Source organism: Micromonospora sp. NPDC048170 (genome assembly GCF_040652795.1).
Lineage (GTDB): Bacteria > Actinomycetota > Actinomycetes > Mycobacteriales > Micromonosporaceae > Micromonospora.
The window spans coordinates 1-55776 of the sequence record NZ_JBEZMR010000011.1 but is presented as its reverse complement, the minus strand read 5'-3'; the positions used below and the strand labels follow the sequence as shown (position 1 = coordinate 55776).

Genomic DNA, 55776 nt, shown 5'->3' with positions numbered 1-55776 from the left:
CCCGGCTGGCGGCGAGCCAGGCGGCGTGCGGCTCGACGGCGGTGCGCAGCTCGGTGATCGAGCGGAGCTGGACGATGCGGCCGGCCGAGGCGAGCCGCCAGCGGATCACCTGCGGATCGAAGACGTTCCAGGCGTCCGAGGGGCGGATCATGACCCCGACACGGCGGCGGGTCTCGATGAAGCCGATCGAGGCGAGCACCCGCAGCACCTCGCGGACGACCGAGCGGGACACGGCGTAGCGGTCGACCAGCTCGTCGATGTTGAGGACCGACCCGGGCGTCAGCTCGCCCCCGCAGATGGCCGTGCCGAGACGGTCGAGGACGCGTGCGTGCAGGCCAGCCTCGACAGGGGCGAGCTGGGTGGCGGCAACCCCTGGAGAGGACGATTTCACATGGCAGAGCATATCAGTTGGATGTACTACTTGTATAAGTCTGCTTTTTCGGCCTAGCATCCCGACGTTAAGCGGATGTAAACCGCAAGGTGGCGGCCCACCCGACCGGGCGGCGGCCACGGCCACGGCATAAGGAGTGATGGACGTGAGACGTCGAGCGGTTATCGGGACTTCCCTGGGGATGGTCGTCGCCCTCGGCCTGTCCGCCTGTGGTGGCGGCGGGGACGACGCCGGCGGTTCGAACACCGTGCGCGTGACGCTGGTGAACCACGTCTGGACCGAGAACATCAAGAAGGCCCTGCCGGAGTTCGAGAAGCAGTCGGGCCTGAAGGTGGAGGTCACCCAGCTCGGTGAGGACCAGCTCTCCGACCAGTACAACGTCAAGCTGAACGCCGGGTCCACCGACCTGGACGTGATGATGTACCGGCCGCTGCAGGAGGGGAAGCTGTTCGGCAAGAACAAGTACCTCGCCGACCTGACCGACAAGAGCAAGTCGGACAGCGCGTTCGAGGTCGGTGACTTCCAGTCCGGACCGGTGCAGGCCACCACGTACGAGGACAAGTTGGTCGGCGTGCCGATCATCACCGAGCAGGAGGTCCTCTACTACCGCAAGGACCTGCTGGAGAAGTCCGGCTTCACCGCCCCGCCGAAGACCCTCGACGAGCTCAAGGCGCAGGCGGCGAAGGTCGAGGCGGACAACCCGGGCGTTGCGGGCTTCGTGTCCCGCACCGGCAAGTCCGCCGCCGTCACCCAGTTCTCCAGCTTCCTCTACAGCTTCGGCGGCGACTTCGTCGACGCCAACGGCAAGGCCTCGGTCAACTCCGAGCAGGCCAAGCAGGCGTACGCCTACTACGGCGGGCTGCTGCGGGAGCACGGACCCAAGAACATCAGCACCGACATGAGCTGGTCCGAGGCGATGGCGATCTTCACCCAGGGCAAGGCGGCCTTCTACACCGAGGCCAACTCGCTCTACAAGAACGCCACCGACCCGGCCAAGTCGAAGGTCTCCGACACCGTCGGGTTCGCGGCCTTCCCGGCCGGCCCGGCCGGCTCGAAGCCGTACAACATCCCCTCCTGGGCGCTCGGCGTGAACGAGGCGTCCAAGAACCAGGACAACGCCTGGAAGTTCATCCAGTGGGCGGCCGGCAAGGAGCAGGCGCTGGCGCAGCAGAAGGCCGGCGTCCCCAGCGCCCGCACCTCCGTCTGGGAGAACCCGGAGGGCGCGGCGACCTACCCGAAGGACCTCGCCGAGGCCACCACGGTCAGCACCGCCAACGGCGTGGGCCACGACCGCCCGCTGGTCGTGAAGGTCGCCCAGGCTCGGGAGATCGTCGGCCAGCCGATCGTCGACGCGATCACCGGCAAGGACGCGGCCGCCTCGGCGGACGCCGCCAACGAGGCGTTCCAGAAGTTCCTCGACGACGAGGCGAAGTAGCCCGAAGCGCAGGTGGCGGAGCCGGTCGGCTCCGCCACCCCGCGTCGGGACGCTGGCCCTGACCCCACCCGGAGACCCCATGTCAGCCGTCACCACACCAGTCAAGAGATCGCCCGAGGCGCGTCCGGCGTCCCCGGAGACGTCGGGCTGGTCGCGTTGGGCCAACGAGCACCGCAAGTGGCTCTTCGCGACACCCGCCATGTTGTTCGTCGCCGTGCTGATCGTCTTCCCGGTCGCGTGGACCGGCTACCTCAGCCTGACCGACGCCGAGGGCTCGGTGCGCGCCGAGAGCAGTTTCATCGGCTTCCAGAACTACCTCGACGTGCTCGGCGACACCGACCGGTTCTGGCCGGCCGTGTGGCGTACCGCCCTCTTCACCGGCGTCGTGCTCTTCTTCGAGGTCGTGCTCGGCATGGCGATCGCCCTGCTGCTGTGGCGACCGTTCCGCGGTGAGAAGTGGGTCCGCGTCGCGATCCTCCTGCCGCTGGTGGCCACCCCGGTCGCGGTCGGCATGATGTGGCGGCTGATCTTCGATCCCAACATCGGCATGGCCAACCAGGTGCTCGGCTGGGTCGGGATCGACCCCCAGCCCTGGCTGTCCGGGCAGAACTCGGCCCTGCCGACGACCATGTTCATCGACATCTGGCAGTGGACGCCGATGGTCGTGCTGATCCTGCTCGCCGGCCTGACGTCGCTGTCGGACGAGCCGCAGGAGGCGGCGCTCATCGACGGCGCCAGCACCTGGCAGCGGTTCCGGCACGTCACCCTGCCGCTGCTGATGCCGACCGTCATCGTCGCGATCCTGCTGCGCGGCATCGACGCGCTGAAGACCTTCGACATCCTCTACGCCACCAAGGGACGCGGCGGCGGGTCGTTCCACGAGGTGGAGACCCTCAACGTGTACGCCTACGGGCTCAGCTTCGACTACAACGACTACGGCGTCTCGTCGACCGTCCTCATCATCTTCTTCCTGATCATCATCGGGGTCATGTGGGCCCTGACCTACCGCAAGAAGGGGATGAACCGATGAAGCTGCGCAGGCCGTACAAGGTCTTCCGGACGGTGGCCCTCATCCTCGTGGTGCTGTCGCTGATCGCGCCGCTGGTCTGGATGGTCGCCGCGTCGCTGAAGACGAACGTCGACATCTACGACAGCGAGAAGGCGTTCGTCTTCTCCCCGACGTTGGACAACTACTCCAACGTGCTCCAGCAGGCGAACTACATCCAGTTCATCGGCAACAGCCTCTGGGTGGCGTTCGCGGCCACCGTGCTCTCGCTCGTGCTCGGGGTGCCCGCCGCGTACTCGATGAGCCGCTTCAACATGAAGAAGTCCGCGCTCGTCGTGCTCATGGCGCGGGTCATCCCCGGCGTCTCGCTGCTGGTGCCCTGGTACTACGTGTTCTCGAACCTGCAGATGGTCGGCGGGTTCACCCCGCTGATCCTCAGCCACATGTTCGTGTCGCTGCCGCTGATCGTCTACATCATGATGGGCTACTTCGACGGCCTGCCGGCCGAACTCGAAGAGGCGGCCCTCGTCGACGGCCTGACCCACATCGGCGCGTTCCGGCGGATCACCCTGCCGCTGTCGGTGCCCGGCATCGCCACCGCCGGCATCCTGTCGTTCATCTTCTCCTGGAACAACTTCATGTTCGCCCTCGTGCTGTCCGGGGCCGACACCAAGACGCTCCCGGTGGCGATCTTCGACTTCGTCGGCTACGCCAGCATCGACTGGGGCGGCCTGATGGCGGCGGCCACCGTCGTCACCCTGCCGATCATGCTGATCGCCCTGTTCGTGCAGAAGTACGTCGTCTCCGGCCTCACCGCCGGCGCCACCAAGGGATGAGGAGAGCATGACCACGATCGCACGGGTGGAGACCTTCCTCGTCGCGCCGCGCTGGCTCTTCGTCCGGGTCGAGACGTCCTCCGGGATCGTCGGCTGGGGCGAGGCGACCTGCGAGGGCCGGTCCGAGACCGTCCGCACCGCCGTCGAGCAGCTCAGCGAGCTGCTGGTCGGCCGGGACGCGCTGCGGATCGAGGACCACTGGCAGGTCATGACCAAGGGCTCGTTCTACCGGGGCGGGCCGATCCTGGCCAGCGCCGTCGCCGGGCTCGACCAGGCGCTGTGGGACATCGCCGGCAAGCACTTCGGCGCGCCGGTGCACCAGTTGCTCGGCGGCCCGGTCCGGGACCGGATCCGCGTCTACGGCTGGGTCGGCGGCGACGAGCCCAGCGAGGTCCGCGACCAGATCAGCGCCGCGATCGCCACGGGCCTGACCGCGGTGAAGATGAACGCCTCCGGCCCGATGAGTTCCGTCGCGTCCGTCGCCGAACTCGACGGCGTGGTGCGGCGGGTGGCCGCCGCCCGCGAGGTGCTCGGCGACGAGCGGGACGTGGCGGTCGACTTCCACGGCCGGTTCACCCTCGCCAACGCCCGCCGGGTGGCCCCGCTGCTCGAGCCGTACCGGCCGTTCTTCCTGGAGGAGCCGGTGGTGCCGGAGAACTCGCACCTCATCGGCGAGTTCGTCCGCTCCACCACCACGCCGGTGTCGACGGGGGAGCGGCTCTACAACCGGCAGGAGTTCCTGCCGGTGCTCCAGGCCGGCATCGCGGTGGCCCAGCCGGACCTCTCGCACGCCGGCGGCATCACCGAGGTCCGCAAGATCGCCGCGCTGGCCGAGGTGTACGACGTGCAGCTCGCCCCGCACTGCCCGCTCGGGCCGATCGCCCTGGCGGCCTGCCTCCAGGTCGGCTTCGCCACGCCCAACTACCTGATCCAGGAACAGAGCATCGGCATCCACTACAACCTCGGTGCCGAGGTGCTCGACTACTGCCTCGACAAGACCCCGCTGACGTTCGTCGACGGGTACGTCGAGCGGCTCACGGCACCCGGCCTCGGCATCGAGATCGACGAGAACGCCGTACGGACGGCGGACAAGCGCGGGCACGCGTGGCGCAGCCCCACGTGGCGGCACCGCGACGGCTCCTACGCGGAATGGTGATCACATGACCGTCAACCTCACCGCCGAACTCACCGACGCCCGCATCCTCGCGATCATCCGCGGCACCGACACCGCCGCGGCCCTCGCCGCGGGCACCGCACTGCTGGAGGAGGGCGTACGCCTCATCGAGGTGGCCCTCACCACGCCGGGCGCCACGCGGGTGATCGAGGCGCTGCGCGCGGTCGCCCCCGCCGGGTCGCTGGTCGGGGCCGGCACGGTGCTCACCACCGCCGACGTCGCCGACGTGGCCGCCGCGGGCGCGCAGTTCGTGGTGACACCGGCCGTGGTCGAGTCGATCGCCGAGGCGGCGCGGCGCGGCTTCCCGGTCGTCGCCGGGGCGCTCACCCCGACCGAGGCGTACACCGCGACGCGGATGGGGGCGTCGGCGGTCAAGCTGTTCCCGGCGGCGGTCGGGGGCCCGGCGTACCTCAAGGCGGTGCGTGACCCCTTCCCGGACATCCCGTTCGTCGCGGTCGGCGGCGTCGGCCTGGACGACGTGCCGGGCTACTTCCGGGCCGGCGCGATCGCGGTCGGTCTCGGCGGACCCCTGGTCGGCGACGCCGCCTCCGGCGGCGACCTGGACGCCCTGCGGGCACGTGCGCGCACCTACCTCTCCGCCGTGCGGGATTCGGCCGGATCATGACCGCGCCGGACCTGCTCACCGTCGGCGAGACCCTGGTGTCGCTGCGCTCGGCCGGCCCGCTCGCCGCCGGGGGACCGCTGACCATGCACCTGGCCGGCGCCGAGTCCAACGTGGCGGTCGGGGTGGCCCGGCTGGGCCACCGCGCCGCCTGGGTCGGCCGGGTGGGCGCCGACGAGTTCGGCGAGTACGCGCTGCGGCAGCTGCGCGCCGAGGGCGTCGCCGTCGACGGCGTGAGCCGGGACCCGGACCGGCCGACCGGCCTGATGTTCCTGGAGCGGCGCACCGCCGACCTGACCCGGGTGCAGTACCACCGGGCCGGCTCGGCCGGCTCCGCGCTCGACGTCGACGACCTGCGGGCGCCGCTGGCCGCGGGCGCGCGGATGCTGCACCTGACCGGGATCACCCCGGCGCTGTCCGACTCCGCCCGCGCGGCCACGCGATGGGCGGCCGAGGCCGCCGCCGGGGCGGGCGTCCCGGTGTGCCTCGACGTCAACCACCGGGCCCGCCTCTGGTCCCGCGACACCGCCCGGGAGGTGCTGACCCCGCTGGCGGGGCACGCCTCGGTCGTCATCGCCTCCGCCGACGAGCTGGACCTCGTCGGCGACCCGGGGGCCGACGAGTCCACGGTTGTGGCGGACCTGTTCCGGCGGGGCGTGGACACGGTCCTGGTCAAGTTGGGCGCCGACGGCGCCCGCGCGCACACCCGGGACGGCGTACGACACGTCGGGGCGCTGACCGTGACCGCCGTCGACACGGTCGGCGCCGGGGACGCGTTCACCGCGGGCTACCTGTCCGGCTGGTTCGACGGGCTCGACCTGGCCGGCCGGCTGCGCCGCGCGGCCACCCTCGGCGCCTTCGCGGTCTCCAGCCCCGGCGACTGGGAGGGGCTGCCGCGCCGCGACGAACTGTCCCTCCTCGACGGCCACGAGGCCGGAAGCGTCATCCGCTAGTCGCCCGAGCACCCCCAAGGAAGAGAGGCAACCCGTGAAGATCGTCGCAGCTGACGTCATCGTCTCCAGCCCCGACCGCAACTTCGTCACACTCAAGATCACCACCGACGACGGCATCACCGGCCTGGGCGACGGCACCCTCAACGGACGGGAACTCTCCGTCGCCTCGTACCTGCGCGACCACGTCGTACCGCTGCTGATCGGCCGGGACGCGCACCGCATCGAGGACGCCTGGCAGTTCCTCTACCGCTCGGCGTACTGGCGTCGCGGGCCGGTCACCATGGCCGCCATCGCGGCCGTCGACGTGGCCCTGTGGGACATCAAGGCCAAGGCCGCCGGCATGCCGCTGTACCAGCTGCTGGGCGGGGCGTCCCGCACCGGCATCATGGCCTACGGCCACGCCTCCGGCAGGGACGTACCGGAGCTGTTCGACTCGATCCGCCGGCACCTCGACCTCGGCTTCCGCTCGATCCGGGTGCAGACCTCGGTGCCGGGCATCAACGCCGTGTACGGCGTCGCCGCACAGCCCAGCGCCGACGGCAAGCGGTACGACTACGAGCCGGCGCAGCGCACCCCGCTGCCGGCCGAGGAGGACTGGGACACCCGCTCCTACCTGCGGCACCTGCCCGGCGTGTTCGAGGCGGTCCGCAACGAGTTCGGCCCGGAGCTGCCGCTGCTGCACGACGGCCACCACCGGATGACCCCCATCCAGGCCGCCAAGCTCGGCAAGGCGCTGGAGCCGTACGACCTGTTCTGGCTGGAGGACTGCACCCCGGCGGAGAACCAGGAGGCGCTGCGGCTGGTCCGCCAGCACACCACCACCCCGCTGGCGATCGGCGAGGTCTTCAACACCGTCTGGGACTACCAGACGCTCATCCGCGAGCAGCTGATCGACTACGTCCGTTCCGCCGTCACCCACACCGGCGGCATCACGGCCATGCGCAAGCTGCTCGACTTCGCCGCCCAGTACCAGATCAAGTCGGGCATCCACGGCCCGACCGACATCTCGCCGGTCGGCATGGCCGCCGCGCTGCACCTGGACCTGGCCATCCACAACTTCGGCATCCAGGAGTACATGCAGCACGGGCCGCTCACCAACGAGGTGTTCCGGCAGTCGTTCACCTTCACCGACGGCTACCTGCACCCGGGGGAGCAGCCCGGGCTCGGTGTCGAGCTGGACGAGGAAGCTGCCGCGAAGTTCCCGTACGTGCCGGCCTACCTGCCGTTCAACCGGCTCCAGGACGGCACGGTCCATGACTGGTGAGACCGACGCGCCCCCGACGCGGCACGTGGTGGTGATGGGGGTGTCCGGGGCCGGCAAGACGACCGTGGCCCGGGGCATCGCCGCCCGCACCGGCCTGACCTTCGCCGAGGCGGACGAGTTCCACTCGCCGGCCCACGTGGCGCAGATGCGGGCCGGCGTGCCGCTGGACGACGCCGCCCGCCTGCCGTGGCTGCGCGACCTGGCCGGGTGGATGGCTGCCCGCGCCGCCGACGGCGTGTCGACGGTGCTGGCCTGTTCGGCGCTGAAGCGCTCCTACCGCGACGTGCTGCGCCAGGGCCCGCCGAGCGTCGAGTTCGTCCACCTGGACGGGTCGGCCGAGGTGATCCGGGAGCGGATGGCCCGCCGCGCCGGGCACTACATGTCGGCGAGCATGCTGGAGTCGCAGCTGGCCACCCTGGAGCAGCCCCACCCGGACGAGTCGGTGCTGGTGCTCGACGTGTCGCTGACGCCGGACGAGCTCGTCTCGGCGGCGCTCGACCGGCTCGGCCTGTCGAGCGGCGTCGTCGCGAACGGCTGAACGGCAGCCCGGTCGCGGTGCCCCGGCACCGCGACCGGGCGTCAGCCGGGCAGCCCGTCGAGGTAGACCCAACGGCCGTCCTCGCGGACGAAGCGGCTGCGCTCGGCCTGCGTCCCCGGCTGGCCGTCGGCCCGGTGGTGGGCCCGGAACTCGACGGTGCCGGTCGCGTCGAACAGCCCGCCCCGGTCGGTGTCGACGATCTCCAGGCCCGTCCAGCGCTGGCCGGGATCGAGGTCGAGCCGACGCGGCCGGGTCGAGGAGTGCCAGCTGCGCAGCAGGTACGCGGCGTCGCCGACGGCGAAGGCGCTGTACCGCGACCGCATCAGCGCCTCGGCAGTCGCCGCGTCCGCCTCGCCCTGGTGCAGCCGTCCGCAACATCCGGCGTACGGCTGGCCGGAGCCGCAGGGGCAGGGCCTTTCCTGGTTGTCGGCCGCCCTCCGGCGGGGTCGCTTCGCCACCGGCCCATTCTGGCCGACGGCCCGCCGGGACCGGCGTCCGGATCCCGGCAGGCGTACATGGGCGGCGCGGTGCGGTGAGCCGGGCCGCACGGCGGCGCCCACGTCGTGCCTCCGGGTCAGCGGGCGCTCGTGCGGGGTGCCCGCCGGCTGCCGAACGACTCCATGGTCGTAGCCCTGCGGGCCGGGGTCTTCGCGGCCGTGGCGCGGGTCGCGGCGGCCTTCGCCGTCTTCTTCGCGGGCGCCTTCTTCGCCGGCGCGGCCGTGGCCGGCGCCTTGCGGGCGCGGGCCGGTGCCGCCGTGGCCGAGGTGTCCTTCTTCCTGGCCACGCGGGCCGTGGTGGGGGTGGGCTTCCCACCCGGGGATTTGGCCGCGGTCGCCCCGGTGGCCCGCTTCGTGGCCGTCGCCACCTTCTTCGCCGCCGTCGCCCGCTTCATCGGGGCCTTGCGCGCCCCGGTGGCCTTCCTGGCCCGTCCTGCGTCCGCCATCGTCGCTCCTCGGGATTCGGCCCTGGGCGCACGGTCTTCCCCCGGCCCCGGCGGTCAAACGCCGGGGCCGCCGCGGCGCGGGCCCGTCACGTCCCGGTCGCCGGCTTGTACGCGCAGACCAGCTCCCAGCCGCCGGGCAGCACCGCCACCCGTTCGAAGCCGACCTCCTTGAGCAGGCCGGTGTAGAACTCGACCTCCCGCAGCCGGCTCACGCAGCTGTCGACCCCGATCAGGAAGTAGCTCCAGAAGAACTGCATGGCCAGCCGGTCCGGGGTGCGGAACTCCTCGCAGATCAGCAGCATCCCGCCCGGCTCCAACGCCGCGTACGCCTTCTCGACCAGCCGGCGGGCGACCTCGTTCGGCCAGTCGTGCAGCACCCGGACGAACGCCAGCGCGTCGTAGCCCGACGGCAGCGGTTCGGCCAGGAAGTCGCCGCCGACGAAGCCCAGCCGGTCCGCGTGCCCCACCCGGGTCCGGGTGGCTTCCACCAGCGGCGCCACCGCCGGCAGGTTGTACACGTCGGCCCGCAGCCCGGGGGCGTCGTCGAGGACGTGCGCGGCGAGCGTACCGTCGCCCCCGCCGACGTCCAGCAGGCGCCGCCGGTCCGGCCACAGCCGGTCGGCGTTGCGGTGCACCGCCTCGATCACCGGGCCGAGCCCGACGGCCATGCTGCGCTCGAAGGCGGCGGTCTGCTCGTCGGTCCTCGGTGGCCACGCGAAGTCGTCGTCGCCCATGCTGACCTCGCCGCGCAGGCTCTCGCCCAGCCGGCCGTGCAGCCGCCGCCAGGGATAGCGGTCCCGGTCACGTTCGATGGCGTCCGGGCCGACCACCGCCGTGACGGCGTCCCGGAGCCCGGGCACGGCCCGGTACGTGGTCGCGGTGATGTCGTCATCCGGCTCGCCGCGTTCGACGAAGCCGAGGCTCTCGAGGCAGTCGAGGAACTTGTAGAGCCGCAGGGGCCGTACGTCGAACCGTCCGGCGAGCTCACCGAGGCGGGCCGGTCCCGGCTCCAGCGCGTCGAGCAGCCCCATGCCGAGCGCGGTCTCCAGCACGTCCATCGCCTTGGGCCCGTTGGCGAGCAGGCTCATCAGCGCCCGCGGTGACAGGGTGACGTTCACCGGCCCAGCTCCTCTTCCAGTGCGTCCATGAACGCGTCGATCTCCTCGAGGGTGTTGTAGACGTGCGGGCCGACCCGCAGGTAGCCCCGCCAGCTGCAGACCATGTCCCGGGCGGCCAGTCGCCGCTTGACCGCCTCGCCGTCGGCGACGTCCAGGCACACCACGCCGCCGCGCCGGTGCGGTTCGACCGGGCTGACCACGTCGATGCCGGCTGCCGCAGCCCGGTCCAGGATCCGCCGGGTGCAGGCGAGCGAGTGCCGGCGGATCGCGGCGACGCCCACCCCGGCCAGCAGGTCCAGACCGACCTGGGAGACCAGCGAGGTGAGCGGGAACGGCGTTCCGCCGGCGAACCGCCGGGCGCCGGGCGCCCAGCCGGTCGACGGCTGGAAGGTCAGTGCCCGGTCGCCGGCCTGCCAGCCGGTGGCCGCGGGTTCCAGCCGGGTGGCCAGGTCCGGGCGGACGTACAGGAAGGCGGTGCCGACCCCGCACAGCCACTTGTGCGCGCCGCCGAGCACGACGTCAACGCCGAGCGCCGTCACGTCCAGCGGCACGACCCCGACGCTCTGGAAGGCGTCGACGACGACCAGGGCGCCGACGTCGTGGGCCCGCTTCACGAGTCGGGGCAGGTCGAGGGTGGCGCCGGAGGAGAAGCTGGCGTGCGGGACGCACACCAGCAGCGTCCGCTCGTCGATCCGCGCCTCGAGCGCGTCCTCGTCGAAGCGCGGGCCGCCGGACCGGACGACGTCGGGCCGAGCGCCGTAGCGCCGGAACGCGTTCCAGATGAACGGCACGGTCGGGTACTCCAGGTCGGTGGTGACGACCCGGTCGCGCGGTGGGCGGTAGTCGAAACAGGACGCCACCCTGGCGAGCAGCGTGCTCAGGTTCGCGTCGGTGACCACGCTGCCCGGGGGCGCGCCGATGAGGGCGGCGACGGAGTCGGCGTACCGGTCGAGGCCGACGTGCCAGCCCTGCCACACCTCGTCGCGCCAGCCGCGCAGCGTCTCCCAGTAGCCGGTGAGCACGTGTTCCGCGCCCCTCGGCACCGCGCCGGTGGAGTTGTTGTTCAGGTAGACGCAGGTGCCCAGCAGGGGGAACTCGGCGCGCAGGACGGCCTGCGCGGTGGCGTCGAGGCACTCGGGAGTGTCGGGGCCGTGGGTCGGGTCGGGCGGGCTCACGAGGTGCTGCCTCCGGTCGGGTCGGTCCGTGACGGGGGACTCGGATCGTGGGTGACGGAGGTGAAGACCGGGATGGACCGGACGGCGGCCAGATAGGGCGTGCCCTCCGTGTAGCCGGTGCCGGGGCGGGGGCCGAGCATCCGGGTCGCCAGCCGGTGGTGCGTGCGCCGCCACTGGAGCACGGCCGCGGCGAACGTGCGCATCGCCTGTTCCACGAGGTCGCCGTCCGGCCCGCTGAGCAGGCCGTCGCGTACCGCCGCCCGGAACGCCTCGTCGACCGACGGCTGACCGGCGCGTACCCGGTCCAGCACCTCCGGCACCTGGTGGTAGGCGGGCGACTCCAGCCGCGGGCCCTCGGGGGTGCGGCAGAGCGACTCCATCAGCTTGTAGGAGCGGGACTGGATGGCGCTCGCCCCCTCGGTGTACTGCCGGAAGGTCCGGAACGCCGCCGGCTGCATGGTGGCCAGCAGCGAGAACAGCGGCCCGGCGGCGGTGAGCTGCTCCCCGGCGTACGCCAGCCGGTCGGCCGCCTGGCGCGCCCGGCCGGCGGCCAGGGCGGCGATCGTGGCGCGCAGCTCGTCGACGAGTCCCGCGAAGAGGCACTCGTACGCCTGGAGCACCCGGATGAACAGGTACTCGTCGTGCGACACGTAGACGGGCAGCATGCTCAGCCGCAGGGGCAGCTCACCGGAGGGTTCGAGCCCGGCGGCGAGGGCCCGCAGCGTGGCTGCCGTCGCCGGTTCCCGGTCGTGGACCGCCCCGGCCAGGCCCAGGCGGGCGAGGGCGGGGGACGCGGCCCGGACGCCCAGCCGGCAGCGCTTGGCCACCACCTCCCGGCTCGGCCGGTCCTCCGGCAGCAGGTCGCCGGGGGCCAGTTCGAACGCCAGCGCGTCGGCGACCAGCCGGACGAGCAGCCGGTCGCGGCCGTGGCGCGCGCCGTCCGGGCGGGCGAGCCCGTCGTCGTGCCGGTTGCCTTCCCCGCCGTGCCGGTCGCCTTCCTCACCCGGCCCGTCGTCCGCTCCGCAGGGCAGCCGCAGCAGGCGTAGCGCCAGGTAGCTGCGGTAGTCGTAGCGGCCGTCCCACTTGTCGAGCGCGACGTCGAGGAAGTCGCGTAGCAGCCGGACGGCGGGCGTCGGCGGCTCGGGCGCCGACGCGGTCACCTGGGCCCGGATCTGGTCCAGCAGGGCGAGGAGTTCCTTTTCGACGAAGTGTTTACCGACCCGGTGGTACTCCGCCAGCACAGGGGTGTAGGGAAAACTGTCGGCCTCGGCGGCGCCCGACAGCCAACTCGTCAGTTCACGCACGAACCGCACCTCGACATTTCGCCCGTGTCGACCGCGTACGAGGGAAGGATTGACGAATTCCCGGGTGGCTGTGGATTGTCGGGTCCGTCGGCGGAAAAACGGTCGATTTCACCCCTGGACCGACTTCACGCGGGCCTGCCACAGTTCGGGGAAGAACCGGTGCCCGACGAGCTTGGCGAGCATCGTCGCCTCGGCGCCGGTGGCGGCGTGACCCCCGATCCGCAGGGCGACCTGGTAGTGCCGCGCCCGCCACAGCGACACCCGCTCGTCCCACTCCACCATCGCCTCGGCGAGCAGGTGGACGGGGTTCGTCGGGTCCGTCGCCCGCAACGTCGCCAGGGCGATCCCGTGCGCGGCGAGATGGTCGGTGAAGGCCCGGCCGAGCTGCCGGCTCGCGGCCTGGACCTGCCGCCAGCCGGGGGACTCGGCGCCGGAGCCCTTGCCCAGCGCCGGCTGCATGGCCTCGAAGTCGGCCGGGGACAGGTACCGGAACATCTCCAACTGGTCGGTGACCAGCCGCACCCCGAGCGCCGCCCGGGCCAGCAGCGGCTCGGCCGCCGCGGGCTCGCCGGCGTGGACCCGGGCGACCGCCTCGGTCAACTCGGCCGCCGCGAGCTTCAGCCACAGCTCGGTGGACTGGTGCACCACCTGGAAGAGCAACTCGTCGCGGTGGATCATCTCCTCCGGGCGGCGTTGCAGGTCGAGCAGCGTGTCCGTACGCATGTAGCGCGCATAGTCCGTGGCGCCGTCGCCAGGCAGCACAGGTGAGTGGTCCCGCTTCACGGAATTGTCCCCTTCGGTCGGCGTCGCTGCATCGGGAACCGATGGTGCGACAGCGCGTGCGGCGGCCATTATGCAACGACGAAAGGCAATGTGTCACGCCTCGGTCGCAGGCCGTGCCCGAATCCGAAAGGGGAGGTTTCCGCCATTTTCTACGATGCGTAAAGATGGCGGGATAACATATAGATCAACATGGGTCAACAGTGACGAATGGCTGACACGTCACACCGCCGGCGGCTGCCGGCCGCGGTCCCGTCCCGCCGAGCCGGCGGGGGAACGGAGAAAGCCCGTGGCGGGGGCGGGCCGGTGCGTGCCCTCCCCCGCCACGGCGTCATCACCGCAGCAGCGGCAGCACCCGGCGGCCGAGCAGGTCGACACCGCCCGCCGGGGTCAGACCGTGCGGGGTGCCGAACTCCACCCGGGTCGCCCCGGCGTCGAACACCGCCGCGGCCTGCGCCGCGACGTGTTCGGGGGTGCCGGAGAAAGCGAACAGGTCGAGCAGGTCCCCGCCGATCAGCGCGCCCGCGAGGTCGTGTTCCTGGCGGGCGACGTGCTGCTGGATCCGCGAGAGCAGCTCCGGGTCGATGTCGACGTTCGGGTCGAGGGCGGCGACCACGGCGAGGTACATGGCCACCTCCGTACGGGCCACCCGACGGGCCAGGGCGCCGTCCTCGTCCACCACGGTCACGGCGCCCAGCACCACGCCGACCTGGTCACCGGCACGACCGGCGGGCGCGGCCTCGTCCAGCCAGGCCCGCATCGTCTTGGCCATCGCCGGGTTGGCCGACCCGCCGACCTTGACCTCCGAGGCGAACGCGGCGGCCGTCCGGGCGGTCTGCTGACCCCACGTTCCCACCAGGACGGGCACGTCGGCGCGGACCGGGGCGTAGCGCAGGGCGGTGCCGGGCGCCACGGTGAACTCCCGGCCCTGGAACCCCCGGTCGTCGCGGGACAGCAGCAGCCGGACCACGTCGACGGCCTCGGTGATCCGTCGCAGCGGCCGGGCCTGCGGCACCCCGATCTGGTCCAGCCAGGTGCCCCGGGCCAACCCGAGGTAGGCCCGCCCGTTCGACGCCAGGTCCAGCGCCGCGACCTGCCCGGCGATCTCCACCGGGTGCATGGTGAACGGGTTGAGGCAGGCCGACCCGAGGCGGATCCGTCGGGTGTGCCGCGCGGCCACCAGCAGCGGGAAGAACGGCGGCTGGTACATCAGGTCACCGAAGACCGACAGCACGTCGAAGCCGTGCCGTTCGGCGAGTTCGGCCAGCGCGGCGTACTCGTCGGCGCTCTTGTCGGACTGGAGTCCGATGCCGACCAGCCGGCGTCCTTCGTCGGTGCTCACGTGAGTTCTCCAGTCGGGATCTGTCGCCGGGCGGTCCGCTCGATCCGCAGGATGACCCGCTCGTCCGGATCCGGGCAGGCCACGTGGCAGTCCCGGGCCAGCCAGTCCTCCGGCGGCAGCGGACGTTGCTTGGCCGGCAGCAGGGGCAGGCAGGCCGCGAGGGCGTAGAGGCAGAAGTGCCGGCCGGCGGGGATGGTGAGCCGGCTCGACTCGGTCAGGTCGATGTGGTCGCCCGGCTGGAGGCCGCACACGGAGCGACCCTCGATCCGTTCCACCACGACCCGCAGGTCGTACAGGTCGGTGACCGGTTCCTCGGCGCTCATCGGAGGGCCTCCGCGTGGTGGTGCACGATCCGCCAGCCCCGCTCGTCGCGGCGCAGCACGTCCGTCACCCGGAAACAGTCGTCCGGCTGCCCGGCCGCGTACCGGGCCCGCAGCACGTAGCGGACCAGTCCCGTGTCCTCCCACACCTCGGCCCGGAACTGCTCGGGGGCGACCGAGGTCGGGGGTGCGGCCGGTCCCCGGTCCGCCGCCCGGCGGTCCCGCAGGTCGTCGAGGGCGGCCAGACCGTCCAGCAGGTCGGGCGCGTCGGACTCCCAGATCGTCAGTTCGGGGTGCAGCCGGGCATCGAACGCCGCCCGGTCGCCCAACGACCGGTACATGTCGGTGATGGCGGCGGTGAGATCGTCAACGGTCATCGGGGCTCGCTTCCGGTCGGGGGCGGACGGGGTGTCGGGGGATCAGGGGAGCTCGGCGAGGCGGGCGCGCAGCGGATCGAGCCCCATCGGCCCGAGCCGCAGGGCCCGGTGGTGGAACCGCTTGCGGTCGAACCCGGCGCCCTCGCGCCGTTCGACCTCCCGGCGGGCCTGCTGCCAGAGCCGCGCACCGGCCTTGAAGGCCAACGCCTGCGCCGGCCAGCCCAGGTACCGGTCGACCTCGAACCGTGCGGTCGCCGCGTCCAGCCCGGCGACGCGGACCAGGAAGTCCACCGCCAGCTCGGGGGTCCACCGGCGCGCCTCGGTGAAGCCGGTCCCGGCCGGGATCGGCACGTCCAGGTGCAGGCCGAGGTCGATGACCACCCGGGCGGCGCGCCACATCTGCCCGTCGAGCATTCCGAGCCGCTCGGCGGGACCGGCGTAGAGGCCGAGCTCGTCGGCGAGGCGTTCGGCGTAGTGCGCCCAGCCCTCGGCGTACCCGTGCACCTGGCACAGCGACCGCTGCCACGGGTGCAGGTCGGCGGTGGTGAGGGTGATCGCGTGCTGGAGGTGGTGCCCGGGCAGTCCCTCGTGGCAGAGCGTCCCGACGTGCCGCCACACCGGCACCGTCGACTCGCCGGGGGGCGTCGACCACCAGATCCCGCCCGGGCGGGTCAACCCGGCGTCGGGCGGGGTGTAGTACATGACCCCGGAGGCGGCGGGGCTGATCCGGCACACCACCCGGCGGGTGGCGGCCGGGATGTCGAAGTGCGGGCCGTCCAGGGCGTCGGTGAGCCGCTCGGTGCGTTCCCGCAGCCACTCCTCCAGCGCGGGTCCGACCGGCACCCGGCCGGCGGGGTCGGCGTCCAGGCCGGCCCGCGCGGCCGCCACGTCGGGGTAGCCGAGCTCGGCGGCGACCGCGCGCTGCTCGGCGGCGGTCCGGGTCAGCTCCGCCCAGCCGTACGCGTACAGCTCGTCCAGGTCGACGGTCGCGCCGAGGAAGCTGCGCGCGGTGACGGCGTACAGGTCGCGGCCGACGCCGTCGACGTCGGTGGCCCGTGGTGCCAGCTCGGTGCGCAGGAACGCGGCGAAGTCCGCCGTCGCGGCGGCGGCGGAGCGGGCCCCGGCGGCCAGTTCTCCGGCCAGCGACCCCTCCGGACAGCCGGCCACCAGTCGGCCGTAGAAGTCGTCGGAGGTGACCCAGGCGGTGCACTGGTCGGCGACCGCGAGCACCTGCCGGCGGGCGACCAGGTGACCCCGCCGGGCCGACCAGCGCAGCGTCTCGGCGTACTGGCCGAGGGCCGTGGGCACCCGGCGCAGGTGCGCGGCGACGACCGCCCAGTCCTGCGGGGTGTCGCGGGGCAGGTTGTCGAAGACCTGCCTGACCAGGTGCACCGGCGTCGCCAGCGGGGCGAGCAGCCGGGTGGTGAAGCCCGCGTCGTAGAGGTCCACCTCGCTGGCCAGCCGGTCGAGCAGGGCGCCGGCGAGGGCCCGCTGCGCCGTGCCGTCGGCATCGGCGCCGGCCGCCGCCGTGGCGGTGCCGCGGGCCAGCTCCGCGCGGGCGGCGAAGCCGTCGGGGGAGAGGTCCGCGAAGTGCGAGTCGGGCGTACGACCCGCCGCCTCGGCGGCCTCCGGATCCAGTTCGGCGAGCGCGTCGAGGTACCGGTCGGCGACCTCGGTGATCGTCGTCATCGGGCGACGCCGAGGCGGCCGTGGTCGTCGCGGTAGGAGACGCCGCCCTTGAGCACCGCGTGCAGGCTACGCAGCGCGGACACCGAGCGGGTGGGATCGTCGCGCAGGACCAGCAGGTCGGCGTGCTTGCCCACCTCGACGCTGCCGAGCGTGTCGGCCTGGCCCAGCCACTGCGCGGGGCGGATGGTGGCGGACTTCAGCGCGTCGGCGACGGGCATCCCGGCGTCCACCATGAACTCCAGCTCGCGTACGGTCGCGGTCGTCTCGTCGTAGCCGGCGTGCGGCGGCATGTCGCTGCCCAGGGCGATCGGCACCCCGTTGCGGATGGCGTGCTGGAGGCTCTCCCAGTGCCGGGGCCCGGCGGCCAGGGCGCGGTCCATCAGCCAGCCCGGCACGCCGGAGTCGCGGAAGAACTGCTCGCAGCGGCTGACCACGATGGTCGGGACGTACCAGACGTCCCGTTCGGCCATCAGCCGGGTCACCTCGTCGGTCAGCTCGTAGCCGTGCTCGACGCAGTCCAGCCCGAGTTCCACGGCGCGGCGCACCGACTCGGCCGGGCCGGCGTGCGCGGTGACCTTGCGCCCCCAGTCGTGCGCCACCCGGATCACCGCCGCCAGCTCGTCGTCCAGCAGCTGGGGGGTGTCGATCGACTCGAACTCGCCGGCGATCCCACCGGAGATGCACACCTTGATCAGGTCGGCGCCGGCCCGGATCTGCTGCCGGGTGAGCCGGCGGAAGCCGTCCGCCCCGTCGGCCTCCAGCGCGTCGGCCTCCCAGCCGTGCCCCCCGGTGCAGCAGAGGGCGTGCCCGGCGGTGAAGATGCGCGGGCCGTCCACCGCGCCGCGTTCGATCCCCTTGCGCAGGGCGAAGTCGGCGTACCGGCTCTCGCCGACGAGTCGGGCGGTGGTGACCCCGGCGTGCAGGGTCCGGCGTGCCGAGTCGGCCATCAGCAGCACCAGTTCGGCGAGGTTCGACCGGTGCACCTCGTCGCCGAGGTGGCCGGGCAGGCCGAGCGACAGGTGGACGTGCATGTTGGTCAGGCCGGGCATGACGTGGTCGCCGTGCAGGTCGACCACCCGGGCGTCGCCCGCCTCGGTGAGGACGTCGTCGACCGGCCCGACCGCGCGGATCGTGCCGTCGGCGCCGATCCAGATGCCGCTGTCGCGCTGGAGGTCGTCCCGGACGCCGTCGTAGAGCGCGAGGTTGACCAGGACCTGTTCGGTGGGGATGTGCATGCGGTGTCCTCTACGCGGCGGGCACGGTGGTCGGCGCCACCGTGGGGTCGTTGAGCCAGCAGGCGGCGCTGCGGCCGCCGAGGTCGAGCGTGGGCGGCTGCTCGCCGCACGGCCCGAAGGCGTGCGGGCAGCGCGGCCGGAACCGGCACCCGACCGGCGCCTGCGCCGGGTCGGGCACCTCCCCGGCGAGCGTCCTGGGCAGTTGCGGGTGCGGGCCGATCTGCGGCACCGCGTCGATCAGCGCCCGGCTGTACGGGTGCCGGGGCGAGTGCCACAGCTGGCGGGTGGGTGCGGTCTCGACGATCCGGCCCAGGTACATCACCGCCGTGACGTCGGCGATCTCGTGCACCAGGGACAGGTCGTGCGAGATGAACAGCATGCCCATGTCCAGGTCCCGGACCAGCCCGACGAGCAGGTTGACCACCTGCGCCTGCGACGACGCGTCCAGCGCGGTGACCGGCTCGTCCGCGATGATCATCCGGGGTTCCGGTGCGAGCGCCCGGGCGATCGCGAGCCGCTGCCGCTGCCCGCCGGAGAACTGGTGCGGATACCGCTGGGCAGCCGCGGCCGGCATACCGACCCGGTCCAGCAGGTCGGCGACCCGCGCCCGGCGGGCGGCGCCGGTCACCGTGTCCGGCACCCCGTCGAGGAGTTGGGCGCCGATGGTGCGCCGGGGGTTCAGCGACGCGTACGGATTCTGGAAGACCATCTGGAGCCCGACCTCCGGCCCCGGCCGGCGCCGCCAGCCGAGCGGGGTGACCGGGCGGCCGGCGAACCGGATCGTTCCGGCGCTCGGCGCGGCCAGCCCGACCGCCACCCGGGCCAGCGACGACTTGCCGCAGCCGGACTCGCCGACCAGGCCGACGATCTGGCCGGGCGCCACCTCCAGGCTCACCCCGGCCACGGCCCGGACCGGCCCCCGGCCGCGCGGCTTGTACTCCACCTCGACGTCGCTGATCTCGAGCAGGCTGCCCGACCTGACCGGCTCATTCATGCCGCCACCTCCAGCTGCGGACGGACCACGCAGGCCACCGACCGGTCGGTGCCGGCGGGGGACAGCGGGGGAGGCGCGGTGCCGCAGGACGGCTCGGCGTACCCGCACCGGGGTTGGAACGGACATCCGGGCGGCGCCTGCCCGGGCGCCGGTGGCCCGCCCGGGATGGGCCGCAGCGTGCCGACGGCCTGGGTGCCGTGCGGGCGGGCACCGAGCAGCGCGGCCGTGTACGGGTGGCGCGGCGCGGTGAGCAGCGCCCCGGTCGGCCCGGTCTCCACCACCCGCCCGGCGTAGAAGACGTACCCGCGGGTGGTGAGCGCGCTGAGCACCCCGAGGTCGTGGGTGATGAAGGCGACGGCCAGCCCGGTCTCGGCGCGCAACTGGTCCAGCAGCGCGAGGATGCCGGCCTGCACCGTCACGTCGAGCGCGGTGGTCGGCTCGTCGGCGATCAGCAGCCGGGGGCGGGCGGCGAGGGCGATCGCGATGGCCGCCCGCTGCCGCATGCCGCCGGAGAACTGGTGCGGGTAGGCCCGCACCGCCCGCTGCGGGTCGGGGATGCGGACCTGGTCGAGCAGTTCCACCGCCCGCCGGTCCGCCGCCCGTCGATCCAGGCCCAGGTGGACCTGCATGTGTTCGGTCAGTTGCCGGCCCACCGTGAGCATCGGGTGCAGCGCCGCGGTGGGGTCCTGGAAGACCATCGCGATTCCGGCGCCGCGCACCTTCTGCCAGCGCTTCGTGTCCAGGCCGAGCAGTTCGGTCCCGGCGAACCGGGCCGACCCGGTGACCTTGGCGCCGGCGGGCAGCAGCCCGAGCAGGGTCTGCGCGGTGAGGCTCTTGCCGCACCCGCTCTCTCCCGCGATGCCGACCATCTCGCCCTCACCGACGGTGAACGACACGTCGTGCAGGATCGGCAGCGGCCCCGTGGGGCCGGGCAGGGTGACGGCCAGGGAGTCGACCTCGAGCAGGGGTGGCATTCTCAACGTCCCTTCGCGTAGCGGGGGTCGATCCGGTCGCGCAGCGCGTCGCCGAGCACGTTGAAGGCCATCACCACGGTGAGGATGGCCAGGCCGGGGAACACGCTGACCCACCACATGGAGAGGTCCTGCGACCCGAGGGCCACCATCGAGCCCCACTCGGCGGCCGGCGGGCGGGGGCCGAGGCCGAGGAAGGAGAGCGCGGACAGCAGCAGCACGGCGTTGCCGAGCTCCAGGGTGGCCAGCACGATGGCCGGCCCCACGCTGTTGGGCAGGACGTCGCGGCGCAGCGCGCGGATCGGCCCGATGCCGAGCAGCCGGGCGGCGCTGAGGTAGTCCTCACCGCGCATGGTCAGCACGGCGCTGCGGATGACCCGGGCGTAGACCGGCCAGGAGACGATGACCAGCGCGAGGACGGCGTTGCGGGTGCTGGGCCCGAACGCGGCGGTCACCGCCATGGCCAGGATGATCTGCGGGAACGCGAAGACCAGGTCCGTCAGGCGCATCAGCGCCTCGTCGACGAACCGTCCCACGTAGCCGGCGACCAGGCCGAGCAGGCCGCCGATCAGCAGGGCGAGCGAGACGATGGCGAGCGCGAGCGGAATCGACAGGCGGGAGCCGTGGACCACCCGGCTGAACACGTCCCGGCCGAGGGAGTCGGTGCCGAACCAGTGCGTGCCCGACGGCGGGGCGTACGCGTCCGGGCTCTGCGCCAACGGGTCGTACGGCGCGACGACCGGGGCGAACAGCGCCGTCAGCAGCCACCCGCCGAGGATGACCAGGGCCGCCAGGGCGATCGGCTGCCGCCAGATCGGCCGCCCGGTCGAGCGACCGCGCAGCCGGCCCAGGAACCGACGCCGGGCCAGCGCGTCGGTCGCCTTGGGATCGGGCGCCACGGGGTCGGGTGCGAGTGTGGTCATGACAGCCGGATCCTCGGGTCGATGAGCCCGTACAGCAGGTCGACGGTGAGGTTGACCAGCGTGTAGACCAGCGCCACGAACAGGCTGACGCCGAGGATCGCGGGCAGGTCCAGCGCCGTCGCGCTGCGGTACGCGTACTGGCCGAGGCCCGGCCAGCCGAAGATGTTCTCCACCAGCACCGTGCCGGAGAGCAGCGAGGCGAAGGCCAGGCCGGAGACGGTGATCACCGGGACCAGGCCGGCCCGCAGCAGGTGCCGGCGGAACACCACCCGGGCGGGCAGGCCCTTGGCGTACGCGGCCCGGATGTAGTCCTGCTGGAGCACCTCCAGCATGGAGGAGCGGACGAACCGGACCAGCATCGCCACGGTCAGGCTGGTCAGCACGAGCACCGGCAGGATCAGGTGCTGGGCGGCGTCCCAGGCGACGTCCCACTGACCGGCGAGGGCGGCGTCGACCGTGTACATGCCGGTCACCGTCGGCGGCGGGCTGAAGTCGGTGGAGAGCCGACCACCGCTGGGCGCCAGGCCGAGCTTGTAGAAGAAGACGTAGAGCACGACGAGCGACAGCCAGAACGGCGGCGTGGACAGGCCGAGCAGCGCGCCGACGCGGATCAGCTGGTCGGTGATCCGACCGTTGCGCACGGCGGCGAGCATGCCGATCCCGGTGCCGATCAGCAGCGCCAGCACCATGGTGGGGATTGCCAGTTCCATGGTCGCCGGCACGTACTGCAACAGGTCGTCGGCCACGGTGCGGCCGGTCTGCTGGGAGATGCCGAGGTCACCCGTCAGCAGGTTGCCCAGGTACTGGAAGTACTGCACGTACAGCGGCTGGTCCAGACCCCACTTCTCGCGGAACGCGGCCACCGTCGCCGGGTCGTTGAGGGCCTGGTCGGAGAGGTTGGCCGTGACCGGGTCGCCGGGCACCACAGTGACCAGGCCGAACGTCACGATCGTGACGCCCAGCAGCAGGCCCGCCGTGATCGCCACCCGCTTGGCCAGGAACACCAGCAGCGACCGGTGCGGCCGAGGCCGGGACGCGGTCGTGGTGACCGCGCCCGGCTCGGCGTCGTCGACTGTCGTCGTCATGAGGTGGTTACTCCCGGCCGACGGCGGCCAGGTCGACCTGCCAGCCCGCGGCGGTGTAGTCGGTGCCGGTCAGGTCGCTGCTCGCCACGACGGTCGAGGAGTTGTTGGCGAGGACGATGTACGGCGAGGCGGCGTTCATCGCCCGCTGCCACTCCTGCATGGCGGTGGCCCGGGCGGCCAGGTCGAGGGTCTCGGTGACCTTCTTGCCGGCGGCCACGACGGCCGGGTCGGCCCGCTCCACCGTCCAGCCCGAGCGCAGCGCGGTGGCCTGGCCGGGGGCCATGTTGTTGATCAGCGAGTCGGCGACCGGGTAGTTCAGGCTCTGCGGGGTGAACCCGAGGGCCATCTTGCCCGTACGCATCTCGTCGAGGAAGGTGGTCAGCGGCTGCGGGGTCAGCTCCAGCTTGATGCCGGCCTCGGCGGCGTCGCCCTGCACCTTCGTCGCGACCGTGCCCAGGTCGACCCCCTTGTAGGTGATCGCCGGGTAGTTGAACTTGACGGTGGGGTTGGTCAACCCTGCCTCGGCGAGCAACGCCTTGGCCTTCGCCACGTCACGCTTCGACTCCTCGCCCTCGGGCAGCGCGCCCGGGTAGGCCGGGGCCACCAGCCCGGCGCCGGGGGCGGCGCCCTTGCCGTACAGGCCGGCGATGCCCTGGTAGTCGATGGCGGCGCGCAGCGCCTGGTTGAACTTCGCGTTCGAGCTCACCGGGGACACGGCCGGGTCGGCGTTGAGGAAGAGGAAGTACACGGTGTCCTGCATGGCCGAGGTCTTCAGCGTGTCCGGCAGCCCCTCCAGCAGCTTGCCGGAGATGTCCAGCGCGATCTCCGAGCCGCTGGCCCGCTGCATGGTCAGCTTCTGGGTCTGCACGTCCATGTTGCGCAGCACGACGCGGCTGAACTCGGGCTTGGTGCCCCAGTAGTTGGGGTTGGCCTCCAGCACCACCTGCGCCGACGGGTCGTACGACTTCAGCACGTACGGGCCGCTGCCGATGGAGTTCGTGTCGAGGTACTGCTGCGCGGTGTCGCTCTTCGCGGCGTCCGCGGCGTCCGTCGCGCCGTGCTCCTTGGCGACCTTGGAGTTGACCACGCCGGTCGAGGGCATCGCCAACACGACCGGGATGTTCGGGTCGGCGGTCGCCGAGGTGACCACCACGGTCCGCTCGTCGGTCTTGGCGACCGTGAGGCCGCTGACCATGACCGCCGGGCTGGCCTTGACGTTCTTCAACCGGTTGAGGGAGAAGACCACGTCGTCGGCGGTCAGCGGGGTGCCGTCGGAGAACTTCACGCCCTCGCGGAGCTTGAAGGTGAAGGTCTTCGCGTCGGCGGAGGCCTCGTACGACTCGGCCAGCGCGGGGACCGGCTTGCCGACGTCCGAGCCCTTGAAGGTCAGCAGGGTGTCGTACAGGGAGTGCACGGCGGTGAGGCCGGTGGCCTCGTAGATCCGGCCGGGGTCGAGCGTCTTGAGGACGAACGAGGTGTTGACGGTGAGGGTCTTGGCCGAACCGCCGTTACCGTTTCCTCCGCTGCCGCCCGCGCTGCACGCGGTGCTGGAGGCTGTGACCAGCGCCGCCAGAGCGATCGCTCCGACGCGGAGCCGGCGAGGGGACACCGACATGCTGTTCCTACCTTCGTATGGGCCGGCCCGCGCGGGACGGGCTCTGGGGTTGTCGCGCCGACGTCGCCGGTGACGCCGAGGCCGGGGCCAACCGATGGCGGCTCTCGGGGCTTCGCCCGTAGACCGTCATGGGGTTGGATGTATCCGGACGGGACTCCCTGTCCGGTTCGTGCCCCGACGTCGCTTGTCTAGTTACGCCAAACACGTTCGCCTTGTGTTTGACCATGCTAGACAGCAGCGTATAGTTACGTCAAACATTTCTAGCCACACTGTTCTGGAACGAGGAAAGACGCATGCTCGGTGACCAGCTCCGCGACCTGCGCCAGCAGCACTCCCTCACGCTGCGTCAGCTCGCGGCCGCGGCCGACGTGTCACCCGCCCTGCTCAGCCAGATCGAGAATGGCGCGACAGACCCCAGTTTGGCCACTCTGCGTAAGCTTGCCAAGGTTTTCGACACCTCCATCGCGGCGTTGTTCTCCGAGCCGGACGCCCCGTTGGTGCACATCAGCCGTCCCGGCTCGCGGACCCGGCTCGCCGCCCCTCCGGGGCAGATCGCCTACGACCGGCTCACCCCGGGGCGGGGCGACCTGGAGGTGCTCGAAGCCGAACTGGCACCCGGCGACGCCAGCTCCGGCGAGCCCTGGGCGCACCCCTCGACCGAGTGCGCGATCGCCGTCACCGGCGAGATCGTCGCCGAGATCGGCGGCGAGAAGCACGTGCTGAAGACCGGCGAGGCGATCACCTTCGACTCCCGGCTGCCCCACCTCTACCGCAACGCCAGTGACCAGCGGGCCCGGTTGATCATCGCGGTCACCCCGCCCACCCCCTGACCCACCCGGCACGTCACCCGGCCCGCGTCACGCACGCGGGCGGTACGACGCCGCCCGTCGAAAGGACCCCGCAGTGGACCGCGACAGCGTCGACTGGTTCGGCTACCTGCCGGCCGTCACCACCCCGTTCACCGCCACCGGCGAGCTCGACCTCGCCGCCTGGCGCGGCCAACTGGACTGGCTCGCCGCCGAGCGGCTGCACGGGATCATCGTCGGGGGCACCACGGGCGAGTGGTTCAGCCTCACCGAACAGGAACGCGCCGCGCTGTTCCGGACGGCCGCCGAACAGGTCGGCGACCGCCTCACGGTGCTCGGCGGCTGCAACGCGTACACGCCGGCCGAGGCGATCCGGCACGCCGAGGCCGCCCGGGACGCCGGCCTGCACGGCATCCTGCTCACCCCGCCGCCGTACGTGGTGCCCACCCGGTCGGAGATCGTGGCCTTCTACCGGACCGTCTCCGAGGCGGTCGACCTGCCGCTCTGCGTCTACAACTGGCCCCGCGGCACCGGCGTCGACCTGGACGCCGACCTGCTGTCGGAGCTGAGCGAGCTGGACACCGTGGTGGCGGTCAAGAACTCCACCCCGGACTTCGGCGGATTCGTCCGCAGCCTCGTCGCCCTGCGCCACCGCGTGCGCTACTTCGGCATCCCCACCAACGAGGTCGGCATCGAGCTGATGACCACGATCGGCGGCGACGGGCTGATGGGGGCCGGCGCCGTGCTCGGCGCCGACCACCCAGACTTCTTCCGCGCCCTGCGCGCCGGGGACCTCGACCGGGCCCGGGTCCTCGGCGCCCGCGACCGGGTGATCATGGAGGACTGGTTCGGGCCGGACTACGGCGCCCGGTTCGGCAACGCGCAGGCGATCATGAAGTACGCGCTCACCCTGCGCGGCGTGCCGGCCGGTCACGTCCGCGCGCCGCTGCTCCCGCTGACCCCCGCCGAACAGGAGCGCGTCCGAGCCACAATGACCCAGCTCGACCTGCTCCCATGACTTCGTACGACACGGCGGTCATCGGCGGCGGCCTCCTCGGCTGCGCGACCGCCTGGCATCTGGCCCGCGCGGGCAACCGGGTCCTGCTCGTCGAGAAGGACCAGGTGAACCGGCACGCCTCCGGGCAGAACGCGGGCAGCCTGCACTTCCAGCTGGAGTTCCGGATGGTCGAGCACGGCGACGACGCGGCCCGCGCGGCGGCCCGTGCGCTCCCGCTGCACCTGGACGCGATGCGGTCCTGGGCCACCGTCGAGGACGAACTCGGCGAGCGGTGCGGGGTGTCCCGCACCGGCGGGCTGATGCTCGCCGAGACCCCGGCGGAGATCGCCGTGCTGGACCGGAAGGCGGCCCTGGAACGTGAGTACGGCCTCGACGTCGCCGTGCTCTCCGGCCCGGAGCTGCGCCGGTTCGCGCCGTACCTGGCGGACACCGTGCTCGCCGCCGGTCACGTGCCCGGCGAGGGCAAGGCGAACCCCCGGCTGGTCACCCCGGCACTGGCCCGGGCCGCCGGCCGGTACGGCGCCGTGCTGCGCACCGGTTGCCGGGTCACCGGGCTGCACCGGCGCGGCCGGCACTGGGAACTGCGCACGGGAACCGGGCCCGGGGACACCGCCGGGGAGACCCACCTGGCCGACACGGTGGTGCTCGCCGGCGGGGTGTGGACCGCCGAACTGGCCGCGATGGCCGACGTCCGACTGCCGGTCTTCCCGGTCGGGCTGACGATGAGCGCCACCGCCCGCAGCCAGCCGTTCCTGCCGCACCTGATCCAGCACGTCGGCCGGCGGCTGTCGATGAAGCAGACCGAGGACGGCAACGTGCTGATCGGTGGCGGATGGCCGGCCAAGCTGGTCAGCCGGGCGGGACAGGTCGACCTGGAGACCAACCCGGAGCTGCGGTACGAGTCGCTGGTCGGCAACGCCGACGCCGCCCGGGTGGTCCCGGCGGTGTTCGACCTGCCGGTGATCCGGACCTGGACGGGCATGACCACGCTCACCCCGGACCACCTGCCGCTGATCGGCGCGATCCCGCGCCGGCCCGGACTGTTCGTCGCCACCGGCGGCTCGGCCTTCACCCTCGGTCTCACCTACGCCCGGCTCCTCGCCGGCATGGTCGTGACCGGCGAGCCCGACCGGTCGATCGAGGACTACTCACCCGCCCGCTTCGGAGCGCTGAACTTTGTCTGAACACCGCCCGTCGAACCCCGCGGACGCGCCGAGGCGCACCCCGATGGTCCGACCCGAGCCGGTCACCATCGAGGTGGACGGGCGGACCGTTCCCGCCCACCCGGGTGAGTCGCTGGCCACCGCGCTGCTCGCCGCCGGTGAGCGGGCCGTCGGCACCACGCGCGGCGGCGCCCGCCGGGCGCCCTACTGCAACATGGGAATCTGCTTCGAGTGCGTCGTCACCGTGGACGACGTGCCCTGCCAGCGTTCCTGCCTGATCCGGGTACGGGCCGACATGCGGGTCCGCACGGCGGTGCCCCGGTGAGCGCGCCCGACGTGGTGGTGGTCGGCGCCGGCCCGGCCGGGCTGGCCGCCGCCGCCACCCTGGCCCGGCACGGCGCCACCGTCACCGTCGTCGACGAGCAGGAACAGCCGGGCGGGCAGATCTACCGCCAACCGCCGGCCGGGTTCACCCCGCCGGCCGGATCGTCCGCCGCCGGCCGGGCGCTGCTGGCCGAGGCCGGCGCCGCTCCCGGGGTCCGGTGGCTCGCCGACACCACGGTGTGGGGCGTCCTCGGCACCCGGGCCGGCCTCGACGGGTACGCGGGAGACCAGCCCCCGCCGGGCCGCTACCGCGTCGCCACGCACGGCCCGACCGGCGTCCGCCTGCTCGAACCCCGGGCGGTGCTGCTCACCGCCGGCGCCTACGACCTGCCGGTGCCGTTTCCGGGCTGGACCCTGCCGGGAGTGCTCACGGCAGGCGGGGTGCAGACGTTCGTCAAGGCACAGGGCCTGCTGCCGGGCGGCCGGTTCGTGCTGGCCGGTGGACACCCGCTGCTGCTGGTCGTGGCCGCCCAACTGGTCCGGGCCGGTGCCCGGGTGGTCGAGGTCGCGCTGATCCAACGTCGCCGTGACCTCCTGCCCGGACCGGCCGGGCTGGCCGCCGTGGCGGGCGCGGGCGGCAAGATCGCCGAGGGCGTCGGCGCGCTGCGCGTCCTGCGGCGGGCGGGCGTGCCGGTCCGGTTCGGCACGGTGGTACGCCGCGCCGTCGGCGACCCGGACCTGAGCACGGTGACCCTCGCCGAGGTCGGCCCCACGGGGGTGCCGGTGGCCGGGACCGAACGGGACGTGCCCTGCGACGTGCTGGCGCTGGGATACGGCTTCGTTCCCTCCGTCGAGCTGGCCCGACAGGCCGGTTGCGCGGTGACCTGGGATTCCCCCGCGGGCGGCTGGGTGGTCCGGCACGACGAGTGGCTGCGGACCTCGGTGCCGCGGATCGCGGTGGCCGGTGAGCTGACCGGCGTCGCGGGTGCCGAGCAGGCGGAGGTCGAGGGCCGGCTCGCCGCCCTCGGCGTGCTGCGCGACCTGGGGCTGCTCGACGAGCGTCGGGCCGCCACGTTGGCCCGCCCGGTCCGCCGGGAGTTGCGCCGCCGGCGACGCTTCGTCACGCAGGTGCTCGACCGTTTCGCGCCGGACCGGGCGGCCCTGGGCAGCCTGGTCACCGACGACACCGTGCTCTGCCGGTGCGAGGAGGTGCGGGCCGGCGACGTGCGCCGCGCGCTGCGGGCCAACCCACACCTCGGCACCGCCAACGCCGTGAAGCTGGTGACCCGCGCCGGGATGGGCCTGTGCCAGGGGCGGTCCTGCCAGCCGGGCCTCTGCCAGCTCATCTCCACGCTGACCGGCCGGGGGCCGGAACAGGTCGGGGCGTTCACCGCGCAGGCGCCGGTCAAGCCCGTCCCGCTGCGCGCCCTCGCGGTCGGTGACGAACCGCCCGCCACGGACTGACCGGGAACGCCCGGAGGCGGGCGGACCGCCTGCCGGGTCGCCGGCAGCCCGGGCGACGGGAGGGCGCCGCTTCCGCCCGATGGCCGTACGTGGTCAGAGCCAGCCCGAGCGGCGGAAGAGGCGGTGCAGGGTGAGCGCCGTCAGCGCCATCAGGCCGAGCGCGGCGGGGTAGCCGTAGCGCCAGCCCAGCTCGGGCATGCTGGCGAAGTTCATGCCGTAGATCCCGGCGATGCCGGTCTGGGTGGCGGCGATGGCGGCCCATGCGGCGATCTTGCGCATGTCGTTGTTCTGGTCCACCGCGAGCTGCGCCAACCGGGACTGGAGGATCGAGTTGAGCAGGTCGTCGTACGCGGCGACCCGGTCCACCGCCCGGGTCAGCCGGGAGTCCACGTCGGCGAACCACCGCCGCAGGCCCCGGGGTGGGTTGTCGGGGCGCAGGTCGAGCAGCGAGCGCAGCGGCGCCTGCAACGGCAGCACCGCCCGCTTGAACTCCACCACCTCCCGTTTGAGCTGGTAGATGTGCTGGATGTCGGCGGACCGGTCACGGGCGAAGACGGTCTCCTCGACCCGTTCCAGGTCCCGCTCGACGTGCCCGGAGACCTCCAGGTAGAGGTCGACCATCCGGGAGCAGACCGCGTACGCCACCGCCCAGGGGCCCTCCGCGAGCACGGCCGGGCGGTGCTCGATGCCGGCGCGAACCGACGTGAGCGCGCCGGCGGCACCGTGCCGCACGGTGATGACGAAGCGGTCACCGAGCACGACCATCACGTCGCCCGTGTCGATCACCTCGGAGGTGTCGGTCAGTTCGGCGTGCTCCACGTAACCGGCGGTGCGCAGCACCAGCAGGGTCACGTCCCCGTCGCGCCGCACCGTGGGGCGGTGGCCGTCGGCGAGGGTCTGCTCGACGGTCAGGTCGTCGAGCCCGAAGGCGCGGCCGACCGCCGCCATCACCGCCGGGTCCGGCTCGTGCAGACCCAGCCAGACGAAGGCGTTGCGGGTACGGCGGCTGCGGGCGTACGCGTCGACGTAGTGCGGGCGGCCCGGCTCGCGCCGTCCGGCGACGTAGACGGCGCAGTCGACGACGGCGTCGGGATTGGACCGTCGCGGTTCCGGCCCGCGCTGCCCGGGCACCGGTCGGCCGAGCAGCCGGTCGAACACGGCAGACAGACCCACACGTTCCCCCGCCCGCTGACCCACCCGTGCACCTCCGCCTCGCCGAATCCGCGCGGACACCGTACTCGTCCGAGTCGATCCGGGGGTCACGGCACCCGGGTGGCGAAGACGACGACGTTGTCGACGTAGTCGCCGCTGTCCCGGTCGAACCGGCCGCCGCAGGTGATCAGGCGGAGCCCGGCCGCGCCGTTGGGGCCGTAGACCAGGTCGGTGGGGAACCGGTCCTTCGGGTACGACCCGACGCCGTCGACGGCGAACGCGGCGACGCTGGCGTCGGCGCGGGTGACCCGTACGGTGTCGCCGACCCGCAGCCGGCCGAGGTCGAAGAAGACGGCGGGGCCGGCAGCGGTGTCGACGTGCCCGACGAGCACGGCGTTGCCGGTCTCGCCCGGGCTGACGCCGTGCCGGTACCAGCCGGCGAGGGTGGGGCGGTCCGGTGGCGGCACCTCCAGGCGCCCCTCGGCGTCGGCGCCCACCGGGACGATCCGCGCCCGTACGTCGATGGCCGGGATCCGCACGTCGACCGGTTCGGCCCGGTGCAGCGGCGGCACCGACGGCGCGGAGCGGCTCTGTGCGGGGGCGTCGGCGGCCTCCGGCCGGGGCGGGCGGGGCGGGATCGTCGACACCCCGACGGTGACCAGGCCGAGCCCGGTCGTGCCGAGCAGGACGATGACCGTGACCGCCCAGCCGGGCCTGTGCCAGGACACGATCCCACCTCCGTACGCGTTCGCCCGGGTGCCCGCACCGGCGGTTCGCCGGGGCGGGCACCCGTTCCAGGGATGGACGGCGTGGACCGTCGGGTCAGCGTGCGGCCGCGGCCATGTGGCGTCGGCGGCGGGCCAGGATCAGGGCGCCGCCGGCGGCGGAGCCGAGCAGGGCGCCGCCGGCGGCGAGTGCCCCGGTCCCGTCGGCGGCGTCACGGCCACCGGCCTGCGCCCCGCCGATCGGGGTGACGGTGAACGTGGCGCTGCCGGCCGCGCTACCGTCGCCACAGGTCGCGGCGACCGTGTAGGTGCCCAGGGTGAAGCCGGCGGTGAAGAGTTCGGCGCTCAGCCCGCCGCCGGCCGCGGCCGTGGTGGACCGGACGTTCTGGTCGCGGTCGGGGCCGGTGACGCGGAAGATCGCGTCGCCGGACTTCGGGTTGCAGGTCGTCGCGGTGAGCACGACCGTCCCGCCGACCGGGGTGGTGGCGGGTGACACGACGGTGTCGGCCAGCGCCGCGCCGGGGAGCAGGAGCGAGCCGAGACCCACGCCGACCGCCGCCGATACGAGAACTGTCTTTGCCTTCATACGCGTCTTCCCTCACTTTTCGTCCGCTGACTGCGTGGGACGTCGTTCGGGCGGCCAACTCCGTGACTGGCACCGGTGTGACCAACCCTAGGAGGGTTGGAGCCACGATCAGGTGAAAATGAGAATTCCTCGTTGCCGTCACGTGTCCACCCGGAAGGCGGAGGGAGCAGCGGAAACGCCGACACGGCCCGCCCGCGAGGGTTGGCCGTGTCGATGTCGTCGGGGTCTGGTCGCGGCCGGTTCGTCCTGCGGCGGCCGGCGGCAACGCCGGCTGTCCGGATGGGGCCGGCTGCCGCCGCCGCGTCTCGGCGTCCACCGCGGGGCGAACCCGGTCAGCCCCCCGTGGCCGCGCTCTCCGGCCGCGGCTCCGGCAGCGGTTCTCCCGTCTCCAACAGGGTCTTGAGGCTGGCCAGCAGCTCCGGCCATCCGCCGCTGCCGTCGAGCTGGCCGCTGACCGCCCGGTGCATCTCGCTGCCCGGCGAGAAGTCGTCGTGGGTGACGGTCAGCCGGACGAACCCGCCGTGCGGGGCGAGGTCGAAGGTGACCCGGGACCGGCGCTCGTCGAGCCGGGCCGCCAGCTCCTCGTCGGACCAGCCGAAGTGGGTGGCGTGCTCCGGCTGGAAGCCGTGCCAGCTGTAGGACAGCCGCCGGTACGGCTCGGCGGCCAGGACGCGCTGGCCGAGGTCGCGGAACTCGCCGCCCGGCTCGTCCTGCCAGCGCACCGGGGAGCCGACCTGCCAGTCGGACCGCAGTGCGACGCCGCCCCAGTAGCGGCGGGTGAACGCCGGCTCGGTCAGCGCGACCCAGAGCTTCTCCTGGGTGGTGTTGATGTAGGTGGTGTAGACGAACGTCGGGCTCTCCATCGGCTCCCGCTCCAGTGCTGTCCGTAGGTCGGCGAGCGCGCGGACCCGCGCCCGGTCGTAGCGGTCGATCCACCGTTCGGCGATGGCGTTGATCGGCACGGGATTGAGGTAGTGCAGCTTTTCCCGGCCGTGCCGCACGGTGGTCACCAGGTTGGCGGCCTCCAGCACCGCCAGGTGCTTGCTGACCGACTGCCGGGTCATGTCGAGCCCGGCGCACAGCTCGCGCAGGCTCTGCCCGTTGCGGAGGTTGAGGTCGTCGAGGAGCCGGCGCCGGCTCGGGTCGGCCAGTGCCCGGAACACGTCGTCCACCCTGCTCACCTCGCACATGCAGCCGTCCGGCTGCCTGTCAGGTTAGGCAACCGGACGGCTGCATGTCCAGCGTGTCGCCGTATCGACCCGCTCCGGCGGCGGGAGCGGTCAGGCCGGGCGGACCAGGCCGCCGCGCAGCAGCCCCACCAGCGCGGAGAGCCCGTCGTCGCCGTGGCCCCGGGCGACCGCCTCATCCAGCAGGTCGCGGATCGGCCGCATCAGCCCGCCGTCCACGCCCATGTCCCGGGAGGCCGTCAACAGGTTGCCGAAACTGGCGGCCTGCATCCGCAGGGACGATCCGTCGGCGTCGTGCTCGCCCGAGTCGACGGCTGCCGCCAGGGCCGGCAACTCCCCGAGCATGGCGGTCAGCCAACCGGTCGCCATCGGCGCGAACCCGCCCGCCGGACCGCCGGCCGCGCGGATCATCGCCGTGGCGTGCAGGAATCCGCCGAACATCCCGTACATGGCGGCGAGCAGGGCCAGATCGTGCACGGCCGCCTGGCCGGGGTCGGTGCCGAGCCAGTGGGCATCGCCGAACGACGCGAGGACGTCCCGCCAGTCGAGAAACGCGTCCTGGGCGCCGCTGTAGAGCACGAACGCGCCGGGCTCGCCGATCATGGACGGGACGGCCATGATGCCGCCGTCGACGGGCCTCGCGCCCTGGGCGACCAGCCACCGCGCCAACCGGCGGGCCTGCTCGGGGGTGCCGTTGGTCAGGTTGACGACCGTCCGTCCGGCCAGCCCCGGCGCCGCCTGCTCGAGCACCCGACGGGTGACGTCGTCGTCGAGGAGGCACACCACGACCAACTCACCCGCGGCGGTCGCCTCCGCGGCGGAGCCGGCCACGTCCGCCCCCGCCTCGGCCAACGCGACGGCCGGCCCCGGCGACCGGTTCCACACGGTCGTGGGGTGGCCGGCGGCGAGCAGTGCCCCGGCCAGTGCGCGCCCCATCGCGCCGAGCCCCAGCACGGAGACGGGCCGATCGCGCGGGGCGCTCACGCGCTCGCCTCCGCGTACACCCGGACCAGCCGGGAGAAGTCCTCGTCGCCGTGCCCGGCGCGGACCGCCCGGGCGACGACGGCGTTGGCCGCCCGAAGCGTGCCGGCGTCGATGCCGTGCCCCTCGGCCGCCTCGACGATGTGCGACATGGTGGCGGCGGCGGAGGCGATGGTGGAGACGTCGGCGGTGTGGTTTCCGGCATCGAGCCGCCCGGCCAGGTCGTCGACGAGGTCGGGCAACAGACCCGAGATCCCCTTGACGTACGGCCTGAGCTCGCTCGCCGTGATCCCCTCCGCCCCGGCCAGGGCGAAGGCGTGCGCGATGCCGCTCATCGCGGTCCAGAAGACGTCGAGCAGCGCCACGTCGTGGGCGGCGGCGCGACTCGGGTCCGGGCCCAGCCAGTCGGCCGACCCGCCCAGGCTCGCCAGGGTGTCCCGATGGGCGTGCCAGACCCGTTCAGGCCCGCTGTAGAGCACCAGTGCCCCGGCTCCGCCCACGGTGGGGGCCGGGGTCATGATCGCCCCGTCGAGGTAGTCGACGCCCTGCCCGGCGGCCCAGGCCGCCATCGTCCGGGCCCGTTGCGGTGTGTCGGCGGTCAGGTTCACCAGGGTGCGCCCGGCGAGGACGTCGGCCGCCGGCTCGACGATGGCACGGACGGCGGCGTAGTCGATGACGCAGGCGAGCACCAGCGGACTCGCCCGGACCGCCTCCGCCACGGTCGGTGCCCACCGCGCGCCGCGCGTCACGAGGGGATCGGCCCTGGCGGCCGTGCGGTTCCAGACGGTGGTGGGGTGGCCGGCGTCCAGCAGTGCGCCAGCCAGCGCCCGGCCCATCGGCCCGAGGCCCAGCACGGTCACCGGGGACAGGTCGCGGTCGGTCATGGGGTGCTCCTTCGGGAACGGGATGTCCGGCCCTTGCGCGTGCCGCCGGGCCGGTTCCATCCTGTTTCCGTACACGCGAAGCATCAAGTACCGACTATTTTCTCAGGTACCTACCTTTTGGTAAGTATGGGAGGGTGACGTGAAGAAGCGGACCTACACGTGCGGGCTCGACGCCGCGATCGACGTCGTGGGCGGCAAGTGGAAGGCGCTGATCCTGTGGGAGCTCGACCACGGTCCCCGCCGCTTCTCCGAGGTGCGGCGGGGGATCAGCGGGATCAGCGAGAAGATGCTGATCCAGCAACTGCGCGAGATGGAGACGTACGGGCTCGTGCACCGGGAGGTCTACCGGCAGGTCCCGCCCAAGGTGGAATACTCGCTCACCGACTTCGGCCGCTCCCTCAACGAGGCGCTGATGCCGCTCGGCGAGTGGGGCGAGCGGAACATGGCGACCATCGAGGCCATCCCCCGGGACTGACGAGCCGCCGCGAATCCCGCGTGCCCGGCGCCGGCCCGGCGGATAGGGTCGCGCGGTGACGGAGATCAGGACCGAGCGGCTGCTGCTGCGCGGCTGGCGGGAGTCCGACCTCTCGCCGTGGGCCGCGATGAACGCCGATCCCGAGGTGCGCGAGCACCTCGGCCCGCTGCTCACCGCCGAGCAGGCCGCCGCCTCGGCGCGGTCGTTCCAGGCCGACCTCGACCGGCTCGGCTACGGCTTCTGGGCCGTCCAGGTCCGCGACGGCGGCGCGTTCGTCGGCTTCGCCGGGCTGGACCGGGTCGACGACGGCGTGCCGGTCACCGGTGTGGAGGCCGGCTGGCGGCTCGCCCGTTCCGCGTGGGGCCACGGCTACGCCACCGAGGCGGCCCGGGCCGTCCTGCGGTACGGCTTCGACACCGTCGGGCTGCCGGAGATCCTGGCCATCACCACCGCGACCAACGCGCGTTCGCAGGCGGTGATGCGCCGCCTGGGTATGACCACCGACCCGACCGAGGACTTCGACGATCCGGAGGTCGACTCCGGTCCGCTGCGCCGCCAGGTCGTCTACCGCAGGCGGGCCGGGGACCGCTGAGCGTCAGGCGGAGCGGCGGCGCTCAGGGCCGAGCCGCCGTTCGCTCCGGTACCGCCCGGAGCTGCCGGTCGACGACGGCCGGCAGGGCGGCGTGCGTGGCGGTGTCAACCGCGACGGTCGGGATCGGTCACCCAGCCGGCGAGCAGCACCAGACCGGTGGGTCGGTGCACGGCGAGGAAGCCGAAGGGGCGGTCGACGTCGAGGCGTACCCGGCGCCTGCGCGCGGTGAGCCTCGGGGGCGCGGAGCCCGCCCGCGTGGAGACGGCGGTGACCACGGCGGCGCGGAAACCCGTCGCGCCGAACGTCGCGGTCGCGCTCTGCCGCGCCTGCGAGACGGCCAGGAGCCGGGCGATGCCGGGGAGGTGGTCGCCGTCGCCGGTCGCGGTGGCCAGCCCGAACAGCGCCGGCCGCTCCAGCAGGTCGTGGTCGGCGGAGGCGGTGAATCCCACGGTGCAGACGAGCAGCTCGGGCCGGTCGTCGTACGCGTCCACGACCTGCTCGACGACGCCGGGGCCGGCGGCGACCGGCAGCGCGGCCGGTGCGCCGATCGCGCCGATCGCGGCCGGCAAGACCTCCGCCGCCTGACGCTGCGGTGCGCCGAGGGCGAGCACCACGTCGACGTCCTCGGCGCCGCGCACGGTCAGCAGGCTCAACGGGCCGGCGGCGGTGTCCGCCGCGCGGAGCGCGTCGAGGTCGTGGCTGACCCGGCTCAGCCCGGCCAGCCGGCGCCCCTGCCACGGCCCGGCGACCGGCTGGCACCAGGAGCCACGGAACGGCTCGGCCCACCCGGTCCGCAGCGACAGCGCGCTGGCCAGGACCAGCGCCGTCGCCGGGGTGACCCGCACCGGCAGCTCGGGGACCAGGCCGTCGGTGTGGGTGGCGGCCCACTCGTCGAGGGCCGCCTGGTCGTGCACCGGATCGCCGGTCAGGTCCCCGCGCATGGCCGCCGGCACCTCCCGCAGCCACCGGTCGGTCAGGGGCAGGTCCCGTCGCGCCCAGGCGGCGAGGGCGAGTCGGGTGGTGGGGGAGCGGTCCAGGTCGAACCGGGCCGCGTCCGGTGCGACCGCGAGCAGTTCGTCGCGGGCGGGACCGGCGGCGTAGCGGGCGAGCAGCGCCAGCAGCGGGTAGACGCCGGCGCCGGAGAGGACCGTCTGGCTGTCGTCCAGGGTGGACGCCCAGCGGGCGGTGAGCGTGTTGGTGGCGGCGGTGCTCATGGGGCGGGGCGTCCTCCGGTGGGCGGCGTGACCGTCGCCCGGGGGCGACCGCTGGCACCCTACCGCCGCCCCGTCGCGGGGCCGGGATGGCCGAGGCCACGCGGGTGGCAGGGCCGGTCGGTGGCCGGGCGGCCGGGGCGGTGTGGCAGCGTGGGCGGCGTGAACACCGCCGCACCGCTGGACGTCGACCTGGCGCTGGTCGGCGGCGGCGGTGCCGCGTCGCTCGTCCTCGCCGCCCTGGACCGGCACGGCGTGCGCGGCCTGCGGGTCGCCGTCATCGACCCGGTCCACCGGCGCGGCCAGGACCGGACCTGGGCGTTCTGGGGGCACCCCGGCGGCGACCTGGATCCGCTGCTGGCCGCGAGCTGGTGCCAGGTGGAGGTGGCGACGTCCGCCGGCCGCCGCGTCCTCGATCTCGCCCCCCTGCGGTACGCCATGCTGCGCTCGGGCCCGGTCTACGACCGGGCTGCCGAGGCCGAGCGGCGGCTCGGGGTACGGCGGATCGTCGCGCCCGTCGACGCCCTGCACGACGACGGCGGGCACGTCACGGTCCACGCCGGCGGCGACGGGCCGGCCGTCCGCGCGTCCTGGGTGCTGGACTCCCGGCCCCGGCCGCCCCGGCGCCCCGGGCGTACCAACTGGCTCCAGCACTTCCGGGGCTGGTGGCTGGAGTCCGGCGTTCCGGTCTTCGACCCGGCGCGGGCCGTCCTGATGGACTTCCGCACCCCGCAGCCCGCCCGGGGCGTGTCGTTCGGCTACGTCCTGCCGGTGAGCGACCGGTACGCCCTGGTGGAGTACACGGAGTTCGGCCCCCGCCCGCTCACCGACGCCGGGTACGACGCGGCGCTGGCCGGCTACCGGGACCTGCTCGGCCTCGACCCGACCCGACTAAGGGTGCGGGAGGTGGAGAACGGGGTGATCCCGATGACCGACGGCCCGTTCGAGGCCCGGCCCTCGCCCCGGGTGGTCCGCCTCGGTACGGCCGGCGGCGCCACCCGCCCGTCCACCGGCTTCACCTTCTCCGCCATGCACCGACAGGCCGAGCAGATCGCCCGCGCCCTCGCCGCCGGCCGCCCGCCGGTGCCGGCGCCCGCGTACCCCCCTCGGCACCGCTGGATGGACGCTGTCGCCCTCCGGGCGCTGGACGGCGGCGGCGTCGGCGGGCCCGACTTCTTCGATCGGCTCTTCGACCGCAACCCCGCCGAGCGGGTGCTGCGGTTCCTCGACGGCGCCACGACCCCGGCGGAGGAACTGGCGGTGATGGGTTCCACCCGGCTGCTGCCGATGGTCGTCGCCACCGGCGGCGACGCCGTCGCCCGGCTCCGGGACCGCCTCCGCCCGGCCGGGCCGCCCCCGCGCACGGGGGAGCCGCCGGAGATTCGGTAGGTTGCCGATATGGTGGACGAGGCGGCCGGCAGGGTCGTGCAGATCTGGACCGACGGCGCGTGCAGCGGCAACCCCGGCCCCGGCGGGTGGGGCGTGGTGCTGCGCTACGGCGCGCACGAGCGGGAGCTGTGCGGCGGCGAGGCGACCCCCACCACCAACAACCGGATGGAGCTGATGGCGGCCATCCAGGCCCTGGAGAGCCTGACCCGGTCCGTCACGGTCGAGCTGCACACCGACAGCACGTACGTGCGTAACGGCATCACCAGCTGGCTGGCCTCGTGGAAGCGCAACGGCTGGCGGACGGCCGCGAAGCAGCCGGTCAAGAACGCCGACCTGTGGCAGCGGCTGGAGGCCGCCTGCGCCCGGCACGAGGTCACCTGGCTGTGGGTGAAGGGGCACAACGGCCACCCGGAGAACGAGCGCGCCGACGCGCTGGCGAACCGGGGCATGACCGAGGCCCGCACGTCGGCGGTGCCCGCCGGGCGCTGATCAGGCCAGCCGGTGCGGTTCGGCCCGGCGGCGCCGAAGACGCGCGAGACGTGCGCCGCTCAGCGCGCCGCGTCCGGGTGGCCCGGCATGCCGGACCCGCCGCCGGAGCTGCCCGACGCGCCGCCCGTGATGCCGGACCCGTCGTCCTCGGTGACCAGGTCGGGCTTCGTCGTCGTGTCGTCGGGCGCCGGCACGTCGGTGTCCGCCTCCACCTGGACCAGCCGGGCCTGGCCGGCCTCGTCCTCGGCGTGCGCCGGGTCGACCGGCAGCTCACCGTCGCGTGCCCGATATCCCACGACTGCCTCCCCGTCGTCCCGCCGGTGCCGTTCCCTGCCCGCCTACCCCCGCCCACCCGCACGAAACCCCGCCCCGGCGCGCCCCCACCTCGCCCTGGCGCGGCGATCATGCAGCTGTGTGCCCCGCATATCGGTTGCGATCTGGTCATGACAGGCGCCACAACTGCATGATCGCGAAGGGCGGGGCGGAAGTGAGGAAGGCGGGAGGGAGGGAGAGGGCTGGGAGAGGGTGGATCAGCGGCGGTGTGGTGGGCGGGCGGGTCGCCCGGGGGAGCGCGGTGCGCGGCGCGCCGGGGTGAGCGACAGCGGTGACCAGTGCCCGGGCCGCGTCCGGCCGGGTGGCAGGTCGGTGTGCCGGTCGCCCCGGGCCGCGTCGAGCTGGGACTGGTGCAGGAACAGGCTGGCGGACAGGTCCGCGCCGCGCAGGTCGGCCCCGCGCAAATCGGCGCCGGTGAGGTCGGCCAGGCCGAGGTCGACGCCGCGCAGGTCGGCGCCGATCAGCAGCGCCCCGCGCAGGTTCGCCCGGCGCAGGTCGGCCCGCCGCAGGTCGACGCCGAACAGGTGGGCACCCCGCCGGTCCACGCCGGGCCGGCCACCCCGGGCCCGGGCCGCGTCGCCGGCGCGGGACAGCAGCGGGTTGACCCGCCCCCGGTACGCGTCCACGTCGAGCGCGAGCAGCGCCTGCGGAGCTCCCCGGGCCAGCCGCTCGGTCTCGGCGAGCGCGACGGACAACTCGTCGCGCAGCGGCTGCGGCGGGCGCAACGCGAGCGCCTCGGTCAGATACCAGAGCAACTCGTGCAGCGGCCGCATCACCGCGAACGTGTCGAACATGCGCGCGGCGCTCTCCGGCGCGGCGCGCCAGTCCCGCCCGCCGAAGGTGAACTGGGCCACCCGCTGCCCGGCCCCGAAGCAGTCGAACACGGTGCAGCCGGGAAAACCCCGCCCGCGCAGGTCGGCGTGGATGCCGCAGCGCGAGTCGGCCCCCAGGTTCGGGCAGGGGCGGCCGGCGGGCTTGTCGATGGCGAAGTCCGCCGACGCGGAGAAGGCGGGCGCGACGCAGCAGAGCCCGAAGCACCGGGCGCAGTCGGCGCGCAGTTCGTCCTCCGCCGACGTCCCCTCGGGGGTTTCCGACACGCTGACCGTTCTCCTGCCGATCGGGAGTTCCCGCCGGCGGCCTCGCGGGCGGAGGCTCCCATTGTCCCGCCGCCGGTGCGGTCGCCGGGCCGCGGGGGTGCGGCCCCGCGCGACCCGTTCCGGTGGCGAAACGGTGGCCGGGCGCCCCTGACGGCCGGTGCGGCGTCGCGGTGTCCGGCGGCGTCGACGCCGAACGTCGACACCCGTCCATGTGGAGGATTGTCGACGTCGATACGTTCTGTCATTCTCCAGCGTGGACGCTGCCAGTGACGGTCGCCAATCCGGAGGGCCGCGGCGGCGCCTTCATCTGCCGGAGGGACCCTCGTGAAGCGCAGACGACGCCATCTGCTCGTAGGACTGACGGTCGGTGCCCTGGTGGTGTCGACCGGTCTCGTCGGAATCCACTTCGCCGGCGCCGAGGTGCCAGCCCCCGCCGCCGCGGCCGGTGACGGGGAGATGCCGGGGGCGCTCGGCGCCCACATGGAACGGCTGCGCCAGGCAGTGCCGGGCAACGACGGCATGTCGCCGGAGGGGCCCGGCAACGCCGCGCAGCAGGAGTTCCTGGAGCGCGCGTACCCGGCCGACACGATCAGCATCGCCCAGATCGACCGCTCCAAGTCGGCGTACTCGGCCGCCGAGCGGCGCGCCGGCGGCACCCGGGGGTGGACGAACATCGGCCCCAGCGAGGCCCTCTACCCGTTCACCGAGTTCCGCAACGCCTCCAACTACGTGCCGAACGCGTACGTGGCGGGTGGCCGGGTCACCTCCATCGACATCGCGCCGGACTGCACCGCCCTGCTCTGCCGGGCGTACGTCACGCCGGCCGGCGGCGGCGTCTGGGGCACCCTGAACGTCCTCGCCGCCGAGCCGAAGTGGTTCTACCTGGGCGGGCCGCTCGGCATCAACGCGGCCGGCTCGGTCAAGATCGACCGCAACGACCGGACGGGCCTGACCATCTACGTCGGCACCGGCGAGGCGAACACCTGCGCCTCGGGCTGCGTGGCCGGCGTGGGCCTCTACAAGTCCACCAACGGCGGCGTCACCTGGAAGGGCCCGCTGGGCAAGGACGCCCTGGCCGGCAAGGGCATCGGCGAGATCACCATCAAGCCCGGCGACCCGAGGACCCTCTACGTCGCCACCACCACCGCGCTGCGCGGCATGTCCGGCTCCTGCTGCACCGGCGTGACCCGGCCTGTGCCCGACGCCGAGAAGTGGGGCCTCTACAAGTCCACCGACGGCGGCGCGAACTGGAGGTTCATCCACAACGGCTCGGCCGACGCGACCCAGTGCACCGGCAGCGCCGCGGAGTACGGCAACACCACCACCTGCTCGCCGCGCGGCGTGCGCTACGTCAAGCTCGACCCGCGCGACGCGAACGTCGTCTACGCCTCCTCGTACGCCCGGGGGGTGTGGCGTTCCGGTGACGCCGGCGCCACCTGGACGCAGATCAAGCCCTCGCTCAACCCGGCGGTCTTCCAGACCCGGGCCGCGATCGACGTGACCGCCCTGCCGGACGGCAGGACCCGCATGTACGTCTACGAGGGCAACCTCGGCAACCCGTACTCGCGGCTGTTCCGCAGCGACGACGTGGCCGGCGGCGCGCCCGCCTTCACCGACCTGAGCAGCGCCAACCCGGCCGACCCGGGCTACGCCACCTACAACCAGTGCACCGGCCAGTGCTGGTACGACGTCTTCGTGCACACCCCGGCCGGGCACCCGGACATCGTCTACACGGGCGGCTCGTACGTCTACGGCGAGACCGTCGCCCACAAGCGGGCCGTGGTGCTCTCCACCGACGCCGGCGTCAGCGGCACCGACATGACCTACGACGGCACCGACGAGCTGCACCCCAACGGCCTGCACCCCGACCAGCACGCGCTGGTCACCAACCCGCGCAACCCGTACCAGTTCTTCGAGGCCAACGACGGCGGCGTGATGCGCTCCAGCGGCCAGTTCGTGGACCGGTCGGCCTGGTGCGACAACCCGGACCGCAACCTCGCCACGCAGGCGCAGAAGGACCGGTGCCGGCAGATGCTGTCGAAGATCCCGTCGAAGCTGGACGGCATCAACAAGGGCATGAACACGTTGCAGTTCATCAGCCTGTCCGCCAGCCCGCACGACCACCGCCTGCTCCAGGGCGGCACCCAGGACAACGGCACCTGGGAGAACAAGGGCGAGCGCCGGCGCTGGGTCAACACGATGATCGGTGACGGCGGCGCGTCCGGCTTCGACGTGGGAAGGCCGGAGTTCCGCTTCCACACCTTCTACGACGCCACCCCCGAGGTGAACTTCAACAACGGTGACGTCGGCAGTTGGATCTCGATCTCCGACCCGGTCTTCGGGCACCCGGGCACCCTGTTCTACGCGCCCGTGGTCAGCGACCCGAAGGTCAGCGGGACGATCTTCGCCGGCACCTCGCGCACCGTCTACCGGACGAAGACGTTCGGCCTGGGCGACCGCAGCCTGGCCGAGGCCAACCGGATCTGCAACACCTGGACCGGCACCTTCGAGGCGCAGTGCGGCGACTTCGCGCCGCTGGGCACGGTCAACCTGACCGACGGCGCGTGGGGCGACCGGGCCGGCGGCGCCGTCTCGGTGGTCGAGCGGGTCGCCACCGACTCGTCCACGGCGTACGCGGCCACCAGCACCGGCCGGGTGTTCGTGTCCCGCAACGTCGACGCCGAGCCGGCGTCGGCGGTCACCTGGACCCGGATCGACACCGCCGCCACGCCGAACCGCTTCGTCACCGGCATCCACGTCGACCCGGCCGACCCGGCCCGGGCGTGGGTCTCCTACAGCGGGTTCAACTCGAACACCCCCGCCACCACCGGGCACGCGTTCGAGGTGCGGCTGGCCGGCACGGGCGCGACCTGGGCCGACCGGTCGTACGACTTCGGTGACCAGCCGATCACCGACCTGGTCCGCGACGACGTCACCGGCGACCTGTACGCGGCCACCGACTTCGGCGTCCTGCGGCTGGCCAAGGACGGCACCACCTGGGCGAAGACGGCCCGCGGCATGCCGAACGTGGAGGTCGCCGGGCTGACCATCGTGCCGGGCAAGCGGGTGCTCTACGCCGCCTCGCACGGCCTCGGCGCCTGGCAGCTCACGCTCTGAGGCAGGCGACCATCGGCGACGACAAGGTGAGGGGCCGTGTGCGCGGCCCCTCACCGCTGCCCGAGGCGGCCGGCCGGGCCTGGCGCACCCTCGGCGCGGCCTTCGTCCTGCTCGTCTTCGTCCCGCCGTTGCTGCTGCTGGTCTCCGGCTCGCTCACCGAGCCGGGCCTGCCGCCGCCGCCCACCCCGCAGCTGGTGCCGGAGCCGGTGTCCACCACCGGCTACCAGCAGGCCGTCGAGCTGGGCGGGCTGCTGCGCGCCTCGCTCAACTCGGTCCTGGTCGCCCTCGTCGCGGTGCCGCTGAGCGTGCTCGTCGCCTCCCTGGCCGGCTTCGCGCTGGCCCGGGTGGCCCCGCGCGTCACGGGCGTCGTCGTGGCGGCCTCCCTGGTCGCCCTGATGGTGCCGGCGACGGCGCTGCTCGTGCCCCGCTTCGCGATCTTCCGGGTGCTCGGCCTGACCGACACCCTGGTGCCGCTGGTCGCCCCGGCGTTGCTGGGCACCTCGCCGCTCTACGTCCTGGTCTACTACCTGGCGTTCCGGGCGCTGCCGGCGGAGCTCTACGACGCCTGTCTGGTGGAGGACCTCTCGCCGGTGCGCACCTGGTGGCGGGTCGCCCTCCCGCTGGTGCGCCCGGTCACCGCCGGACTCACCGCGCTGACCTTCGTGCTCACCTGGTCGAACTTCCTCGACCCGCTGGTCTACGTCTACGACCGCGACCTGTTCACCCTGCCGCTGGCGCTGCGTTCCCTGTCGGTGCTGGACCCGACGAACTTCCCCGTGTTCCTGGCCGGCGCGGTGCTGGCCACGGTGCCCGCGCTGGCCGTCTTCGTGCTCGCCCAGCGGCGCTTCCTCCACCACGACGACCCGACGGGACGAGACTGACGATGCGACCGGAGACGACACCGACGATGCGACCGCGGGCGCTGCTCGCGCTGCTGCTCACCGCCGTGCTGGCCGCCGCCGGCTGCGGCTCCGGCTCCGGGTCGTCCGCCGACGGGCCGGTGCGGCTGCTGGTCTTCGGCGCCCCCGAGGAACTCGCCGCCTACCGCACCCTCGTCGAGGCGTACGAGAAGGCGCGCCCCGGCGCCGACGTGCAGCTCGTCGAGGCCAGCGACCGCAAGGACCTGCTCGCCCGGCTGGCCACCTCGGTGGCCGGCGGCGCCCCGCCGGACCTGTTCCTGATGAACTACCGCTTCTACGGCCAGTTCGCCGCCAAGGACGTCATCGAACCGCTGGACGACCGGCTGGCCTCCTCCGAGGCCGTCGACCCGGCCGACTACTACCCGGTGGCGTGGGACGCCTTCCGGTGGAAGGACCGGCAGCTCTGCCTGCCGCAGAACGTCTCCAGCTTGGCCGTCTACTACAACCGCACCCTGTTCACGAAGTACGGCGTGCCGGAGCCGAGGGCCGGCTGGACCTGGAACGACCTGGTCACCACCGCGACCGCGATGACCCGCGACCCCCGCGGCGTGGTGGTCAGGGCCACGGAGAGCGAGGGCGCGGCGCTGCGCCCGGCCGTGCACGGCCTCGGCGTGGAGCCGTCCATCATCCGGCTCGCCCCGTTCGTCTGGTCGGGCGGCGGCGAGATCGTCGACGACCCGGCGAAGCCCACCCGGCTGACCCTGGACACCCCGGCCGCCCGGGAGGCGCTGAAGAACCTCGTCGACCTGCGGCTGGCGTACGGGGTGGTGCCCACCGACGAGGAGGTGGAGGCCGAGGACGACGAGTCGCGGTTCGCCAACGGCCGGCTCGCCATGCTGATGAGTTCCCGCCGGTCCACCACCACGTTCCGCTCGATCACCGGCTTCGAGTGGGACGTCGCCCCGCTGCCCGTCTACAGGGAGCAGGTCGGGGTGCTGCACTCCGACGCGTACTGCATGACCCGGGGCGCGAAGCGCAAGGACGCCGCGTGGCGGTTCCTGGAGTTCGCCATCGCCGAGGAGGGCCAGCGGATCATCGCGGCCACCGGCCGCACCGTCCCGTCCCACGTCGGGGTGTCGCGGTCGCCGGCGTTCCTCGGCCCCGCCCAGCCGCCGCGCAGCGCGAAGGTCTTCCTCGACGCCATCCCCACCGTCCGGGCGTTGCCGACCGTCTCCACCTGGCCGGAGATCGAGGACGTCACCTACGGCATCCTGGAGAACGCCATGCACCGGGGCGACCGGCTCGACGACGTCATCCGCGACCTCGACCGGCAGACCCGTCCGATCTTCGCCCGCGGGGAGCACGGGTGAGCGAGTCCGGCCTCGCCCTGGCCGGCGTCTCGGCCGCGTACCGCGGGTCGACCGTGCTGCACGAGGTGGACCTGGGCGTCGCCCGGGGCGAGCTGCTGGTGGTGCTCGGCCCGTCGGGGGCCGGCAAGTCGACCGTGCTGCGGGTCGTCGCCGGCCTGGAGGCGGTCACCGCCGGCCGGATCCGCATCGCCGGCCGGGACGTCACCGCCGAGCGTCCCGGCCGGCGCAACGTGTCGATGGTGTTCCAGTCGTACGCGCTCTTCCCGCACCTGACCGTCGCCGAGAACATCGCCTTCGGCCTGGAGGTGCGCGACACCCCCCGCGCGGCGGCCCGGGAGCGGGCCCGGGCGGCGGCGGAGACCGTCGGCTGCGCCACCCTGCTGCACCGGCGGCCAGGGCAGCTCTCCGGCGGGGAACGGCAGCGGGTGGCGCTGGCCCGGGCGCTGGTCCGCGAGCCGGACGTGTTCCTGCTCGACGAGCCGCTGTCCAACCTCGACCTGGCGCTGCGCGTGCAGATGCGCGCCGAGCTGCGGGCCCTGCACGACCGGCTGGGCACGACGATGGTGCACGTCACCCACGACCAGACCGAGGCGCTGGTGCTCGCCGACCGGATCGCTGTGCTGCGCGACGGGCGCATCGAGCAGGTCGGCACCCCCGAGGAGATCTGGCGTACCCCCGCCACCACCTTCGTCGCCCGCTTCGTCGGCTCCCCGGCGATGAACCTGCTCCCCGCGCACGGGCCGGTGCGCCCCACGGGCACGGCACCGCCCGGGGTGACCGTCACGGAGTCCGGCCGGCTGGAGATCGGCTTCCGTCCCGAGGCGGTCACCCTGGGCGCGACCGACGGCACGGACGCCACCGTCGACCGGGTCGAGGTGGTCGGCGAGGACGCGTACGCGTACCTGACCGTCGCCGGCGGGCACCCCGTCGTCGCCCGGGTGCCCGCAGCCCGCCGGCCGGAGCGCGGCGCGACCGTACGCGTCGGCGTGCGCTGGCCCGACGTGCACGTCTTCCACGCCGGCTCCGGCCGCCGGTACGCCCCGTGACGGCCATGGACCGCCGCTCGCGCCGGCAGTTGGCGCTGATGCTGACGCCGTACCTGGTCGGCCTCGTCGGGCTGGTGTTGCTGCCGGCCGCCGTCACCCTCGCACTGGCCTTCACCGAGTACGACCTGCTGCGCCCGCCACGCTGGGTGGGGCTGGACAACTTCGCGGCGCTCCTGGACGACCCGGTGTTCCGGGTGTCGCTGACCAACTCGCTGGTGTTCGCGCTGGTGGCCGTACCGCTGCGGGTGCTCTTCGCACTCGGCCTGGCGCTGCTGCTGCACCGGCGCGCGGTCGGGGTCGGCAGCGCCCGCACCGCGGCGGTGCTGCCGACCGCGGTGCCGGAGATCGCCTACGGTCTGCTCTGGCTGTGGCTGCTCAACCCGCTGTACGGCCCGATCAACCAGCTGCTGCGCACCGGCGGGGAGAACGGCCTGACCGCGCTGGGCCGCACCCCGCCGCAGTGGCTCACCGACCCGACCGACGCCCGCGCGGCGATCATTCTGCTGAGCCTGTTCACCATCGGGGAGACCTTCGTGGTGCTGCTGGCCGCCCGCCGTGCGCTGCCCCGGGACGTCTACGAGATGGCGGCGATCGAGGACGCCACCGGCTGGGACGTGTTCCGCCGCGTCACGCTGCCGCTGATGGCGCCGGTGCTCGGGCTGCTGATGGTGCGTGACGCCATCCAGAGCCTGCACTTCTCCTTCGTGCCGGCCTTCGTGGTCACCGACGGCGGCCCGCCCCCGTACGCCACCACCTACCTGTCGCTGTTCGTCTACCGCACCGGCTTCGAGTACCTGCGCTACGGCTACGCCGCCGCCGCGACCCTGGTGATGATCCTGCTGACCGTGGCGGCGGTGCTGGTGCAGTGGCGGCTGATCCGCCGCTACCGGGCGTTCTACCGCCTGTGACCACCCGGCCCGGCCCCGATATTCGGGGGCACCGGTCCCCGGGCCGTGACATGATCACGCACCGCGCCGACCGAGCGGCGGCGCGCGAGGAGGTCGGCATGGAGTTCGAGGTACGCCGGATCGGGCCGGAGTCGACCGCCGAGGCGGCTGCCGTGCTCGCCGACGCCTTCGACGGGTACCCCTGGATGGCCTGGACGGTGGCGGCGGACCGGCACCGGGAACGGCTGGAGGCGATGTTCGCCGGTACCGTCGACGCCGTCGGGCTGCCCTACGGGGACGTCTGGGCGGCGATGGACCCCGACGGCCGGCCGGCGGCGGTCGCGGTATGGCTGCGCCCGGACCGACCGGTGCCGGACGAGGTCTGGGCCGGTGTCGAGGCGCGGAACGCGGAGCTGGCCGGAGACCGCTGTCCGGCCCTGCGCGCCGCCGAGGCGGCCTGCGCCTCGTTGCGCTCCGCCGTACCGGCGTTCCTGCTCGCCACCGTCGGCGTGCGCCGCGACCACCAGGGGCGTGGGCTGGGTGCCCTGGTGCTGCGGCCCGGCCTGGCGGAGGCGGATCGCGCCGGCCTGCCGGCGGTGCTGGAGACGACGTCGGAGCCGAACCTGCGGTTCTACCGGCGGCTCGGTTTCGCCGTGACCGGGGAGGTCCAGGTGCCCGACGGGGGTCCCCTGGTGTGGGCGATGCGCCGCCCGACCGCCGCCAGCGAGCGGGTGTAAGGGACGCCCGCCCGGGTAGCCGCCCGGGATGGAGCTGGTCGAGGAGTCGCCGTACCGCTTCCGGATCGACCGGCGGGACCCGATGCGGGTGCCGGGGGTGGTCTTCGCGTCGCGGTCGCTGCTGCCCGACGCCGGGGAGGACAAGGCGCTGGAGCAGGTCGCGAACGTCGCCACGCTGCCCGGCATCGTCGACGCCTCGTACGCCATGCCGGACGTGCACTGGGGCTACGGGTTCCCGATCGGCGGCGTGGCGGCCACCGACGTCGCCCACGGCGGCGTGGTCTCGCCCGGCGGGGTGGGATTCGACATCTCCTGCGGCGTCCGGCTGCTCGCCGCCGACCTGGACCGCGACGGGCTGGGGCCCCGGCTGGGCGCTCTGATGGACGGCCTCGGCGAGGCCACCCCGCGCGGCATGGGCAAGGGCGCGGTGTGGCACCTGTCGACACGCGCCGAGCTCGACGCGGTGCTGCGCGGCGGTTCCCGGTACGCCGTGGAGCGCGGCTTCGGCGTCGAGCGGGACCTGCACCGCTGCGAGGACAACGGCGCGGTCGACGACGCCAACCCGGCCGAGGTCAGCGAGCGGGCGATCGAACGGGGCGCGCGCCAGGTCGGCAGCCTCGGCTCCGGCAACCACTTCCTGGAGGTGCAGGCCGTCGAGGAGGTGTACGACGACGCCACCGCGACGGCCTTCGGGCTGCGCCCCGGCCAGGTCTGCGTGATGATCCACTGCGGGTCCCGGGGACTGGGCCACCAGATCTGCACCGACTACGTGCACACGATGGAGAAGGTGATGGCCCGGCACGGCATCCACGTGCCGGACCGCCAGCTCGCCTGCGCCCCGGTCTCCTCCCACGAGGGCCGCGCCTACCTGGGCGCGATGGCCGCCGCCGCCAACTACGCCCGGGCGAACCGGCAGCTGCTGGCCGACGCCGCCCGTAAGGTCTTCGCCCGGGTCGCCGGCAGCCGGCTCGACCTGGTCTACGACATCTCGCACAACCTCGCCAAGATCGAGACGCACGACGTCGACGGCGAGCGGCGCGCGCTGTGCGTGCACCGCAAGGGCGCCACCCGCGCGCTGCCGCCCGGGCACGACGACCTTCCCGCCGACCTGCGGGACGTGGGCCAGCCGGTGCTGATCCCCGGCTCCATGGGCACCGGCTCGTACGTGCTCACCGGCGTGCCGGGGGCGCCCGCCTTCGCGTCCACCTGCCACGGCGCAGGCCGGGTGCAGAGCCGCAAGCAGGCGGTGAAGTCGGAGCGCGGGCAGGACCCGCGTGCCCAGCTGGAGGCGCGGGACATCGCGGTGCGCGGCGCGTCCCGCCGTGGCCTGGCCGAGGAGATGCCGACGGCGTACAAGGACGTCTCGGCGGTGGTGGCCGCCGCCGAGGGGGCCGGGCTGTGCCGGAAGGTGGCGCGGCTGGGGCCGCTCGGCGTGGTGAAGGGCTGAGCGGGCGGCTCACACGTCCAGCGTCACCGCGCAGCACCAGCCCCCGCCGTCGGGGCCGAAGCGCAGCTCGTGCAGGGAGACGGCCTTCGGCACCGCGCCGACCAGCTCGACGGCGTCGGTGTCCGCCGTGCGCCAGCACACCACCAGGCCGCCGGCGCCGTCGTCGGCCACGTCGGTGTGCAGGGGCAGCTCGCCCTCCGTCTCCATCCGGAAGATCACCTCGTCGAGTACGCCCACCAGCAGGTCCGCGTCGTCGCCGGTCGGCGCGCGGAACTCCCGTAGCGGGCCCGGGGCTGCCCCGGCGGGGTCGACGAACGTGCCGACCAGCGCGGCGACCGCCTCGGCGACGCACTCCTCCCGCGTCGGGGCCCACGCCTCGATGCGTACGTCGGCGGTGTGCGGCAGGCGGCGGTGCCCCCGTGCGGGTCGGCGCTCCATGCCCCGATCATGCGCCACGGGAGTGTCGCGCGGCGGCCGGTCAGTTCAGGCCGAGCCGGGCGATGGGCTCGACGAGTTCGCGTTCCTCGTAGGCGAGGTGCGACAGCAGCGTGTCGCTGAGCAGGTCGACCGCCGCGCGCAGCTCGGTCATCCCGTCGGAGACGGAGACGAACGCGACGAGAGCGCGGTCGACCCGTTCCAGGACGTCGTGGATCGCGTGGTGCTCCTGCTCCAGCCGGTCCAGCACCGGGGCGAGGCGGGCGTCGCCGCGGCGCAGGTGCGGGAAGACTCCCCGGTCCTCCAGGGTGTGGTGGGTGGTGACCACCCGGCAGTACGACTCGCAGTAGGTGCCCAGGGTCCACTTGTTCTGCCGGATGGTCATGGTGTTGATGTGGGAGCGGGCCGTGCCCGCCTCGACCAGCCCGGCGCCCACCTGCTCCACCAGGTCGTACAGGCGGGTCAGTTCGGCGCGCAGGCCGTCGTGCACGTCGACGAGGTGCTGGGCGCTGGCCTGGTCGTGCGCGGTGTAGGTGCGCGCGAGGTCCGGCGCGGGGCCGGTGGGCCGGGTGGTCTCGTCCCAGACCCGGATCGCGCTGCGGCGGGCGCCGTCGTCGGGCGTCGGGACGACGGCGAAGGCACCCGCGCCGACGGGTGGGCGCCGAGCGGCTGGCGGCGCCGCCGGGCCCGGGGTCGGGGCCGGGTTCGCGGGGGCGGGCGTGGTGGCGGCCGTCCGCTCGGCGGCCACGAGCTCGCGCGCGGCGGGGGCCACCTCGGCGGCGAAGCGCCGCAGGTCCTCGGGATCGTCGCTGCCCAGGATGAACGTGCTGATCCCGTCGCTGAGCGCGAGGTCGGCCAGTTCCTCTGCCCACTGCTCGGCGGGCCCGTCCAGCGGTCCCCGGCCGACGGGGGCGAACCGGCCGGTGACGTTGAGCAGGCGGCGCACGTCGGCCGGGTCCCGGCCGGCCTGCCGGGCGGCGTCGTCGATGACGGCGTTGCCCCTGTCGAGGTCGCCGGGTTGCAGGTAGCTCAGCGACGGCAGCCAGCCGTCGGCCAGTTGCCCGGTCAGCGCCAGCATCCGCGGCTTGTACGCGCCGAGCCAGATGCCCACGTCGTGGGCGGGTGCCGGGCCCCGCTTCGCGCCGACGACCCGATGGAACTCGCCGTCGACCCGGACGCCGCCGCGCGCGTCGACGTCCCAGAACTGGCGGATGACGTCGATGGCCTCGGCCAGGGCCCGCACACCCTGCCCGGGGGAGAGCCGGCGCCCGCCCATCGCCTCGATGGCATCCCAGAACGCGCCGGCGCCCAGGCCGAGTTCCACCCGGCCGCCGCTGAGCAGATCGAGGCTCGCCACGCTGCGGGCGAGGACGGCCGGCGGGCGCAGCGGCAGGTTCGTCACGTTGGCGGCCAGCCGCACCGTGCTGGTCCGGGCCGCCACGAAGCTCATCAGCGTCCACGTGTCGAGGAACGCGGGCTGGTAGGGGTGGTCCTGGAAGGTGACCAGGTCGAACCCGACCTGCTCGGCCAGCATGGCGAGGCCCACCACCCGGCCGGGCTCGGCGTTGCCGGGCGACAGGAAGGCCCCGAAGGTCAGCGGGTGACCGTAGTCGCTCATGTCGGCACTCCTTTCCGCTCCGCAGCCTCTCACGCGGGCCGGGGCGGCCCCTGGGCTGTCCCGGAAACCGCCGCGACCGGGCCGGTGGTGGTGGGGCGGGAGGGGCTGACCGTCGCGGGGTCACCCGCGTACGGTCGGCGGGTGCGGATCACGAAGTTCACCCACGCCTGTGTCCGGATCGAGCACGACGGCGGCGTGCTGGTCATCGACCCGGGCACCTGGAGCGAGCCGCGGGCCCTGGCCGGCGCGGACGCCGTGCTGGTCACCCACGAGCACACCGACCACGTGGACGTGCTCCGGTTGGCGGGTCTCGGCGTGCCGGTCTTCGCACCGGAGGGCGCCGTGCTGCCCGACCTGGCGCCGCTGACCGTGACCAGGGTCGGCGCCGGTCGACGGTTCACCGCCGCCGGCCTCACCGTGACCGCGCTGGGCGGCCGGCACGCCACCATCCACGGCGACCGGCCCGACTGCGCCAACCTGGGCTATCTCGTCGGCGACGCCGTCTACCACCCGGGCGACTCCCTGCACCGGCCGGAGTGCCCGGTCGAGACGCTGCTGGTGCCGGCGCAGGGGTCCTGGCTGAAGCTCACCGAGGCGATCGACTTCGCCAACGCCGTCGGGGCCGAGCGGGTGTTCCCGATCCACGACGCCCAACTCAACGAACGCGGCCTGACCAGCGTCAACGGCTGGTTCGCCGAGACGGTGCCCGGCTACCGCCATCTGGCGCCGGGGGAGTCCGCCTGACCGGGCGACAGCCTGCGGTGTTCTACACCGCCACCGGCCGTGTCGTCCGCGGACCGACTGCTATACGGTCGATGGGTGAGGGTCGAAGAACACTGGTGGAACGGCGACACGTCCCGGCGTGGGCGTCGGGACGTGTACATCCGCACTGACGGGCAGCGTTGGGACGTGCAGGTACAGATCGGCGGCGAGTCCGGCCGCTCCCGGGTGCAGGAATGCCCCGGTCGGACATCGGCGGTCATCCTCGCCGGCGCCTGGCGTGGCAACCACCCTTCGTGGCGCGAGGTGTCCGGCTGACGGTCGCCGCCGCCGCCGAAGCGGCAGCCGGCCACGAGCAGTGTCAGCTGGTCGTGGCCGGCATTGATCCGACCTCCCTCGCCACCCTTGGTTACGCTCGGCTCACCGTCCGTCCGGAGGGAGGAGCATGAGCAGCGAAGTCGCCCCCACGGTGATGCCGGCCGCGTTCATCGGTCACGGCAGCCCGATGAACGCGCTGGAGCTGAATCGCTACACGCAGTCGTGGCGCGCGTTCGGGCAGGCGGTGCCGCGGCCACGGGCGATCCTGGTGGTGTCGGCCCACTGGTACATCGGCGCCACCGCCGTCACCGCGATGCCCCGGCCGAGGACCATCCACGACTTCTACGGCTTCCCCCAGGAGCTGTTCGACGTCCGCTACCCGGCCCCCGGCCTGCCGGAACTGGCCGAGGAGATCAGCGACGTCGTCCATCCCACCTGGGTCGGAACGGACGTCGACTCGTGGGGGATCGACCACGGCACCTGGTCGGTGCTCACCCACGCGTTTCCCGACGCGGACATCCCGGTCGTCCAGCTGAGCATCAACGCGTTCAAGGACCTGGACTACCACCTGGGCCTGGGCGCGCGGCTCGCCCCGCTACGCGAACGCGGCGTGCTCGTCGTGACCAGCGGCAACGTGGTGCACAACCTGCGCGGGGTGGACCCGCGCATGGTCGACGAGGGATTCGACTGGGCGCGGCGGTTCGACGAGGCGGCCAAGGACGTCATGCTCGGCGAGCCGACCGAGGCGGCCACGCTGGACGCCCACCGCGACTTCGGCCTGGCCGTGCCGACGCCGGACCACTTCATCCCGCTGCTCTACCTGGCCGGCTTCGCCGGCGCCGCCAGCAACGGCGTGGAGGTGCTGGTGGACGGGTACGCGTACGGGTCGCTGTCGATGACCGCCTACACGGTGGGGTTGTCCTGCCGCACCGAGGCCCCGCTGGCCGGCGCGCCCGCCCTGCCGACCGAGGTGCCGCTCGACTCCTCCAACATCTGACGGCCGCCCCTGCCCGGGGGCGTACGGGGAACCGCGGCTGCGCCTTGACTCGGCGTAGCTGACCAGTACTGTCAACGTCACCGGTCGACTGGCATTTACTGGTGGGGTGATGACATGCGCCTGGGAAAGATCGTCAGTCGGTCTCTGCTCGTCATGCTGATGGTGTCCACGTCCCTCGCGACCGTTCCCGCGAGCCCGGTGGTCGCTCGGGACGTCGGGCCCCAGGTGACCGTCTCCGGTTGGCGAGGCTGGGACGGCAACCGCCCCGAGCCCTGGCGTCCGTCGACCCAGGAGGACTGGACCGGCCCGGCCGGCCGCTACTGCTCCTTCCCGCTCCACGTCCGCGTCGTCTCCCAGGACGTACGGGTCCGGGTGCTCGCCCGGTACGCCACCGGTGCCGTCCAGCGTGAGGAGTACGCCGGCCCGCTGACCGTGGACTTCGTCAACACCGACACCGGGAAAGCCGTACGCCGGGACGCCGGCGGCTCCGGGCTGCTCGAATACCGCCCGGACGGCGGGTGGCTGCGCTACACCATCGTCGGGCCGGCGGGGTTCGGCTTCCGGCCGGGAGACCACCACCCGCGCGGCTACTACATCCTCGACGGGCTGCACGTCGTCTCGATCGACCCGGCCGGCACCCGCCGGCTGACGCTGGGGATCGGCCGACAGGACAACGTCTGCGTCGCTCTCGGCGACCCGGCCGCCTGACCACGGCGACCCGGCGAAGATGGTGGGTGGGGATGGTCGACGTGCAGTTCTCCGTACTCGGGCCGCTGACCGCACACCGCCACGGGGTGGAAGTGGCACTCGGTGGCGGCCGGGCCGCACCGCCGTGGGTGCCGCCCGGCGGCAGCCGGTCGGGGGTGGGCGCCTCGCCGCGCCGCCGAGATTCCCAGTGGATTCCCAGTGGACCGTGGCACCGTCGACCACACGACCATCCACTGTGAAGGGAGACGCCATGCGCGCGCTGCGACCGATGACCGAGGCCGAACCGGAGTTCGAGGTCAACGTCAAGAACACCTACGTCAACTGCGTCGATCTGTCGAAAGGACGTACCCGGCAGCGGCTTCCCCTGCCAGACGCAGCCGCCTCCACCGAGCCGTCCGGGGCGCACGCAGAGCGGTCACCGTCCCGCCTGCCGGAGGCCCGGTGACCCGGAGGGCCGACGAGCCGGCCGGGATCAGTCCGCAGTGGCGGGCCTGGGCGGCCGAGAACCTGGCCCTCGGGGTGCCGGCCGGGGAGGTCCGCGAGGCGCTGCTGGCGGCGGGGCTGTCCGGGCCGGCGGTCGACGAGGAACTGATCCGGGTGTCCGACCATCCGTACTTCCAGGCCTGCCTGCGGCTGGCCCGGGAGTACGGATGGACGGAGTCGCTCCTGGACTTCTACGGCGATCTCGGCTCGGCGCAGCTGGCCGGCGGGCTGGAGCGCCGCGTTGGCCTGTCCGCTGCCGAGTTCTTCGACCGGTACTACTTCGCCAACCGGCCGGTGATCCTGGCCGGGGCGGTCGACGACTGGCCGGCCCGGCAGCAGTGGTCACCGGCCAGCCTGCGGGACCGACTGGGTGACGTCGAGGTCGAGGTGATGACCGGGCGGGACAGCAACCCGGAGCATGGCTGGCAGCACGACGCACATCGGACGCGAATGCCGTTCGCCGACTACCTCACCATGGTCGAGACGGGTGGGGAGACCAACGACTACTACATGGTCGCGCGTAACGACAACTGGCAGCACGGTCTCAAGCCGTTGACCCAGGACATCAAGCCGGTGCCCGGCATCACCGATCCGGCTCTGCTGCCGGAGGCGGTGACCCTGCTGCTGGGGCCGGCCGGCACGGTCACCGCACTGCACCACGACAACATGAACATCCTGCTGTGCCAGGTCATGGGCCGCAAACACGTCCGCCTCGTGCCGTCGTACCAGCGTCCCCGGGTGTATCCCCGGGGCGGGACGTACAGCCACGTCGACGCCGCGCGGCCCGACCTCGACCAGCACCCGTTGTACGGGCAGGCCACCGTCCTGGAGGGGGTGCTGGAGCCGGGTGACGCACTGTTGGTGCCGGCCGGGTGGTGGCACTGGGTACGGGCACTGGACATCAGCGCCACGGTGAGCCTGCACCAGTTCCAGGTGCCCGCGGGCAACCACTACATACACCCACCGCTGATGCGTACCGACCCCTGACGAAAGGGGATCGGGTGGTGGGGGGGGGGCCCGGGCGGGGGGCCCCCCCACACCCCACCCCGAAGAGCCAAAACCAGGGC

58 protein-coding genes (1 of these 58 only partly in view) are annotated in these 55776 nt (G+C 73.4%); 30 read left to right on the top strand and 28 right to left on the bottom strand.

Features of this window, described 5'->3' with window-relative positions; all coding sequences use genetic code 11:
* On the bottom strand, window positions 1–391 hold the 5' portion of the coding sequence (locus AB0D32_RS16790; RefSeq protein ID WP_357090508.1) for a FadR/GntR family transcriptional regulator. The gene continues 371 nt to the left of window position 1, outside the view; the window shows 391 of its 762 coding nt (coding positions 1–391); it begins with the start codon at window positions 389–391; the stop codon falls past the left edge of the window.
* 145 nt (window positions 392–536) lie between these two features.
* Here AB0D32_RS16790 and AB0D32_RS16785 point away from each other — a divergent pair, with 145 nt between their 5' ends.
* From AB0D32_RS16785 to AB0D32_RS16750, 8 genes are all read left to right on the top strand, one after another.
* Window positions 537–1826, top strand: coding sequence for a sugar ABC transporter substrate-binding protein (locus AB0D32_RS16785; RefSeq protein ID WP_357090506.1), 1290 nt, complete (start codon window positions 537–539; stop codon window positions 1824–1826).
* A gap of 79 nt (window positions 1827–1905) precedes the next feature.
* On the top strand, window positions 1906–2856 hold the full coding sequence (locus tag AB0D32_RS16780; RefSeq protein WP_357090504.1) for a sugar ABC transporter permease: 951 nt from the start codon (window positions 1906–1908) through the stop codon (window positions 2854–2856).
* Window positions 2853–3668 carry a carbohydrate ABC transporter permease gene (locus AB0D32_RS16775; protein ID WP_357090502.1) on the top strand — a complete coding sequence of 272 codons (816 nt, stop codon included), beginning with the start codon at window positions 2853–2855 and terminating at the stop codon, window positions 3666–3668. The genes AB0D32_RS16780 and AB0D32_RS16775 overlap by 4 nt, the downstream gene beginning before the upstream one ends.
* Before the next feature lie 7 nt (window positions 3669–3675).
* A complete protein-coding gene (dgoD, locus tag AB0D32_RS16770) occupies window positions 3676–4824 on the top strand; it encodes a galactonate dehydratase (RefSeq protein WP_357090500.1) in 1149 nt (382 codons plus the stop codon).
* A gap of 4 nt (window positions 4825–4828) precedes the next feature.
* Window positions 4829–5467, top strand: coding sequence for a bifunctional 4-hydroxy-2-oxoglutarate aldolase/2-dehydro-3-deoxy-phosphogluconate aldolase (locus tag AB0D32_RS16765; RefSeq protein WP_357090498.1), 639 nt, complete (start codon window positions 4829–4831; stop codon window positions 5465–5467).
* The gene (locus AB0D32_RS16760) at window positions 5464–6417 is read left to right on the top strand and encodes a sugar kinase (RefSeq protein ID WP_357090496.1); all 954 of its coding nucleotides are present in this window, start codon (window positions 5464–5466) and stop codon (window positions 6415–6417) included. Before AB0D32_RS16765 ends, AB0D32_RS16760 begins: the two co-directional genes overlap by 4 nt.
* Window positions 6418–6451: 34 nt before the next feature.
* A complete protein-coding gene (gene manD, locus AB0D32_RS16755; RefSeq protein ID WP_357090494.1) occupies window positions 6452–7681 on the top strand; it encodes a D-mannonate dehydratase ManD in 1230 nt (409 codons plus the stop codon).
* On the top strand, window positions 7671–8219 hold the full coding sequence (locus AB0D32_RS16750) for a gluconokinase (protein WP_357090492.1): 549 nt from the start codon (window positions 7671–7673) through the stop codon (window positions 8217–8219). The genes manD and AB0D32_RS16750 overlap by 11 nt, the downstream gene beginning before the upstream one ends.
* A gap of 41 nt (window positions 8220–8260) precedes the next feature.
* On the opposite strand, the gene AB0D32_RS16745 is transcribed toward AB0D32_RS16750, so the two are convergent.
* The 16 genes from AB0D32_RS16745 to AB0D32_RS16670 form a co-directional block, all read right to left on the bottom strand.
* Window positions 8261–8677, bottom strand: a complete 417-nt coding sequence (locus AB0D32_RS16745; protein WP_357090490.1) for a YchJ family protein — start codon at window positions 8675–8677, stop codon at window positions 8261–8263.
* 116 nt (window positions 8678–8793) lie between these two features.
* The gene (locus AB0D32_RS16740; RefSeq protein ID WP_357090488.1) at window positions 8794–9162 is read right to left on the bottom strand and encodes a hypothetical protein; all 369 of its coding nucleotides are present in this window, start codon (window positions 9160–9162) and stop codon (window positions 8794–8796) included.
* Between the two features lie 86 nt (window positions 9163–9248).
* Window positions 9249–10280: a methyltransferase gene (locus AB0D32_RS16735; protein ID WP_357090486.1), complete on the bottom strand. Its 1032-nt coding sequence runs from the start codon at window positions 10278–10280 to the stop codon at window positions 9249–9251.
* On the bottom strand, window positions 10277–11455 hold the full coding sequence (locus AB0D32_RS16730; RefSeq protein WP_357090484.1) for an aminotransferase class V-fold PLP-dependent enzyme: 1179 nt from the start codon (window positions 11453–11455) through the stop codon (window positions 10277–10279). The genes AB0D32_RS16735 and AB0D32_RS16730 overlap by 4 nt, the downstream gene beginning before the upstream one ends.
* Window positions 11452–12768 (bottom strand): tryptophan 2,3-dioxygenase family protein, encoded by a 1317-nt coding sequence (locus tag AB0D32_RS16725; RefSeq protein WP_357090481.1) that lies wholly within the window; start codon window positions 12766–12768, stop codon window positions 11452–11454. The genes AB0D32_RS16730 and AB0D32_RS16725 overlap by 4 nt, the downstream gene beginning before the upstream one ends.
* Window positions 12769–12867: 99 nt before the next feature.
* On the bottom strand, window positions 12868–13542 hold the full coding sequence (locus AB0D32_RS16720; protein ID WP_357090479.1) for a tryptophan 2,3-dioxygenase family protein: 675 nt from the start codon (window positions 13540–13542) through the stop codon (window positions 12868–12870).
* Window positions 13543–13873: 331 nt separating this feature from the next.
* Window positions 13874–14881: an LLM class flavin-dependent oxidoreductase gene (locus tag AB0D32_RS16715; protein WP_357090477.1), complete on the bottom strand. Its 1008-nt coding sequence runs from the start codon at window positions 14879–14881 to the stop codon at window positions 13874–13876.
* On the bottom strand, window positions 14878–15204 hold the full coding sequence (locus AB0D32_RS16710) for a TIGR04076 family protein (protein WP_091630792.1): 327 nt from the start codon (window positions 15202–15204) through the stop codon (window positions 14878–14880). Before AB0D32_RS16710 ends, AB0D32_RS16715 begins: the two co-directional genes overlap by 4 nt.
* Window positions 15201–15578: a nuclear transport factor 2 family protein gene (locus AB0D32_RS16705; protein WP_357090475.1), complete on the bottom strand. Its 378-nt coding sequence runs from the start codon at window positions 15576–15578 to the stop codon at window positions 15201–15203. Before AB0D32_RS16705 ends, AB0D32_RS16710 begins: the two co-directional genes overlap by 4 nt.
* A 42-nt stretch (window positions 15579–15620) precedes the next feature.
* A complete protein-coding gene (locus AB0D32_RS16700) occupies window positions 15621–17267 on the bottom strand; it encodes a DUF885 domain-containing protein (RefSeq protein WP_357090473.1) in 1647 nt (548 codons plus the stop codon).
* Window positions 17264–18502: an amidohydrolase family protein gene (locus AB0D32_RS16695; RefSeq protein ID WP_357090471.1), complete on the bottom strand. Its 1239-nt coding sequence runs from the start codon at window positions 18500–18502 to the stop codon at window positions 17264–17266. Before AB0D32_RS16695 ends, AB0D32_RS16700 begins: the two co-directional genes overlap by 4 nt.
* Window positions 18503–18512: 10 nt before the next feature.
* Window positions 18513–19496: an ABC transporter ATP-binding protein gene (locus AB0D32_RS16690; protein WP_357090469.1), complete on the bottom strand. Its 984-nt coding sequence runs from the start codon at window positions 19494–19496 to the stop codon at window positions 18513–18515.
* Window positions 19493–20470 carry an ABC transporter ATP-binding protein gene (locus AB0D32_RS16685; protein WP_357090467.1) on the bottom strand — a complete coding sequence of 326 codons (978 nt, stop codon included), beginning with the start codon at window positions 20468–20470 and terminating at the stop codon, window positions 19493–19495. The genes AB0D32_RS16690 and AB0D32_RS16685 overlap by 4 nt, the downstream gene beginning before the upstream one ends.
* Before the next feature lie 2 nt (window positions 20471–20472).
* Entirely contained in the window at window positions 20473–21390 is a 918-nt protein-coding gene (locus AB0D32_RS16680) for an ABC transporter permease (RefSeq protein ID WP_357090465.1), read from the bottom strand.
* Complete coding sequence (locus tag AB0D32_RS16675) at window positions 21387–22475, bottom strand: ABC transporter permease (protein WP_357090463.1); 1089 nt, start codon at window positions 22473–22475, stop codon at window positions 21387–21389. Before AB0D32_RS16675 ends, AB0D32_RS16680 begins: the two co-directional genes overlap by 4 nt.
* Window positions 22476–22482: 7 nt before the next feature.
* Entirely contained in the window at window positions 22483–24090 is a 1608-nt protein-coding gene (locus tag AB0D32_RS16670; protein WP_357090461.1) for an ABC transporter substrate-binding protein, read from the bottom strand.
* A 293-nt stretch (window positions 24091–24383) separates the two neighbouring features.
* On the opposite strand from AB0D32_RS16670, the gene AB0D32_RS16665 reads away from it, so the two are divergent.
* From AB0D32_RS16665 to AB0D32_RS16645, 5 genes are all read left to right on the top strand, one after another.
* Window positions 24384–24920: a helix-turn-helix domain-containing protein gene (locus AB0D32_RS16665; RefSeq protein ID WP_357090459.1), complete on the top strand. Its 537-nt coding sequence runs from the start codon at window positions 24384–24386 to the stop codon at window positions 24918–24920.
* A gap of 73 nt (window positions 24921–24993) precedes the next feature.
* A complete protein-coding gene (locus AB0D32_RS16660) occupies window positions 24994–25914 on the top strand; it encodes a dihydrodipicolinate synthase family protein (RefSeq protein WP_357090457.1) in 921 nt (306 codons plus the stop codon).
* Window positions 25911–27098: an FAD-dependent oxidoreductase gene (locus AB0D32_RS16655; protein WP_357090455.1), complete on the top strand. Its 1188-nt coding sequence runs from the start codon at window positions 25911–25913 to the stop codon at window positions 27096–27098. The genes AB0D32_RS16660 and AB0D32_RS16655 overlap by 4 nt, the downstream gene beginning before the upstream one ends.
* A gap of 43 nt (window positions 27099–27141) precedes the next feature.
* Complete coding sequence (locus tag AB0D32_RS16650; RefSeq protein ID WP_357090453.1) at window positions 27142–27402, top strand: (2Fe-2S)-binding protein; 261 nt, start codon at window positions 27142–27144, stop codon at window positions 27400–27402.
* Window positions 27399–28865: an NAD(P)/FAD-dependent oxidoreductase gene (locus AB0D32_RS16645; protein ID WP_357090451.1), complete on the top strand. Its 1467-nt coding sequence runs from the start codon at window positions 27399–27401 to the stop codon at window positions 28863–28865. The genes AB0D32_RS16650 and AB0D32_RS16645 overlap by 4 nt, the downstream gene beginning before the upstream one ends.
* A gap of 93 nt (window positions 28866–28958) precedes the next feature.
* Here the strand turns inward: AB0D32_RS16645 and AB0D32_RS16640 are convergent, their stop codons facing one another.
* The 6 genes from AB0D32_RS16640 to AB0D32_RS16615 form a co-directional block, all read right to left on the bottom strand.
* A complete protein-coding gene (locus tag AB0D32_RS16640) occupies window positions 28959–30038 on the bottom strand; it encodes a magnesium and cobalt transport protein CorA (protein ID WP_357090449.1) in 1080 nt (359 codons plus the stop codon).
* Between the two features lie 86 nt (window positions 30039–30124).
* Window positions 30125–30745, bottom strand: coding sequence for a class F sortase (locus AB0D32_RS16635; protein WP_357090447.1), 621 nt, complete (start codon window positions 30743–30745; stop codon window positions 30125–30127).
* A 94-nt stretch (window positions 30746–30839) separates the two neighbouring features.
* Complete coding sequence (locus tag AB0D32_RS16630; RefSeq protein ID WP_357090445.1) at window positions 30840–31328, bottom strand: hypothetical protein; 489 nt, start codon at window positions 31326–31328, stop codon at window positions 30840–30842.
* Window positions 31329–31660: 332 nt separating this feature from the next.
* Window positions 31661–32500, bottom strand: a complete 840-nt coding sequence (locus AB0D32_RS16625; protein ID WP_357090443.1) for a metalloregulator ArsR/SmtB family transcription factor — start codon at window positions 32498–32500, stop codon at window positions 31661–31663.
* Window positions 32501–32608: 108 nt separating this feature from the next.
* The gene (locus tag AB0D32_RS16620; protein ID WP_357090441.1) at window positions 32609–33499 is read right to left on the bottom strand and encodes an NAD(P)-binding domain-containing protein; all 891 of its coding nucleotides are present in this window, start codon (window positions 33497–33499) and stop codon (window positions 32609–32611) included.
* On the bottom strand, window positions 33496–34380 hold the full coding sequence (locus AB0D32_RS16615; RefSeq protein ID WP_357090439.1) for an NAD(P)-binding domain-containing protein: 885 nt from the start codon (window positions 34378–34380) through the stop codon (window positions 33496–33498). Before AB0D32_RS16615 ends, AB0D32_RS16620 begins: the two co-directional genes overlap by 4 nt.
* A 139-nt stretch (window positions 34381–34519) precedes the next feature.
* Here AB0D32_RS16615 and AB0D32_RS16610 point away from each other — a divergent pair, with 139 nt between their 5' ends.
* Both AB0D32_RS16610 and AB0D32_RS16605 read left to right on the top strand, forming a co-directional pair.
* Window positions 34520–34855: a helix-turn-helix domain-containing protein gene (locus AB0D32_RS16610; protein ID WP_357090437.1), complete on the top strand. Its 336-nt coding sequence runs from the start codon at window positions 34520–34522 to the stop codon at window positions 34853–34855.
* 55 nt (window positions 34856–34910) lie between these two features.
* Complete coding sequence (locus AB0D32_RS16605) at window positions 34911–35447, top strand: GNAT family N-acetyltransferase (protein WP_357090435.1); 537 nt, start codon at window positions 34911–34913, stop codon at window positions 35445–35447.
* A gap of 104 nt (window positions 35448–35551) precedes the next feature.
* Here the strand turns inward: AB0D32_RS16605 and AB0D32_RS16600 are convergent, their stop codons facing one another.
* The gene (locus tag AB0D32_RS16600; RefSeq protein WP_357090433.1) at window positions 35552–36661 is read right to left on the bottom strand and encodes a hypothetical protein; all 1110 of its coding nucleotides are present in this window, start codon (window positions 36659–36661) and stop codon (window positions 35552–35554) included.
* Between the two features lie 159 nt (window positions 36662–36820).
* Between AB0D32_RS16600 and AB0D32_RS16595 the strand changes: the two genes are divergently transcribed.
* On the top strand, window positions 36821–38047 hold the full coding sequence (locus AB0D32_RS16595) for a lycopene cyclase family protein (RefSeq protein WP_357090431.1): 1227 nt from the start codon (window positions 36821–36823) through the stop codon (window positions 38045–38047).
* Window positions 38048–38056: 9 nt separating this feature from the next.
* Window positions 38057–38536, top strand: coding sequence for a ribonuclease HI (gene rnhA / locus AB0D32_RS16590; RefSeq protein ID WP_357090429.1), 480 nt, complete (start codon window positions 38057–38059; stop codon window positions 38534–38536).
* A gap of 59 nt (window positions 38537–38595) precedes the next feature.
* Here rnhA and AB0D32_RS16585 read toward each other — a convergent pair whose 3' ends face one another.
* Window positions 38596–38832: a preprotein translocase YidC gene (locus AB0D32_RS16585; RefSeq protein ID WP_357090427.1), complete on the bottom strand. Its 237-nt coding sequence runs from the start codon at window positions 38830–38832 to the stop codon at window positions 38596–38598.
* A 234-nt stretch (window positions 38833–39066) separates the two neighbouring features.
* Window positions 39067–39966: a pentapeptide repeat-containing protein gene (locus AB0D32_RS16580; protein ID WP_357090425.1), complete on the bottom strand. Its 900-nt coding sequence runs from the start codon at window positions 39964–39966 to the stop codon at window positions 39067–39069.
* Window positions 39967–40290: 324 nt separating this feature from the next.
* Here AB0D32_RS16580 and AB0D32_RS16575 point away from each other — a divergent pair, with 324 nt between their 5' ends.
* The 7 genes from AB0D32_RS16575 (at window position 40291) to AB0D32_RS16545 (ending at window position 49430) form a co-directional block, all read left to right on the top strand.
* Window positions 40291–43083, top strand: a complete 2793-nt coding sequence (locus tag AB0D32_RS16575; protein ID WP_357090423.1) for an exo-alpha-sialidase — start codon at window positions 40291–40293, stop codon at window positions 43081–43083.
* A gap of 38 nt (window positions 43084–43121) precedes the next feature.
* The gene (locus AB0D32_RS16570) at window positions 43122–43964 is read left to right on the top strand and encodes a carbohydrate ABC transporter permease (protein ID WP_357090421.1); all 843 of its coding nucleotides are present in this window, start codon (window positions 43122–43124) and stop codon (window positions 43962–43964) included.
* Between the two features lie 26 nt (window positions 43965–43990).
* Window positions 43991–45313 (top strand): sugar ABC transporter substrate-binding protein, encoded by a 1323-nt coding sequence (locus AB0D32_RS16565; RefSeq protein ID WP_357090740.1) that lies wholly within the window; start codon window positions 43991–43993, stop codon window positions 45311–45313.
* On the top strand, window positions 45310–46359 hold the full coding sequence (locus AB0D32_RS16560) for an ABC transporter ATP-binding protein (RefSeq protein ID WP_357090418.1): 1050 nt from the start codon (window positions 45310–45312) through the stop codon (window positions 46357–46359). The genes AB0D32_RS16565 and AB0D32_RS16560 overlap by 4 nt, the downstream gene beginning before the upstream one ends.
* Before the next feature lie 38 nt (window positions 46360–46397).
* On the top strand, window positions 46398–47267 hold the full coding sequence (locus AB0D32_RS16555; protein ID WP_357090738.1) for a sugar ABC transporter permease: 870 nt from the start codon (window positions 46398–46400) through the stop codon (window positions 47265–47267).
* A 98-nt stretch (window positions 47268–47365) separates the two neighbouring features.
* Window positions 47366–47983 (top strand): GNAT family N-acetyltransferase, encoded by a 618-nt coding sequence (locus AB0D32_RS16550; RefSeq protein WP_357090416.1) that lies wholly within the window; start codon window positions 47366–47368, stop codon window positions 47981–47983.
* A 28-nt stretch (window positions 47984–48011) separates the two neighbouring features.
* Window positions 48012–49430, top strand: coding sequence for an RtcB family protein (locus AB0D32_RS16545; RefSeq protein WP_357090414.1), 1419 nt, complete (start codon window positions 48012–48014; stop codon window positions 49428–49430).
* A gap of 9 nt (window positions 49431–49439) precedes the next feature.
* Here the strand turns inward: AB0D32_RS16545 and AB0D32_RS16540 are convergent, their stop codons facing one another.
* On the bottom strand, window positions 49440–49868 hold the full coding sequence (locus AB0D32_RS16540; protein ID WP_357090412.1) for an archease: 429 nt from the start codon (window positions 49866–49868) through the stop codon (window positions 49440–49442).
* A 40-nt stretch (window positions 49869–49908) separates the two neighbouring features.
* Window positions 49909–51483 carry an LLM class flavin-dependent oxidoreductase gene (locus AB0D32_RS16535; RefSeq protein ID WP_357090410.1) on the bottom strand — a complete coding sequence of 525 codons (1575 nt, stop codon included), beginning with the start codon at window positions 51481–51483 and terminating at the stop codon, window positions 49909–49911.
* A 141-nt stretch (window positions 51484–51624) separates the two neighbouring features.
* On the opposite strand from AB0D32_RS16535, the gene AB0D32_RS16530 reads away from it, so the two are divergent.
* The 6 genes from AB0D32_RS16530 to AB0D32_RS16505 all read left to right on the top strand — a co-directional run bounded on the left by AB0D32_RS16530 (window position 51625) and on the right by AB0D32_RS16505 (window position 55696).
* On the top strand, window positions 51625–52227 hold the full coding sequence (locus tag AB0D32_RS16530; RefSeq protein ID WP_357090408.1) for an MBL fold metallo-hydrolase: 603 nt from the start codon (window positions 51625–51627) through the stop codon (window positions 52225–52227).
* Window positions 52228–52302: 75 nt separating this feature from the next.
* Window positions 52303–52521 (top strand): hypothetical protein, encoded by a 219-nt coding sequence (locus AB0D32_RS16525; RefSeq protein WP_357090406.1) that lies wholly within the window; start codon window positions 52303–52305, stop codon window positions 52519–52521.
* A 127-nt stretch (window positions 52522–52648) separates the two neighbouring features.
* Entirely contained in the window at window positions 52649–53518 is an 870-nt protein-coding gene (gene ygiD, locus AB0D32_RS16520; RefSeq protein WP_357090404.1) for a 4,5-DOPA dioxygenase extradiol, read from the top strand.
* A gap of 114 nt (window positions 53519–53632) precedes the next feature.
* Window positions 53633–54226 (top strand): hypothetical protein, encoded by a 594-nt coding sequence (locus AB0D32_RS16515; protein WP_357090402.1) that lies wholly within the window; start codon window positions 53633–53635, stop codon window positions 54224–54226.
* Window positions 54227–54476: 250 nt separating this feature from the next.
* Window positions 54477–54671, top strand: a complete 195-nt coding sequence (locus tag AB0D32_RS16510) for a hypothetical protein (RefSeq protein ID WP_357090400.1) — start codon at window positions 54477–54479, stop codon at window positions 54669–54671.
* Window positions 54668–55696, top strand: coding sequence for a cupin-like domain-containing protein (locus AB0D32_RS16505; protein ID WP_357090398.1), 1029 nt, complete (start codon window positions 54668–54670; stop codon window positions 55694–55696). Before AB0D32_RS16510 ends, AB0D32_RS16505 begins: the two co-directional genes overlap by 4 nt.
* Window positions 55697–55776: the final 80 nt, after the last annotated feature.

Excerpts from the sequence above, each read along its gene's own strand:
- AB0D32_RS16780 (WP_357090504.1), top strand. The coding sequence starts at position 1,906 with ATGTCAGCCGTCACCACACCAGTCAAGAGATCGCCCGAGGCGCGTCCG.
- AB0D32_RS16775 (WP_357090502.1), top strand. The coding sequence starts at position 2,853 with ATGAAGCTGCGCAGGCCGTACAAGGTCTTCCGGACGGTGGCCCTCATC.
- dgoD (WP_357090500.1), top strand. The coding sequence starts at position 3,676 with ATGACCACGATCGCACGGGTGGAGACCTTCCTCGTCGCGCCGCGCTGG.
- AB0D32_RS16765 (WP_357090498.1), top strand. The coding sequence starts at position 4,829 with ATGACCGTCAACCTCACCGCCGAACTCACCGACGCCCGCATCCTCGCG.
- AB0D32_RS16760 (WP_357090496.1), top strand. The coding sequence starts at position 5,464 with ATGACCGCGCCGGACCTGCTCACCGTCGGCGAGACCCTGGTGTCGCTG.
- AB0D32_RS16750 (WP_357090492.1), top strand. The coding sequence starts at position 7,671 with ATGACTGGTGAGACCGACGCGCCCCCGACGCGGCACGTGGTGGTGATG.
- AB0D32_RS16740 (WP_357090488.1), bottom strand. The coding sequence starts at position 9,162 with ATGGCGGACGCAGGACGGGCCAGGAAGGCCACCGGGGCGCGCAAGGCC.
- AB0D32_RS16710 (WP_091630792.1), bottom strand. The coding sequence starts at position 15,204 with ATGAGCGCCGAGGAACCGGTCACCGACCTGTACGACCTGCGGGTCGTG.
- AB0D32_RS16705 (WP_357090475.1), bottom strand. The coding sequence starts at position 15,578 with ATGACCGTTGACGATCTCACCGCCGCCATCACCGACATGTACCGGTCG.
- AB0D32_RS16700 (WP_357090473.1), bottom strand. The coding sequence starts at position 17,267 with ATGACGACGATCACCGAGGTCGCCGACCGGTACCTCGACGCGCTCGCC.
- AB0D32_RS16695 (WP_357090471.1), bottom strand. The coding sequence starts at position 18,502 with ATGCACATCCCCACCGAACAGGTCCTGGTCAACCTCGCGCTCTACGAC.
- AB0D32_RS16690 (WP_357090469.1), bottom strand. The coding sequence starts at position 19,496 with ATGAATGAGCCGGTCAGGTCGGGCAGCCTGCTCGAGATCAGCGACGTC.
- AB0D32_RS16685 (WP_357090467.1), bottom strand. The coding sequence starts at position 20,470 with ATGCCACCCCTGCTCGAGGTCGACTCCCTGGCCGTCACCCTGCCCGGC.
- AB0D32_RS16680 (WP_357090465.1), bottom strand. The coding sequence starts at position 21,390 with ATGACCACACTCGCACCCGACCCCGTGGCGCCCGATCCCAAGGCGACC.
- AB0D32_RS16675 (WP_357090463.1), bottom strand. The coding sequence starts at position 22,475 with ATGACGACGACAGTCGACGACGCCGAGCCGGGCGCGGTCACCACGACC.
- AB0D32_RS16670 (WP_357090461.1), bottom strand. The coding sequence starts at position 24,090 with ATGTCGGTGTCCCCTCGCCGGCTCCGCGTCGGAGCGATCGCTCTGGCG.
- AB0D32_RS16665 (WP_357090459.1), top strand. The coding sequence starts at position 24,384 with ATGCTCGGTGACCAGCTCCGCGACCTGCGCCAGCAGCACTCCCTCACG.
- AB0D32_RS16655 (WP_357090455.1), top strand. The coding sequence starts at position 25,911 with ATGACTTCGTACGACACGGCGGTCATCGGCGGCGGCCTCCTCGGCTGC.
- AB0D32_RS16650 (WP_357090453.1), top strand. The coding sequence starts at position 27,142 with ATGGTCCGACCCGAGCCGGTCACCATCGAGGTGGACGGGCGGACCGTT.
- AB0D32_RS16630 (WP_357090445.1), bottom strand. The coding sequence starts at position 31,328 with ATGAAGGCAAAGACAGTTCTCGTATCGGCGGCGGTCGGCGTGGGTCTC.
- AB0D32_RS16615 (WP_357090439.1), bottom strand. The coding sequence starts at position 34,380 with ATGACCGACCGCGACCTGTCCCCGGTGACCGTGCTGGGCCTCGGGCCG.
- AB0D32_RS16600 (WP_357090433.1), bottom strand. The coding sequence starts at position 36,661 with ATGAGCACCGCCGCCACCAACACGCTCACCGCCCGCTGGGCGTCCACC.
- rnhA (WP_357090429.1), top strand. The coding sequence starts at position 38,057 with ATGGTGGACGAGGCGGCCGGCAGGGTCGTGCAGATCTGGACCGACGGC.
- AB0D32_RS16565 (WP_357090740.1), top strand. The coding sequence starts at position 43,991 with ATGCGACCGCGGGCGCTGCTCGCGCTGCTGCTCACCGCCGTGCTGGCC.
- AB0D32_RS16555 (WP_357090738.1), top strand. The coding sequence starts at position 46,398 with ATGCTGACGCCGTACCTGGTCGGCCTCGTCGGGCTGGTGTTGCTGCCG.
- AB0D32_RS16550 (WP_357090416.1), top strand. The coding sequence starts at position 47,366 with ATGGAGTTCGAGGTACGCCGGATCGGGCCGGAGTCGACCGCCGAGGCG.
- AB0D32_RS16545 (WP_357090414.1), top strand. The coding sequence starts at position 48,012 with ATGGAGCTGGTCGAGGAGTCGCCGTACCGCTTCCGGATCGACCGGCGG.
- AB0D32_RS16540 (WP_357090412.1), bottom strand. The coding sequence starts at position 49,868 with ATGGAGCGCCGACCCGCACGGGGGCACCGCCGCCTGCCGCACACCGCC.
- AB0D32_RS16535 (WP_357090410.1), bottom strand. The coding sequence starts at position 51,483 with ATGAGCGACTACGGTCACCCGCTGACCTTCGGGGCCTTCCTGTCGCCC.
- ygiD (WP_357090404.1), top strand. The coding sequence starts at position 52,649 with ATGAGCAGCGAAGTCGCCCCCACGGTGATGCCGGCCGCGTTCATCGGT.
- AB0D32_RS16515 (WP_357090402.1), top strand. The coding sequence starts at position 53,633 with ATGCGCCTGGGAAAGATCGTCAGTCGGTCTCTGCTCGTCATGCTGATG.
- AB0D32_RS16510 (WP_357090400.1), top strand. The coding sequence starts at position 54,477 with ATGCGCGCGCTGCGACCGATGACCGAGGCCGAACCGGAGTTCGAGGTC.